Annotated in this window: 49 protein-coding genes and 2 pseudogenes (1 of these 51 cut by a window edge); 28 read left to right on the top strand and 23 right to left on the bottom strand. The window is 71.3% G+C overall.

Features of this window, described 5'->3' with window-relative positions:
* Positions 1–299, top strand: partial view of a DUF3159 domain-containing protein gene (locus ABT084_RS17810; protein ID WP_502968964.1) — the final stretch only. The gene continues 484 nt to the left of window position 1, outside the view; the window shows 299 of its 783 coding nt (coding positions 485–783); its start codon lies off the left edge, out of view; its stop codon occupies positions 297–299.
* Positions 300–449: 150 nt separating this feature from the next.
* Here the strand turns inward: ABT084_RS17810 and ABT084_RS17805 are convergent, their stop codons facing one another.
* Together ABT084_RS17805 and ABT084_RS17800 are read right to left on the bottom strand one after the other, a co-directional pair.
* Positions 450–1,112: a potassium channel family protein gene (locus tag ABT084_RS17805; RefSeq protein ID WP_351044370.1), complete on the bottom strand. Its 663-nt coding sequence runs from the start codon at positions 1,110–1,112 to the stop codon at positions 450–452.
* Positions 1,109–1,777 carry a potassium channel family protein gene (locus tag ABT084_RS17800; RefSeq protein WP_351044367.1) on the bottom strand — a complete coding sequence of 223 codons (669 nt, stop codon included), beginning with the start codon at positions 1,775–1,777 and terminating at the stop codon, positions 1,109–1,111. Before ABT084_RS17800 ends, ABT084_RS17805 begins: the two co-directional genes overlap by 4 nt.
* 275 nt (positions 1,778–2,052) lie before the next feature.
* Here ABT084_RS17800 and ABT084_RS17795 point away from each other — a divergent pair, with 275 nt between their 5' ends.
* Positions 2,053–4,128 carry an APC family permease gene (locus ABT084_RS17795; RefSeq protein ID WP_351044365.1) on the top strand — a complete coding sequence of 692 codons (2,076 nt, stop codon included), beginning with the start codon at positions 2,053–2,055 and terminating at the stop codon, positions 4,126–4,128.
* Between the two features lie 164 nt (positions 4,129–4,292).
* Positions 4,293–5,627, top strand: a complete 1,335-nt coding sequence (locus tag ABT084_RS17790; RefSeq protein ID WP_351044362.1) for a class I SAM-dependent RNA methyltransferase — start codon at positions 4,293–4,295, stop codon at positions 5,625–5,627.
* A 32-nt stretch (positions 5,628–5,659) separates the two neighbouring features.
* On the opposite strand, the gene ABT084_RS17785 is transcribed toward ABT084_RS17790, so the two are convergent.
* Both ABT084_RS17785 and ABT084_RS17780 read right to left on the bottom strand, forming a co-directional pair.
* Positions 5,660–7,342 (bottom strand): SWIM zinc finger family protein, encoded by a 1,683-nt coding sequence (locus tag ABT084_RS17785; protein ID WP_351044359.1) that lies wholly within the window; start codon positions 7,340–7,342, stop codon positions 5,660–5,662.
* A gap of 211 nt (positions 7,343–7,553) precedes the next feature.
* Positions 7,554–7,973, bottom strand: a complete 420-nt coding sequence (locus tag ABT084_RS17780; protein ID WP_351044356.1) for an arsenate reductase ArsC — start codon at positions 7,971–7,973, stop codon at positions 7,554–7,556.
* A gap of 72 nt (positions 7,974–8,045) precedes the next feature.
* Here ABT084_RS17780 and ABT084_RS17775 point away from each other — a divergent pair, with 72 nt between their 5' ends.
* The 3 genes from ABT084_RS17775 (at position 8,046) to ABT084_RS17765 (ending at position 10,148) form a co-directional block, all read left to right on the top strand.
* Positions 8,046–8,360 carry an ArsR/SmtB family transcription factor gene (locus ABT084_RS17775; RefSeq protein ID WP_351044354.1) on the top strand — a complete coding sequence of 105 codons (315 nt, stop codon included), beginning with the start codon at positions 8,046–8,048 and terminating at the stop codon, positions 8,358–8,360.
* 34 nt (positions 8,361–8,394) lie between these two features.
* Positions 8,395–9,192, top strand: coding sequence for an aquaporin (locus tag ABT084_RS17770; protein ID WP_351044351.1), 798 nt, complete (start codon positions 8,395–8,397; stop codon positions 9,190–9,192).
* Between the two features lie 179 nt (positions 9,193–9,371).
* Complete coding sequence (locus ABT084_RS17765) at positions 9,372–10,148, top strand: TSUP family transporter (protein ID WP_502968963.1); 777 nt, start codon at positions 9,372–9,374, stop codon at positions 10,146–10,148.
* Here the strand turns inward: ABT084_RS17765 and ABT084_RS17760 are convergent.
* On the bottom strand, positions 10,141–10,635 hold the full coding sequence (locus ABT084_RS17760) for a GNAT family N-acetyltransferase (protein WP_351044345.1): 495 nt from the start codon (positions 10,633–10,635) through the stop codon (positions 10,141–10,143). The two genes, ABT084_RS17765 and ABT084_RS17760, sit on opposite strands and share 8 nt — an antisense overlap.
* Positions 10,632–10,994, bottom strand: a complete 363-nt coding sequence (locus ABT084_RS17755; RefSeq protein ID WP_351044342.1) for an ArsR/SmtB family transcription factor — start codon at positions 10,992–10,994, stop codon at positions 10,632–10,634. Before ABT084_RS17755 ends, ABT084_RS17760 begins: the two co-directional genes overlap by 4 nt.
* A gap of 114 nt (positions 10,995–11,108) precedes the next feature.
* Here ABT084_RS17755 and ABT084_RS17750 point away from each other — a divergent pair, with 114 nt between their 5' ends.
* The 7 genes and pseudogenes from ABT084_RS17750 (at position 11,109) to ABT084_RS17720 (ending at position 20,422) form a co-directional block, all read left to right on the top strand.
* Positions 11,109–12,518: an NAD(P)-binding domain-containing protein gene (locus ABT084_RS17750; protein ID WP_351044340.1), complete on the top strand. Its 1,410-nt coding sequence runs from the start codon at positions 11,109–11,111 to the stop codon at positions 12,516–12,518.
* Positions 12,502–14,247, top strand: a complete 1,746-nt coding sequence (locus ABT084_RS17745) for a type I restriction-modification system subunit M (RefSeq protein ID WP_351044338.1) — start codon at positions 12,502–12,504, stop codon at positions 14,245–14,247. The genes ABT084_RS17750 and ABT084_RS17745 overlap by 17 nt, the downstream gene beginning before the upstream one ends.
* Positions 14,247–15,521: a restriction endonuclease subunit S gene (locus ABT084_RS17740; protein WP_351044498.1), complete on the top strand. Its 1,275-nt coding sequence runs from the start codon at positions 14,247–14,249 to the stop codon at positions 15,519–15,521. Before ABT084_RS17745 ends, ABT084_RS17740 begins: the two co-directional genes overlap by 1 nt.
* The gene (locus tag ABT084_RS17735; RefSeq protein ID WP_351044335.1) at positions 15,521–18,655 is read left to right on the top strand and encodes a type I restriction endonuclease subunit R; all 3,135 of its coding nucleotides are present in this window, start codon (positions 15,521–15,523) and stop codon (positions 18,653–18,655) included. The genes ABT084_RS17740 and ABT084_RS17735 overlap by 1 nt, the downstream gene beginning before the upstream one ends.
* A 71-nt stretch (positions 18,656–18,726) precedes the next feature.
* Positions 18,727–19,113 (top strand): annotated as a pseudogene (locus ABT084_RS17730) (ATP-binding cassette domain-containing protein); the annotation flags it as partial.
* Between the two features lie 326 nt (positions 19,114–19,439).
* Positions 19,440–19,646, top strand: a complete 207-nt coding sequence (locus tag ABT084_RS17725; RefSeq protein ID WP_351044332.1) for a hypothetical protein — start codon at positions 19,440–19,442, stop codon at positions 19,644–19,646.
* The gene (locus ABT084_RS17720) at positions 19,643–20,422 is read left to right on the top strand and encodes a hypothetical protein (RefSeq protein WP_351044329.1); all 780 of its coding nucleotides are present in this window, start codon (positions 19,643–19,645) and stop codon (positions 20,420–20,422) included. The genes ABT084_RS17725 and ABT084_RS17720 overlap by 4 nt, the downstream gene beginning before the upstream one ends.
* On the opposite strand, the gene leuD is transcribed toward ABT084_RS17720, so the two are convergent.
* Genes leuD through ABT084_RS17700 form a run of 4 tightly spaced genes read right to left on the bottom strand, consistent with a single transcriptional unit; the run spans position 20,349 to position 24,554 of the window.
* A complete protein-coding gene (gene leuD / locus ABT084_RS17715) occupies positions 20,349–20,945 on the bottom strand; it encodes a 3-isopropylmalate dehydratase small subunit (protein WP_351044326.1) in 597 nt (198 codons plus the stop codon). The genes ABT084_RS17720 and leuD overlap by 74 nt on opposite strands.
* Before the next feature lie 19 nt (positions 20,946–20,964).
* Positions 20,965–22,356 carry a 3-isopropylmalate dehydratase large subunit gene (leuC, locus tag ABT084_RS17710; RefSeq protein WP_351044323.1) on the bottom strand — a complete coding sequence of 464 codons (1,392 nt, stop codon included), beginning with the start codon at positions 22,354–22,356 and terminating at the stop codon, positions 20,965–20,967.
* 39 nt (positions 22,357–22,395) lie between these two features.
* Positions 22,396–23,868 carry a class I adenylate-forming enzyme family protein gene (locus ABT084_RS17705; RefSeq protein ID WP_351044320.1) on the bottom strand — a complete coding sequence of 491 codons (1,473 nt, stop codon included), beginning with the start codon at positions 23,866–23,868 and terminating at the stop codon, positions 22,396–22,398.
* On the bottom strand, positions 23,868–24,554 hold the full coding sequence (locus ABT084_RS17700) for a class I SAM-dependent methyltransferase (RefSeq protein ID WP_351044317.1): 687 nt from the start codon (positions 24,552–24,554) through the stop codon (positions 23,868–23,870). Before ABT084_RS17700 ends, ABT084_RS17705 begins: the two co-directional genes overlap by 1 nt.
* A gap of 229 nt (positions 24,555–24,783) precedes the next feature.
* On the opposite strand from ABT084_RS17700, the gene ABT084_RS17695 reads away from it, so the two are divergent.
* The 5 genes from ABT084_RS17695 to ABT084_RS17675 all read left to right on the top strand — a co-directional run bounded on the left by ABT084_RS17695 (position 24,784) and on the right by ABT084_RS17675 (position 31,439).
* Positions 24,784–26,484: a 2-isopropylmalate synthase gene (locus ABT084_RS17695; RefSeq protein WP_351044315.1), complete on the top strand. Its 1,701-nt coding sequence runs from the start codon at positions 24,784–24,786 to the stop codon at positions 26,482–26,484.
* 179 nt (positions 26,485–26,663) lie between these two features.
* Complete coding sequence (locus ABT084_RS17690; RefSeq protein ID WP_351044312.1) at positions 26,664–27,716, top strand: iron-containing redox enzyme family protein; 1,053 nt, start codon at positions 26,664–26,666, stop codon at positions 27,714–27,716.
* 38 nt (positions 27,717–27,754) lie between these two features.
* Positions 27,755–28,444, top strand: a complete 690-nt coding sequence (locus ABT084_RS17685) for a 2OG-Fe dioxygenase family protein (RefSeq protein WP_351044310.1) — start codon at positions 27,755–27,757, stop codon at positions 28,442–28,444.
* Positions 28,441–29,316: a diaminopimelate epimerase gene (gene dapF / locus ABT084_RS17680; protein ID WP_351044307.1), complete on the top strand. Its 876-nt coding sequence runs from the start codon at positions 28,441–28,443 to the stop codon at positions 29,314–29,316. Before ABT084_RS17685 ends, dapF begins: the two co-directional genes overlap by 4 nt.
* On the top strand, positions 29,313–31,439 hold the full coding sequence (locus tag ABT084_RS17675) for a molybdopterin-containing oxidoreductase family protein (protein WP_351044304.1): 2,127 nt from the start codon (positions 29,313–29,315) through the stop codon (positions 31,437–31,439). Before dapF ends, ABT084_RS17675 begins: the two co-directional genes overlap by 4 nt.
* A gap of 171 nt (positions 31,440–31,610) precedes the next feature.
* On the opposite strand, the gene ABT084_RS17670 is transcribed toward ABT084_RS17675, so the two are convergent.
* The 3 genes from ABT084_RS17670 to ABT084_RS17660 form a co-directional block, all read right to left on the bottom strand.
* Positions 31,611–32,510 (bottom strand): LysR family transcriptional regulator, encoded by a 900-nt coding sequence (locus ABT084_RS17670; protein ID WP_351044495.1) that lies wholly within the window; start codon positions 32,508–32,510, stop codon positions 31,611–31,613.
* A 100-nt stretch (positions 32,511–32,610) separates the two neighbouring features.
* Positions 32,611–32,886, bottom strand: a complete 276-nt coding sequence (locus ABT084_RS17665) for a LuxR C-terminal-related transcriptional regulator (protein ID WP_351044301.1) — start codon at positions 32,884–32,886, stop codon at positions 32,611–32,613.
* A gap of 280 nt (positions 32,887–33,166) precedes the next feature.
* Positions 33,167–34,042, bottom strand: a complete 876-nt coding sequence (locus ABT084_RS17660) for a helix-turn-helix transcriptional regulator (RefSeq protein ID WP_351044298.1) — start codon at positions 34,040–34,042, stop codon at positions 33,167–33,169.
* A 727-nt stretch (positions 34,043–34,769) separates the two neighbouring features.
* On the opposite strand from ABT084_RS17660, the gene ABT084_RS17655 reads away from it, so the two are divergent.
* Entirely contained in the window at positions 34,770–35,570 is an 801-nt protein-coding gene (locus tag ABT084_RS17655) for an alpha/beta fold hydrolase (RefSeq protein ID WP_351044295.1), read from the top strand.
* Positions 35,567–37,000, top strand: a complete 1,434-nt coding sequence (locus ABT084_RS17650; protein ID WP_351044292.1) for a DHA2 family efflux MFS transporter permease subunit — start codon at positions 35,567–35,569, stop codon at positions 36,998–37,000. The genes ABT084_RS17655 and ABT084_RS17650 overlap by 4 nt, the downstream gene beginning before the upstream one ends.
* A 78-nt stretch (positions 37,001–37,078) precedes the next feature.
* Here ABT084_RS17650 and ABT084_RS17645 read toward each other — a convergent pair whose 3' ends face one another.
* Positions 37,079–38,350, bottom strand: coding sequence for an ATP-grasp domain-containing protein (locus ABT084_RS17645; RefSeq protein WP_351044290.1), 1,272 nt, complete (start codon positions 38,348–38,350; stop codon positions 37,079–37,081).
* A gap of 211 nt (positions 38,351–38,561) precedes the next feature.
* Between ABT084_RS17645 and ABT084_RS17640 the strand changes: the two genes are divergently transcribed.
* Positions 38,562–39,731 carry an AMP-binding protein gene (locus tag ABT084_RS17640; RefSeq protein WP_351044287.1) on the top strand — a complete coding sequence of 390 codons (1,170 nt, stop codon included), beginning with the start codon at positions 38,562–38,564 and terminating at the stop codon, positions 39,729–39,731.
* Between the two features lie 70 nt (positions 39,732–39,801).
* Here ABT084_RS17640 and ABT084_RS17635 read toward each other — a convergent pair whose 3' ends face one another.
* Positions 39,802–40,260, bottom strand: a complete 459-nt coding sequence (locus tag ABT084_RS17635; protein WP_351044284.1) for a hypothetical protein — start codon at positions 40,258–40,260, stop codon at positions 39,802–39,804.
* A gap of 267 nt (positions 40,261–40,527) precedes the next feature.
* Here ABT084_RS17635 and ABT084_RS17630 point away from each other — a divergent pair, with 267 nt between their 5' ends.
* Positions 40,528–41,199 (top strand): FkbM family methyltransferase, encoded by a 672-nt coding sequence (locus tag ABT084_RS17630; protein WP_351044492.1) that lies wholly within the window; start codon positions 40,528–40,530, stop codon positions 41,197–41,199.
* Positions 41,200–41,215: 16 nt separating this feature from the next.
* The gene (locus ABT084_RS17625; protein WP_351044282.1) at positions 41,216–42,370 is read left to right on the top strand and encodes a glycosyltransferase family 4 protein; all 1,155 of its coding nucleotides are present in this window, start codon (positions 41,216–41,218) and stop codon (positions 42,368–42,370) included.
* Between the two features lie 82 nt (positions 42,371–42,452).
* Here the strand turns inward: ABT084_RS17625 and ABT084_RS17620 are convergent, their stop codons facing one another.
* From ABT084_RS17620 to ABT084_RS17610, 3 genes and pseudogenes are all read right to left on the bottom strand, one after another.
* Positions 42,453–42,881: a cold-shock protein gene (locus ABT084_RS17620; RefSeq protein WP_351044278.1), complete on the bottom strand. Its 429-nt coding sequence runs from the start codon at positions 42,879–42,881 to the stop codon at positions 42,453–42,455.
* A gap of 71 nt (positions 42,882–42,952) precedes the next feature.
* Positions 42,953–43,225, bottom strand: a pseudogene (locus ABT084_RS17615) (hypothetical protein); the annotation flags it as partial.
* 108 nt (positions 43,226–43,333) lie between these two features.
* Entirely contained in the window at positions 43,334–43,783 is a 450-nt protein-coding gene (locus ABT084_RS17610; RefSeq protein ID WP_351044275.1) for an Lrp/AsnC family transcriptional regulator, read from the bottom strand.
* Positions 43,784–43,910: 127 nt separating this feature from the next.
* Here ABT084_RS17610 and ABT084_RS17605 point away from each other — a divergent pair, with 127 nt between their 5' ends.
* The gene (locus tag ABT084_RS17605) at positions 43,911–44,912 is read left to right on the top strand and encodes an asparaginase (protein ID WP_351044272.1); all 1,002 of its coding nucleotides are present in this window, start codon (positions 43,911–43,913) and stop codon (positions 44,910–44,912) included.
* A 51-nt stretch (positions 44,913–44,963) separates the two neighbouring features.
* Here ABT084_RS17605 and ABT084_RS17600 read toward each other — a convergent pair whose 3' ends face one another.
* From ABT084_RS17600 to ABT084_RS17580, 5 genes are all read right to left on the bottom strand, one after another.
* Complete coding sequence (locus ABT084_RS17600) at positions 44,964–45,593, bottom strand: VOC family protein (protein WP_351044270.1); 630 nt, start codon at positions 45,591–45,593, stop codon at positions 44,964–44,966.
* A gap of 38 nt (positions 45,594–45,631) precedes the next feature.
* Complete coding sequence (gene meaB, locus ABT084_RS17595; protein ID WP_351044268.1) at positions 45,632–46,618, bottom strand: methylmalonyl Co-A mutase-associated GTPase MeaB; 987 nt, start codon at positions 46,616–46,618, stop codon at positions 45,632–45,634.
* A gap of 16 nt (positions 46,619–46,634) precedes the next feature.
* A complete protein-coding gene (scpA, locus tag ABT084_RS17590) occupies positions 46,635–48,833 on the bottom strand; it encodes a methylmalonyl-CoA mutase (protein WP_351044266.1) in 2,199 nt (732 codons plus the stop codon).
* Positions 48,830–50,701, bottom strand: coding sequence for a methylmalonyl-CoA mutase family protein (locus ABT084_RS17585; RefSeq protein ID WP_351044263.1), 1,872 nt, complete (start codon positions 50,699–50,701; stop codon positions 48,830–48,832). Before ABT084_RS17585 ends, scpA begins: the two co-directional genes overlap by 4 nt.
* A 78-nt stretch (positions 50,702–50,779) precedes the next feature.
* The gene (locus ABT084_RS17580) at positions 50,780–51,994 is read right to left on the bottom strand and encodes an ROK family protein (RefSeq protein ID WP_351044261.1); all 1,215 of its coding nucleotides are present in this window, start codon (positions 51,992–51,994) and stop codon (positions 50,780–50,782) included.
* 1,376 nt (positions 51,995–53,370) lie between these two features.
* Between ABT084_RS17580 and ABT084_RS17575 the strand changes: the two genes are divergently transcribed.
* Genes ABT084_RS17575 through ABT084_RS17560 form a run of 4 tightly spaced genes read left to right on the top strand, consistent with a single transcriptional unit; the run spans position 53,371 to position 56,856 of the window.
* A complete protein-coding gene (locus tag ABT084_RS17575; RefSeq protein ID WP_351044259.1) occupies positions 53,371–54,333 on the top strand; it encodes a TauD/TfdA dioxygenase family protein in 963 nt (320 codons plus the stop codon).
* A 55-nt stretch (positions 54,334–54,388) separates the two neighbouring features.
* Positions 54,389–54,967, top strand: a complete 579-nt coding sequence (gene ssuE, locus ABT084_RS17570) for an NADPH-dependent FMN reductase (protein ID WP_351044256.1) — start codon at positions 54,389–54,391, stop codon at positions 54,965–54,967.
* 33 nt (positions 54,968–55,000) lie between these two features.
* A complete protein-coding gene (locus ABT084_RS17565) occupies positions 55,001–56,038 on the top strand; it encodes an ABC transporter substrate-binding protein (RefSeq protein WP_351044254.1) in 1,038 nt (345 codons plus the stop codon).
* A 5-nt stretch (positions 56,039–56,043) separates the two neighbouring features.
* A complete protein-coding gene (locus ABT084_RS17560) occupies positions 56,044–56,856 on the top strand; it encodes an ABC transporter ATP-binding protein (RefSeq protein ID WP_351044252.1) in 813 nt (270 codons plus the stop codon).
* Positions 56,857–57,118: the final 262 nt, after the last annotated feature.

Below are 57,118 nucleotides of genomic sequence, written 5' to 3'. Positions count from 1 at the left end.
ACCCGGGGCGCAAGACGGCGTACACCAAGGCCAGTCTGGCCTGGGGCCTGATCTTCCTCGCCAAGTACGCGATCCTCTTCCCGCTGTACTTCTGGGGGGACGAGACGCAGCTGGGCTGGGTGCTGATCGCGCTCAAGCTGCCGCCGATGGTGCTGGCCGTGTACTTCACCTGGCTGTTCCTGGCGAAGGCGCCGCCGCCCATCAACGTGATGGCGGAGTGGGAGGCCGAGGAGGCCGCCGAGAAGGAGCGCAAGGCGGCGGCGAAGGCCGCCAAGACGGCGCGGCACCGGCAGGTCTGATCCGCCGGCGCCAGGCGCCACATGCACGCGGAAGGCGCCAGGCGCCACATGCACACGGAAGGCGCCAGGCGCCACATGCACGCGGAAGGGGCGGGTGGCCACCCGCCCCTTCCGCGTGTGCGCGTGTGCGTACGACCGGGCGCGCCGGGGTCAGCGGCGGGCCTGGAGGAGTTCCTCCAGCTGCTCCTCGCGGGCCTGGGCGGCCACGAAGAGGAGTTCGTCGCCGGACTCCAAGGTCTCTTCCGGGTGCGGCGTGAGCACCCGGTTGCCGCGGATGATCGTGACGAGCGAGGTGTCCTCGGGCCAGCTGATCTCGCCGATCTGGGTCCCGGCGAACGGGGACTCCGGCGGCAGGGTCAGCTCGACGAGGTTGGCGTCGCCGTGGCTGAAGCGCAGCAGCCGGACCAGGTCGCCGACGCTCACCGCCTCCTCGACCAGGGCCGACATCAGGCGCGGGGTGGAGACGGCGACGTCCACGCCCCAGGCCTCGTTGAAGAGCCACTCGTTCTTCGGGTTGTTCACCCGGGCCACCACGCGCGGCACCCCGTACTCGGTCTTCGCGAGCAGCGACACGACGAGGTTGACCTTGTCGTCACCGGTGGCCGCGATGACCACGTTGCAGCGCTGGAGCGCGGCCTCGTCCAGCGAGGTGATCTCGCAGGCGTCGGCCAGCAGCCACTCGGCCTGCGGCACCCGCTCCACCGAAATGGCGGTCGGCGCCTTGTCCACGAGGAGAACCTCGTGCCCGTTCTCCAGCAGTTCGCCCGCGATGGAGCGGCCCACGGCGCCGGCACCGGCGATCGCGACCCTCATGCGTGTGCCTCCTCGGGGCCCTCGGCGAAGGCCGCCTCGACCTTGTCGATCTCGTCCGTGCGCATCATCACGTGGACGAGGTCGCCTTCCTGGAGCACGGTCTGGGAGGTCGGCAGCATCGCCTCGCCCAGCCGGGTGAGGAACGCGACCCGTACGCCGGTCTCCTCCTGCAGGTTGCTCACCTTGTGCCCGATCCAGGCGGCGGAGGTGTGCACCTCGGCCAGCTGGACCCCGCCGCTCGGGTCGCGCCACAGCGGCTCGGCCCCGGACGGCAGCAGCCTGCGCAGCATCTGGTCGGCGGTCCACCGGACGGTCGCGACGGTGGGGATGCCCAGGCGCTGGTAGACCTCGGCGCGCTTGGGGTCGTAGATACGGGCGGCGACGTTCTCGATGCCGAACATCTCGCGGGCCACCCGGGCGGCGATGATGTTGGAATTGTCACCACTGCTGACCGCGGCGAAGGCTCCCGCCTCCTCGATGCCGGCCTCGCGCAGGGTGTCCTGGTCGAAGCCGACGCCGGTGACGCGGCGGCCCCCGAAGGACGCCCCCAGTCGGCGGAACGCGGTGGGGTCCTGGTCGATGACGGCGACCGTATGCCCCTGCTGCTCCAAGGTCTGCGCGAGGGCGGAGCCCACTCTTCCGCAGCCCATAATGACGATGTGCACGGCCGTCCTTCCGGCTGTCGGCGGCTGGCGGCCTGCCGTGGGACTCCCTGCGGGGTTCCGTCGGGTTCCACGGGGACCAGCCTTTGTTTCCTGCTCAGGCTTAACAGGGTCTCAGACCATGGCCCAAGCTACACACGGGCGGTCACCAGTGTGGCCCCCGTTACGTCTCCCGTTACGTCTCCCGTTACGTCTCCCGGGGTCCTGTGGTCTGCAAATGCCCCGCCATGGGGGTGGTGGTTGGCCAGCCGAAATTCCCAACGCTTACGATCCTCTGCGTGTCCAAACTGACCGACGTGCCCAAACGGATCCTGATCGGCCGGGCGCTACGCAGCGACCGCCTCGGAGAAACGCTCCTCCCCAAGCGGATCGCCCTCCCCGTCTTCGCCTCCGACCCGCTCTCCTCAGTGGCATATGCCCCTGGCGAGGTACTGCTGGTCCTGTCGATCGCGGGCGTGTCGGCGTACCACTTCAGCCCGTGGATCGCCGTGGCGGTCGTCGTGCTGATGTTCACGGTGGTCGCTTCCTACCGGCAGAACGTCCACGCCTACCCGAGCGGCGGCGGCGACTACGAGGTCGCCAACACCAACCTCGGCCCCAAGGCGGGCCTCACCGTCGCCAGCGCCCTGCTGGTCGACTACGTGCTGACCGTCGCCGTCTCGATTTCCTCCGGCGTCGAGAACCTCGGCTCCGCCGTCGATTTCGTCATCGAGCACAAAGTGCTCTCGGCGATGATCATGATTCTGCTCCTCACGCTGATGAATCTGCGCGGAGTGAAGGAATCCGGGAATCTCTTCGCCATCCCGACCTATGTGTTCGTCGGCGCGGTATTCGTGATGATCGCCTGGGGTGCCTGGCGCGGCCTCGTCATGGGCGACACCATGACGGCGCCCACGGCCCATCTGGAGATCAAGGCGGAACACCAGGGGCTGGCGGGCTTCGCCCTGGTCTTCCTGTTGCTCCGGGCGTTCTCCTCGGGCTGCGCCGCCCTCACCGGCGTCGAGGCCATCTCCAACGGCGTCCCCGCCTTCCGCAAGCCCAAGAGCAAGAACGCGGCCACCACCCTCGCCCTCATGGGCGGCCTGGCCGTCACCATGTTCTGCGGCATCATCGCCCTGGCGATGGCCACCAACGTGCGGATGGCCGAGAGCCCCGGCACCGACCTGCTGGACAAGGGCGTCCCCGTCGGCGCGGGCTACGTCCAGCACCCGGTGATCTCCCAGGTCGCCGAGGCCGTCTTCGGCAACGGCAGCTTCCTGTTCATCGTGCTCGCCGCGGCCACCGCGCTCGTCCTCTTCCTCGCCGCCAACACCGCGTACAACGGCTTCCCGCTGCTCGGCTCGATCCTCGCCCAGGACCGGTACCTGCCGCGCCAGCTGCACACCCGCGGTGACCGGCTCGCCTTCTCGAACGGCATCGTGCTGCTCGCCGGCGCCGCGATGCTGCTGGTGTGGGTCTACGACGCCGACTCCACGAAGCTGATCCAGCTCTACATCGTCGGCGTGTTCGTCTCCTTCACGCTCAGCCAGATCGGCATGGTCCGGCACTGGAACCGCCACCTGCGGTCCGAGCAGGACACCGCGGCCCGCCGCCGGATGCACCGCTCCCGGGCGATCAACACCTTCGGCGCGATCTTCACCGGGCTGGTGCTGGTCGTCGTACTCGCCACCAAGTTCACGCACGGCGCCTGGGTCGCCCTGCTCGGCATGGTGATCTTCTACGGCACGATGACCGCGATCCGGAAGCACTACGACCGGGTCTCCGCCGAGATCGCGGCCGCCGACGGGCCCTCCGAGGACAGCGTGCGGCCCTCCCGGGTCCACTCGATCGTCCTCGTCTCCAAGGTCCACAAGCCCACGCTGCGGGCGCTGGCCTTCGCCAAGCTGACCCGCTCGGACACCCTGGAGGCGCTCAGCATCAGCGTCGACCCGGTCGAGACGAAGGCGCTGCGGGCCGAGTGGGAACGGCGCGGGATCAACGTCCCGCTCAAGATCCTCGACTCGCCGTACCGGGAGATCACCCGGCCGGTGGTGGAGTACGTGAAGGGGCTGCGCAGCGAGAACCCGCGCGACGCGGTCAGCGTCTACATCCCCGAGTACGTCGTCGGACGCTGGTACGAGCACCTGCTCCACAACCAGAGCGCGCTGCGGCTCAAGGGGCGGCTGCTCTTCACCCCCGGTGTGATGGTCACCTCGGTGCCCTACCAGCTGGAGTCCTCCGAGCTCGCGAAGAAGCGCGCCAAGCGGCGCCAGGACTGGAACGCGCCGGGCGCGGTGCGCCGCGGGCCCGTGGACACACCGGGGGCGCCCCGTCCCAAGCCCAAGCCGAAGTCCAAGGACTCGGCGGCGAAGTAGGTCCGGGCGTGAGCGCCGTAGGTCCCGGCGTGAGCGTCGTGCGTCCGGGCGTGAGCGCCGGATGATTGGTGAACGGCCGGACGAGATCCACGTAAACTGGTGGGTCGGCTGTCCGGCCGTTCTTTTCCGCAGGCCCCACCCTTGATCCTTGGAGTTCCCCCACCATGACCGAGCAGAACGAGACGAAGAAGTCACTGGTCGGGGAAGAGTACGAGGTCGAGGTCGGCGCCGTTGCCCACGGCGGCCACTGCATCGCCCGCACCGCCGAGGGCCGGGTCCTGTTCGTCCGGCACACCCTGCCCGGCGAGAAGATCATCGCGAAGGTCACCGAGGGCGACGAGGACTCCCGCTTCCTGCGCGCCGACGCGGTGACCGTCCTCGAAGCGTCCAAGGACCGCATCGAGGCCCCGTGCCCGTACGCCGGTCCGGGCAAGTGCGGCGGCTGCGACTGGCAGCACGCCAAGCCCGGCGCCCAGCGCCGGCTCAAGGGCGAGGTCGTGGCCGAGCAGCTCCAGCGCCTCGCCGGGCTCACCCCCGAAGAGGCCGGCTGGGACGGTACGGTCCTGCCCGCCGAGGGCGACAAGCTGCCCGCCGGACAGGTGCCCGCCTGGCGCACCCGGGTGCAGTTCGCGATCGACGAGGACGGCCGCACGGGCCTGCGCAAGCACCGCTCGCACGACATCCAGCCGGTCGAGCAGTGCCTGATCGCGTCCCCGGGCGTCACCGAACTGGGCATCGAGAAGCGCGAGTGGCCCTCGCTGGCCGCGGTCGAGGCCATCGCCGCCTCGGGCTCCGGTGACCGCCAGGTCATCCTGACCCCGCAGCCCGGCGGCCGCCTGCCGCTGGTCGAGCTGGACAAGCCGGTCTCGGTCCTGCGGGTCGAGGAGAAGGACGGCGGCATCCACCGCGTCCACGGCCGCGCCTTCGTCCGCGAGCGCTCCGACGGCCGGACCTACCGCGTCGGCATGGGCGGCTTCTGGCAGATCCACCCGCAGGCCGCCGACACCCTGGTGAAGGCCGTCATGCAGGGCCTGATGCCGCGCAAGGGAGAGATGGCCCTCGACCTCTACTGCGGCGTGGGCATCTTCGCGGGCGCCCTGGCCGAGCGCCTCGGCGACACGGGCGCGGTGCTCGGCATCGAGTCGACGAAGCGCGCGGTCGAGGACGCCCGGCACAACCTCCAGGACATGGAGCGCGTCCGCATCGAACACGGCAAGGTCGAGCAGGTCCTGCCGCGCACGAAGATCAGCGAGTGCGACCTGATCGTCCTGGACCCGCCCCGCGCGGGCGCGGGCAAGCAGACGGTCCGCCACCTGGCCGGCCTCTCCCCGCGCCGCATCGCGTACGTCGCCTGCGACCCGGCGGCCCTGGCCCGCGACCTGGCGTACTTCAAGGACAACGGCTACAAGGTCCGCACGCTGCGCGTCTTCGACCTCTTCCCGATGACGCACCACGTGGAGTGCGTCGCGATCCTCGAGCCGATCGCGAAGGCGGCCTGACCTGCACGTCAGGGCAGTGTGGGCCCCTGGTGTTACAGCCCGTGCCGGTCGAGCATCGCCAGCAGGTTGCGCTTGCGTTTCTGGCCGGAGCGCAGGGTGGTCATGTAGGTGGTGAACGCGTCCTGCGTGCCCAGGATGCGGTGGCACGCGCGGGCACTGAGCAGCAGCTCGGTGAGCTGCTCGTACGTGGCGTCGCCGGTGCGGGTGAGGAGGGGGCCGATCAGGCGCAGGTACACGGTCAGGGCGTCGGAGGGGCGGCGGTCCCGGACGCGGTCGGCGAGGGTGAGCCACTGGCGGCCGTCGGCGTGACCTTCGGCGGCTGCCTCCCAGGCCGCGTCGTGGTCGGCGTCGTCCAGCAGGGCGTCGACCAGGGCCGAGCCCTGGTGGCCCAGGCTCCTCCGGGGGCGGGCATCGGCGCGCAGCAGGTCCAGGGCGTCGGCCCGCGCGGGTTCGTCCCAGCAGTCGGCCGCACCGGCTGCCGTTCGCAGCTCTTGGTAGGCGGTCAGGGACCGGCGGCGTACGAGTACGTCGCGGCGCACCGCGATGACATCGGCCGGGCGGCCGGCCCGGGCGTAGCGCTCGCAGACGAGGTCCACCAGGCGGCTGTCCGGGCCGAGCGCGGGATCGCACTCGCGCAGGCCGCGCTCCGCCCATTCCAGGGCCTCGGCCGGGCGGCCCGCCCGCTCGAGTTCCTGGGCGATCACCAGATGCGTGGCGCCGGTCGGGGAGAGGTCGGCCGCATGGACGGCGATCAGCGCGTCGACGCTGCCTTCCGACTTCGTCAGCTCCTCCATGAGGTATTTCTCCGTCCAGCCCTTCGGGTTGGCGCGCCAGGCCGCGACCACCAGCTCGTGCGCCCGCGCCAGGCCCGCCTCGCCCAGTACCTCCTCGTAGTCGGTCAGGGCGATGCCGGTGGCGTCGTTCAGATCGCCCAGGAGGTGGCCCACCAGCCACTCGGCGGTATGCGCCGGGTCGGGGCGGGCCTCCCGGCAGGCGTCCAGATGCACCTCGGCCAGTCCGGTGGCCACGTCGCCGATGAGGCCGTCCGAGTCGTCGATCTCGCCGTAGGTCCGGCCGAGGGCCGCGATGGCCTCCCGGGCCAGCTCCACCGCGTCCGCGGCCCGTCCGGTCTCCGTCAGGGTGCGGAGCGCGGAGACGGCCTCGGCGGCCTGCTGCCCGTAGGCATGGGCGTCCGCGTATTCGACGTAGCCGTACCGGGCGAAGGGCCGGGTGTCGAGCAGGCCCAGGACGCGCTCGCGTACCGCGCCGGGATCGCCCCCGGCGGTCGCCGCCCGCAGTTCGAGGCGACGGCGCAGGTCGCGGTCGCCCGCGAGGTGCTCCCGTACCAGGGAGAGGAGTTCGTCCCGGGTACGCGATTCCAGCCAGGCGTTGAGCTGGCGGCCGCGGGACGCGGCGGCTGCCCGTTGCACGGGTACCGACTCCGCCTGTCGTAGGACGGTCAGGCCCACCGCCACGCAGTGCTTGCAGAAGTTGCCCTCCTGCCCGTACGGGCAGGAGCACCATCCGGTGAGGCCGTCCTCGTGCTCCGTCAGTTCGACCTCGTAGGCATCGGTGCCGTCGACGGTCGCGGTGATCGCCGACTCCTCGATTTCCAGCGCGGACACGGAGGAAAGGTAGCTGAGACCCCGCTCGAACGACCGCGATCCCGCCAGTCGTCGCAGCTCGTCCTCGGCGAATCCACGTGTGGTACCCATGGGTCTCATTCAACTGGATCGGACCCGCGCGCAGCCACGGTCGAGCGGAGTTCCGGCCGCCTCGCGCCCGTCGTGGCCGATGCGGTAGCCGGAGCCGGAGCCGGAGCCGATGCGGTAGCCGGAGCCGGAGCCGGAGCCGGAGCCGGAGCCGGTGATGATGACGTTGCGTATGCCGTCACCGGTGGTGGTGGCGGTCGTGCCGGTCGCGGGGTCAGGCCTGCTTCTTGGCGTCGATCTCGGCGATCAGGCCCTCGATGAGGCCCTTGATCTCGTCGCGGATGGGGCGGACGGCCTCGACGCCCTGGCCGGCCGGGTCTTCGAGCTGCCAGTCGAGGTAGGTCTTGCCGGGGAAGTACGGGCAGGCGTCGCCGCAACCCATCGTGATGATGTAGTCGGACGCCTTGGCGGCCTCGGGGGTGAGGACCTTCGGCTTCTGGTCGGAGATGTCGATGCCCAGCTCGGCCATCGCGGCGACGGCCGAGGGGTTGATCCGATCTCCGGGGACCGAGCCGGCGGAGCGGACCTCGACCCGGTCACCCGCGAGGTGGCGCAGGAACCCGGCCGCCATCTGGGAGCGGCCCGCGTTGTGGATGCAGACGAACAGGACGGAGGCGGCAGGAGCGGAGGACATCTGTTCTTCCTTGGAGCCAATAGGGTCAGGCCAGGCTGGTGTCAGCCCAAACTGATGTGACAGTATCAGTACATGATGACGTCAGTCGACACTGAACTGATCCGAATCCTGGCCGACCCCCTCAGGCTCCGGATCGTGACCCTGCTCTCCCGCGAGACGCTGTGCACCACACATCTCGTGGAGGAGACCGGTGCCAAGCAGACCAACCTCTCCAACCACCTGAAGGTGCTCAGAGAGGCCGGGGTCGTGGAGACCGAACCGTGTGGCCGCTTCATCTACTACAGACTCCGCCCGGACGTCATCGAGGCCATCGCCGGCCAGTTCGCAGGGCTCGCGCAGGCCGCGCGCGCCACGTCCGAAGCGAACATCAAGCGGTCCTGCCCATAGTCCGCTGTGCCCCTCACCTGCCCGAGGAGAACCGTTGTCCGTCACCGAGCCCGTCGCCGCCGCACCCGCAGCGGCCACCGCGATACCCGCCGACGCGCCCCGGCCCGCACCCGGCGCGAGCCCGCCCGCCAGTCCGCTGGTGGCCCGCGCAGCGGCCGAACTCGTCGGGACGGCAGCGCTGGTCGCGGTCGTCGTCGGGTCCGGCATCCAGGCGGCGAAGCTGACCCAGGACGTCGCGCTGCAGCTGCTGGCCAACTCCACCGCCACGGTCTTCGGCCTCGGCGTCCTGATCGCTCTCCTCGGCCCCGTCTCCGGAGCCCACTTCAACCCGGTGGTCAGCCTCGCCGAGTGGTGGGCCACCCGCCGCACCGGAGGTGGCGTCACCGCCCGTGAGCTGGCCGTCTACGTGCCCGCGCAGATCGTCGGCGCCATCGCGGGGGCGATCCTGGCCGACGCGATGTTCGGCGAGCCCCTGGTGAAGTGGGCGACCCACGACCGCTCCGCCGGGAACCTGCTGCTGGGTGAGGTCGTCGCCACCGCCGGTCTGATCCTGCTGATCTTCGGTCTGGCCCGCACCGACCGCCTGCGGTTCGCGCCGGTCGCGGTGGCCTCGTACATCGGCGCCGCGTACTGGTTCACCTCCTCCACCTCCTTCGCCAACCCGGCCGTCACCATCGGCCGCGCCTTCACCGACACCTTCGCGGGCATCGCGCCCGCCTCGGTTCCGGCGTTCGTCGGCGTGCAGCTGGTGGGTGCGGTGCTGGGGCTGGCCCTGGTGGCGGTCATCTTCATGCGGGGCAAGACGGCGACCGCCGGAGCTGCTTCGGCATGACGCGGTCCACGGGTGTGGTGGTGATCGGTGGCGGCAGGACGAGGACGTCTCCTGCACCTCCGCCCGCAACGCCTTCCCCGGGGATCGTGACGGCCATCAAGCCCGGCGACGTCACCGCCCGCGTGAAGTCGACCGGCGTGTACGTCGAACGAGGCTGACCCGCGGTCGTGGAGTGGGGGGTGGGGTCGGCCGGTCTGGTGGCCGGTCTGCTGATCGCGGTGGTGACCGCTCCGGTGGGGGTGTCGGGGGCGGTGTTCCTGCTGCCCGTGCAGCTGAGCGTCTTCGCGGTGCCGAGTCCGGCGGTGACCCCGACCAATCTCCTCTACAACGTCGTCGCCGGCCCCGGCGCGCTCCTGCGCCACCGCCGCACCGGCGCCCTGCAGGGCCCGCTGGTGCGCCGACTGGTGCTCGGCACTCTGCCGGGAGTGGTCGTCGGTGCGGTCATCCGCGTGTTCGCCATCCCGGGGCCGGCCGTCTTCAAGGTCCTGGTGGCCGTCTTCCTGCTGCCGCTGGGGACCTGGCTGATCGCCCGCACCCTCCTGCCGCCCCGGTCGGTGAAGCCGTCCGGGGACCGGCCGTCCGCGCGAGCGGTCACGGGCCTGGCCCTGATCGTGGGGGTGGTCGGCGGGATCTACGGCATCGGCGGCGGTTCGCTCCTCGGCCCGATCCTGGTCGGGCGCGGCGTGCCGGTCGCGAAAGTGGCGCCCGCGGCTCTGGCGTCGACGTTCGCGACGTCCGTCGTCGGGTCCGCTACGTACGCGGCGCTGTCCCTGACCGGGGCCGGCGGCATCGCGCCCCACTGGTTCCTCGGCCTGGCCTGCGGCCTGGGCGGCCTCATCGGCGGCTACCTCGGCGCTCGCCTGCAGCCCCGGCTCCCGGAGAAGGCCCTGCGACTGCTCCTCGGCGTACTGGCCGCAGGTGTGGGCGCCCTCTACGCCATCGAGTCGCTCAGCTGACCTTCGGGCTGCGGCGCTCCAGCAGGACCACGTCGCGCCACGCGCCGCGGTGGAGGCCGATGCGCTCGCGGGTGCCGATGACCCGGAAGCCGGCCCGCTGGTGCAGGGCCAGGCTCGCGGCGTTCTCGGGAAAGATCCCGGACTGGATCGTCCAGATGCCTTCCGCCTCTGCCGAGGCGATCAACGCGTCCAGCAGGGCTCGGGCGACCCCCCGGCCCCGGGCGGCGGGGTGGACGTAGACGGAGTGCTCGACCACGCCCGCGTACGCGCAGCGGTCGGAGACCTTCGACGCGGCCACCCACCCGAGGACCTGCCCGTCGGGGTCGATCGCGGCGAAGCGGTGCCCGGCGAGCTTCGCCGCGTCGAACTCCGCCCAACTGGGGGCGGCGGTCTCGAAGGTGGCGTTGCCCTCGTCGATCCCGGCTTGGTAGATCGCCAGGACCTCGTCCGCGTGCGCCCCGGCCAGAGGCTCGATACGGACGTTCATGCCCCGCCCGCCCGCGTCAGGAGAGCCCCCATGGCAGCGAGAACGGCGGGCTCCACCCGGTAGTACACCCAGGTACCGCGCCGCTCGGAGGAGAGCAGGCCCGCGTCCTTGAGCTTCTTCAGGTGGTGGGAAACCGTCGGCTGGGAGACGCCGACATCGGAGATGTCGCAGACGCACGCCTCGCCACCCTCGTGGGAGGCGACGGCGGAGAACAGCCGCAGGCGCACCGGGTCACCCAGCGCCTTGAACATGACCGCGGTCCGCTCCGCCTCCTCGGCCGTCAGCGGGCGCTCCGTCAGCGGCGGGCAGCACGCCGCCGCGGCCTCCGGCTCCAGCAGCGGCAACACCTTCGTCGTCATGCTCCCATCATCCGTGGAAATTCGACAGATGTCTATGTTGACGAACATCGATCCAGGAGTCACTCTGGAGGCGTCAGGACATCGACAAACATCAAATCAACCGGGGAGCCTGCCGTGAACGCATCAACCGAGACCCTGCCCGTCGTCGTGATCGGCGCCGGCCCGATCGGACTCGCGGCGGCCGCCCGTCTCATCGAGCGGGACATCGAGCCCCTGGTCCTGGAGGCCGGACCGGCCGCCGCGACCGCAGTCCGGGACTGGTCTCACGTACGGCTCTTCTCCACCTGGTCCGAGGTCGTCGACCCCGCCGCCGAGAAGCTCCTCGCCCCCACCGGCTGGGTCAAGCCCGACGGCGCCACCTACCCCTCCGGTGGCGACTGGGCCGAGCTGTACCTCCAGCCCCTGGCCGACGTCCTCGGCCACCGCGTCCGCTGCAACGCGAGGGTCACCGGCGTCTCGCGTACCGGCCGCGACCGCATCGTCGACGCCGACCGCGAGAGCCAGCCCTTCGTCATCCACCTCACCAGCCCCGGAGGGCACGAGGAGCGGATCTTCGCCCGCGCCGTCATCGACGCCTCCGGCACCTGGTCCACCCCGGGCCCGGCCGGGGCCGGCGGCCTGCACGCCCTCGGCGAGCGCGCCGCCTCCGACCGGATCTCCTACCGCGTCCCCGACCTGAAGGACCCGGCCACACGGGCTCGCTACGCGGGCAAGCGCACAGCCGTCATCGGGTCGGGTGCCTCCGCCTTCACGGCCCTGGCCCACCTCGCCGACCTCGCCCGGTCCGAAGAGGACGGCACGGGGACGCACACGACGTGGATCCTGCGGCGCGGCATCAGCGGCTCCACCTTCGGCGGCGGCGCCGCCGACCAGCTCCCCGCCCGCGGCGCCCTCGGCCTCGCCGCCAAGGCCGCCGTCGACGGCGGGTACGCGGACGCTGTCACCGGCTTCCGCACGGACTCCTTCGAGCGCGACACCGACGGCCGCCCGGTCCTCGTCGGCGAGGACGGCCGCCGCCTGGAGCCGGTCGACGAGGTCATCGTTCTCACCGGCTTCCGCCCCGACCTCTCCTTCCTGGACGAATTGCGCCTCGGCCTCGACGAGCGCCTCCAGGCCCCGACCGCACTGGCCCCGCTGATCGACCCGAACCAGCACTCCTGCGGCACCGTCCACCCCCATGGCGCGGTCGAGCTCACGCACCCGGAGAAGGACGTCTACCTCGCCGGCATGAAGTCCTACGGCCGCGCGCCGACCTTCCTGGCCATGACCGGCTACGAGCAGGTCCGCTCCATCGCCGCCACCCTCGCCGGAGACCAGGAAGCCGCCGAGCGCGTCGAACTCACCCTTCCCGAGACCGGAGTCTGCGGCGGCGCGGGCCTCTTCGACCAGCCGGAAGCAGCCGAAGAGACCGGCGGCGGCTGCTGCGCGGCCCCTGCCACCCTCACCATCGGCGCCGCGGTCTCTGGCAGAGTGACGGCACTGCTAGACGATTCTCGTGAGGACCCTTGTGAGCACGCTCGGTAGCTTCATCTGGTCGATCGCCGACCAGCTTCGAGGCCCCTATCGCCCCAACCAGTACGGGACCGTGATCCTTCCGTTCACGATCCTGCGACGGCTCGACTGCGTGCTCGAGCCGGACCGCGCGGCGGTACGGGAGCTGGCGGCGAGGTACGGGAACCCGAACCGGCTGAAGGTCGAGGTCAGGAAGACCACGGGGCGGACCTTCTACAACACCTCCCACTACGAGTTCGCGAACCTGCTGACCGATGCCGACGGGCTGGCGGACAACCTCGCCGAGTACATCGACCGGTTCTCCGACGACGTGGACGTGTTCGCGTACTTCGACTTCAAGAAGGAGATCCTGGCCCTGGAGAAGGCCGGACTCCTGCGCGAGATCGTCAAGTCCTTCGGCGCTGTCGACCTGCATCCCGACGTGGTGTCCAACGCGGACATGGGGGATGCGTTCGAGTACATCATCCGCAAGTTCAACGAGGCCGCGAACGAGACCTCCGGGGACCACTACACGCCGCGCGACGCGATCCGGCTCCTGGTCGACCTGCTCTTCGCGGAGAAGGACGCCGACCTCTCGAAGGGCAGCATCGTCCGCTCGCTGTACGACCCCACCGCCGGCACGGGCGGCATGCTCTCCCTGGCGGAGGAGCACCTGCTCGCCCAGAACCCCGACGCGAAACTGAGCCTGTACGGCCAGGAGTACAACCCCCAGTCGTACGCCATCTGCAAGTCCGACCTGCTCGCCAAGGGCCACGACGCGTCCAACATCGCCTTCGGCAACACGCTCACCGACGACGCCTTCAAGGGCCGCCAGTTCGACTACTGCATGTCCAACCCGCCCTACGGGGTGGACTGGAAGCAGTACGCCAAGGCGGTCAACGAGGAGCGCGACTCCGCCGGCCCCCACGGCCGATTCGCGCCGGGACTCCCCGCGACCTCGGACGGCCAGATGCTCTTCCTGCTCCAACTGGCGCACAAGATGCGCGCCCCCGAGGACGGCGGTGGCCGCGTCGGCATCGTCATGAACGGTTCGCCGCTCTTCAGCGGCCTCGCCGAATCCGGCCCCTCCGACATCCGCAGGTGGCTGCTGGAGAACGACCTCGTCGAGGCGATCGTCGCCCTGCCGACCAGCATGTTCTTCAACACCGGCATCGCCACCTACATCTGGATCCTCGACAACACCAAGCACCCCGACCGCAAGGGCACGGTCCAGCTCATCGACGGCACGTCGTTCTGGACCAAGATGCGCAAGAACCTCGGATCCAAGGGACGCGAGATCAGCGCGGCCGACCGCGCCAAGGTCGTGCGGCTGTACGCCGACTTCGAGGACGCCGATCCCGCGTTCTCCAAGGTGCTGCGCAACGACGAGTTCGGCTACTGGACCATCACCGTCGAGCGTCCCCTCCTCGATGAGGACGGCAACGCCGTCGTCAACCGCAAGGGCGCCCCGAAGCCCGACCCGAAAAAGCGGGAGACCGAGAACGTGCCCTTCACCCACGGCGGTTCGACCGCCGGCGCGGCAGGGGAGCGCGACGTCATCCAGGCGTACTTCGACGCCGAGGTGCGGCCGCACGTCCCCGACGCCTGGACCGACGGGGCCAAGACCAAGACCGGCTACGAGATCCCCTTCAGCCGCCACTTCTACACGTACGTCCCGCCCCGCCCGCTCGCGGAGATCGACGTCGACCTGGAGAAGCAGGTCGCCAAGATCCTCGAGCTGCTGCGCGAGGTCGAGGGGTGATGATGTCGTACGCCGAGTACCGGGACAGCGGCGTCCCCTGGGTCGGCCGCATTCCCAAGGGGTGGGACACCGTGCCGCTGATGTCGGTGCTCCACGAGTCGAGGGTCAAGAACGTCGGCCTGACCGAGAACAACCTGCTGTCGCTCAGCTTCGGACGCATCGTCCGAAAGGACATCGACGCCGTCGGTGGCCTCCTGCCCGAGTCCTTCGAGACCTACCAGATCGTCGAGCCGAACCATCTGGTCTTTCGCTTCACCGACCTCCAGAACGATCAGCGGAGCCTGCGATCGGCGCGCGTGACGGAGCGCGGGATCATCACGTCCGCGTACGTATCGATGAGGCCGACCGGAATCGACGCGCGGTACGCCGAACACCTGATGCGGTCGTACGACGTCACCAAGGTCTTCTACGGTCTGGGCGGGGGTGTCCGTCAATCGTTGAAGTTCTCGAATGTCGCTCGCCTGCCGGTCATCCTGCCACCGGTCGAGGAACAGCGCGCCATCGCCGACTACCTCGATCGGGAGACGGCCTGCATCGACACGCTCATCGAGGAGCAGCGGCGGCTGATCGAGTTGCTCGACGAACGACGGGACGGTGTCATCGCCGAGGCGGTGACGAAAGGCGTGCGCCCCGGGGCGGCGCTGGTCGATTCGGGCGTGGAATGGCTCGGGGACATCCCCGAGGGGTGGAGTGTGAAGGCACTGCGCCGGTGCGGGACGCTCCTGACCGGCTCCACGCCGCCGACCGACAACCGCGGCAATTTCGCCGAGGAAGCCAACGAACGCCCATGGGTCCGTCCGCAGGACTTGAGTGCGCGGACGAGAGCCAGCGCATGGCTCACGGCGGAAGGCTGGGCCGCATCGCGTCCCGTCCCGGCCGGTTCGGTTCTCGTGGGATGCATCGCGTACTCGCTGGGTTCGGTCGGCCATCTGCCGGTGGCGGCGACCACCAATCAGCAGATCACGAGCGTGGTTCCGGCCGAAGAGGGGCGGTACCTGTACTACGTCATGCGCGCGGCGAAGAGCGAACTCTGGGCCGCCTCGCAGATGAACCGGGTGCCGATCCTGAACAATCAGCGTCTGGGGGCGATCCGGGTCCCGGTGCCGCCCGTTGACGAGCAGCGCCTCATCGCCGCATACCTCGACGAACAGACGGAGAAGATCGAACGCACGAGGGCGGAGGCGGAGCGGTTCATCGAGCTCGCCCGGGAGCGGAGGTCGGCGTTGATCACAGCGGCGGTGACGGGACAGATCGACGTACGCGGGGTGGCGTGATGGCTGACCACAACGAGATCGTCTTCGAGACCGAGATCTGTGAGCACCTCGCGGCGCACGGCTGGCTGTACTCGGCCGACGACACGGGGTACGACCGCGAGCGGGCGCTGTTCCCGGCGGATCTGTTCGCGTGGCTGGAGGCGACACAGAAGCCGGCGTACGAGAAGGCGTTGAGGGCGGCGGGGTCGCAGGCGAAGTTCCTCGACGTGCTGACGGCGGCGCTCGACCGGCCGCTGGAACACGGCGGTGGGACGCTGAACATCCTGCGCAACGGGGTGCAGTACATCGGCGGTGGCCGGTTGAAGACGGCGCAGTTCCGCCCGGAGACCTCGCTCAACCGGACCACGACGGCGCACTACGAGGCGATGCGGGTGCGGGTGGTGCGGCAGGTGCACTTCTCGACCGCCGACCGGCGCAGTATCGACCTGGTGTTCTTCGTCAACGGGCTCCCGGTGGCCACGGTGGAGCTGAAGACCGACTTCACCCAGTCGTTGGACGAGGCGGTCCGTCAGTACCAGCAGGCGCGCGATCCGCTGACGAACGGGCGGCCGGAGCCCTTGCTGTCGTTCGGCCACCGGGCGCTGGTGCACTTCGCCGTCTCGAACGGCCTGGCCGCGATGACCACGAGGCTGGAGGGGAGGAAGACCCACTTCCTGCCCTTCAACACCGGTCTCGACAGCGGCGCGGGCAACCCGCCCGGCGCGTTCGGACGGTCGGCGACGGCGTACCTCTGGGAACGGGTCTGGGAGAAGCACGCCTGGCTGGACATCATCGGGCGGCTGATGATCGTGCAGACGAAGGAGGAGTGGGACGTCACCACCGGCACGTCGGTGCGGCGTACGAGCATGCTCTTCCCGCGGTACCACCAATGGGAAGCCGTCACGAACATCGTCGAGGCGGTGAAGAGGGAGGGCGTCGGGCGGCGGTACCTGATCGAGCACTCCGCCGGGTCGGGGAAGACGAACACCATCGCCTGGACGGCCCACCGGCTGGCGCGCCTGCACGTCGATGACCGCAAGGTCTTCGACTCGGTCATCGTGGTCGTGGACCGCACCGTGCTCGACTCCCAGCTGCAGGATGCGATCCGGCAGATCGACGGCACGGGCAGGATCGTCGCGACGATCAGCCCGGAGGATGTCCGCAAGGCCGGCGCCAAGTCGAAATCGGGTCTGCTGGCACGGGCGTTGACGAACGGTGAGCTGATCATCGTGGTGACGCTGCAGACCTTCCCGCACGCGCTGGACGAGATCCGGACCGACTCCGGCCTGAAGGGCAAGCGGTTCGCCGTCATCGCCGATGAGGCGCACTCCTCCCAGTCGGGGCAGATCTCCTCGAAGCTGAAGCAGGCGCTGACCGCTGAGGAGGCCAAGGAGATCGAGGACGGCGGCGAGATCGATGTGGAGTCGGTCCTGGCGGCGGAGATGACAGAGCGGGCGGAGTCGGAGAACATCTCCTTCCTGGCCTTCACCGCGACGCCGAAGAACAAGACGCTGGAGCTGTTCGGCCGCCGGGGGCCGGACGGCACGCCGCGCGAGTTCCACCTGTACTCGATGAAACAGGCGATCGAGGAGGGCTACATCCTCGACGTCCTCAAGGGCTACCAGTCCTACGACACCGCGTTGAAGATCGCCGGCAAGGCCGAGAGCGGCGACGGAGGGGAGGTGGAGGAGGCCACCGCTCGCAAGGGCCTGATGCGGTGGGTGCAGCTCCACCCGACGAACATCAGCCAGAAGGTGCAGATCATCGTCGAGCACTTCCACGTCAACGTCGCCTACCTCCTCGAAGGCAAGGCGAAGGCGATGGTGGTGACCGATTCGCGCAAGTCCGCGGTGAAGTACAAGCTGGCCATCGACGCGTACCTCGCCGGCCGCCGGGCCGCGGACCCCTCGTACAACTACCGCACCCTGGTCGCCTTCTCCGGAGGGGTGACCATGCCCGAGGGGGAGACCTGGCACAGCGACTGGGGGCCACAGCCCTCGGAGGACGACGAGTTCACCGAGACCAACATGAACCCCGGCGCCGGCGCTGATCTGGCGGCCGCCTTCAAGGGCGACACGTACAAGGTGATGCTGGTCGCCAACAAGTTCCAGACCGGCTTCGACCAGCCCCTGCTGTCGGCGATGTACGTCGACAAGAAACTGCCGGGAATCACCGCGGTACAGACGCTCTCGAGGCTCAACCGCACGCACCGCACCGTGGGTGGCGAACAGAAGCGCAAGACGTTCGTCATCGACTTCGCCAACAAGCCCGAGGACATCAAGGCGGCCTTCGAGCCGTACTTCAAGAACGCGACCCTGGAGACCGAGAGCGATCCGTACGTCGTCGTCCACCTGGCGGCCAAGCTCGCCCAGGCCGGCATCTACACCGAGGACGACGTCCGCAAGGTCGCCGGACTGTGGGTGACGCGGAAGGGCAACAACGCGCTCTCGGCGGCGATCAGCCCTGCGCAGCACGACTTCCGGCGCCGCTACGCGCGGGCGATCGAGGACGAGGACAAGGTCGCCCTCAACGCGCTCGACCTGTTCCGCAAGGACGTCTCCACCTTCGTGCGCCTCTATGACTTCATGTCCCAGATCGTCGACTACGGCGACCCCCGCATGGAGATGCTCGCGATCTTCCTGCGCCTGCTGGAGAAGGTCATCGCCGAGTCCGCCTGGGCCGCCGAAGTGGACCTCTCCGACGTGGTGCTGGTCGGGGTCAAGCACGACAAGGCGATCCCGGTCGACATCTCACTCGTGGGCGACGGGCGGCTGAAGGGCATCAGCGCCGCCGGCACGGGCGCGAAGAAGGAGCCGAAGTACGTCGCGCTCCAGGTCGTCATCGACAGGATGAACGACCTCTTCGGCGCCGCATCGTTCGCCGAGTCCCAGGTCAGGGAGTTCGTACAGGGGCTCGTCCAGCGGTTGCTCGCCGACCCGGAGCTGATCAAGCAGACCAAGGTGAACTCCAAGAAGCAGTTCGTGGAGTCGCAGGACTTCCAAGCGGCCGTTACGGAGGCGGTCGCCGACAATCAGGAGGCCCACAACACGATGGCCGACTACTTCTTCACCGACGGACCGGCCATCAACTCGATCATCGTCGCCCTCGCGGATGCCTTCTACGAAGCGGCGGTCGATCAGCGCGTGGAGGCTTAGGCAGGGCAGGGCAGGGCAGGGCAGGGCCGCACGCAGTCGGAGCGGACAGGTGCCGGGGAGGAGGGGTTCTGGTGCGGCTCGAGGCCGTGGGGAAGCGGTACGGCAAGGGGTCCTGGGTGCTTCGTGATGTGGACTTGGGCGTGGACCCGGGTGAGGTCGTCGGGGTGGTGGGCGGGAACGGGTCGGGGAAGTCGACCCTGCTGCGCGTTGCCGTGGGGCTGGCGCGGCCGACGTGTGGGGCGGTGGTGGGGCGGCCTCCGGTCGTGGCGTACGTACCGGACCGGTTCACGCCCGGCGAGCGGATGTCGGCAGTGGCGTACTTGACGCACCTGGGCAGGGTGCGCGGGCTGAGCACGCCGGAGGCACGGCGGCGCGCGAACGCCCTGCTGGAGCGGTTCTCCCTCGTCGGGGGCGAGGCCGCCCCGCTGCGGAGCCTGTCCAAGGGAAACGCGCAGAAGGTGGCTCTCGCCCAGGCGCTGATGGTGGAACCGGGCCTGCTGGTGCTCGACGAGCCGTGGTCGGGTCTGGACGCGGAGGCCCACGGTGTCCTCGCCGAGGCCATGACCGAGGTGGCGCGGGCCGGAGGCACCGTTCTCTTCACCGATCACCGGGAGTCGGTGACGCGGGCGCGCGCGACGCGGATCTATGCCGTCGACCGGGGGCGGGTGTCACCGCGTCCCGCCGAGCGGCGGCCCGCGGTACGGCGCCCCGTGGCGGAGGTCGTCCTGGCCGCCCCCGGCGGGAGGCCCGAACCCCGGGTGGCGCCTGGGAGGAGTTGGACGGCGTGCTGTCCGTGCGCCGGGAGCCGGCGGGGCCCACCCTGCGCGTCGAGCGGGACCGGACGGACGCCGTGCTGTTCACCGCGCTTCGGCACGGCTGGTCCGTCGTGCGGGTGGCCGAGGTGCCCGAGGTGGCCGAGGTGGGCCAGGTGGCCGGCGACGGTCGCCGCACGCCGCCGCCGTACACCGCTACGGACGGAGCCCCGCGGTGATCGCGCTCATCCGCTACACCTTCGCCACCGTGCTCCACACCCAGCGCTACCTGGCGCCGGTCCTGCTGTTCACGGGGCTCCTGGGTGTCCTGACCGTCAACGGCAGCGGCCCGCTGCCACCGGCCTACGCCTCCTCGGCCGGGGCCCTGTTCCTCTGCGCGACCTGGCTGACCGTCGCGCTGATGAGTCTGGACGACCCGGCTCAGCGCGCGGTCATGGTCGTCACGTCCGGCCGGTCGCTCAGGGTTCTGCTGGCGGGCATCGCGACCACCTTGCTGAGCTGCCTCCCGTTGCTGGCCTTCGGGCTCTTCTTCCCCCTGTGGATGGGCAGTTACGACGTCCGACCGGTCGACTTCCTGCTGGGCATCGAAGCCCAGATCACCTGCGCGCTCGCCGGTACCGCGATCGGCGTGCTGTGCTCCCGCCTGGTCTTCAGGCGGCAGGGGTACGCCCTCGGCGCAGCGCTCGCGCTGGTGATGGTCGCGGTGTTCACCCACGACCTGCCGCCGGTGAACCGGCTGTTCCGGCTCATGGCCACGTCGTCCGACTCCCGCGAACTCCTCGTCCCCGCGGGCGGCATGCTCGTGGTGGCCGCCGCCGTCCTCACCGCGTGCACGGCGCTCACGCAGTACATCGCCGCGCGCAAAGACTGGGCGGCGGACGCGCCGCGTCGCCCGCCCTCGTCCCGCTCCGGCCGCCGGGTCACGCCGATACGTCCAGCCAGGGGGCGCGGGAGCGCTCGTACGCCGCGATGCGGTCGGTCGAGCGCAGCGTGACCTCCAGTTGGGTCAGGCCCGAGACGAGGCGGGCGTGGGCGTCGTCGTCGAGGCGGAACGGGGCGGCCAGGATGCCCGCGGCGGCGCAGGTGACCGTGCGACCGGCCACGTCCACGCTGATCTCGGCCGTGGCGTCGGCGGTGGTGGCGGCCATCAGGGCGGCGGCCACCGGCGGCTCGCACCAGACGGGGACCAGGCCGGCGTTGGGCATGTTGTTGCGGAAGATGTCACCGAAGCCCGGCGCGATCACCGCCCGGAAGCCCCACTCGTGCAGCGCCCAGGGCGCGTGCTCGCGCGACGAACCGCAGCCGAAGTTCGGGCCGCCGACCAGGATCGACGCCCCGGCGCGCTCGGGCCGGTTGAGGACGAAGTCCGGGTCGCGGCGCCACTGTTCGAAGAGGCCGGCGGCGTAACCGGTGCGGGTCGTGTTCTTCAGCCACGCGGCCGGGATGATCTGGTCGGTGTCGACGTTGGGGCGGTCCAGTGGCACCCCACGGCCGGTGACGCGGATGAGCGGTTCCATACGGCTACTCCCCTTCTCCCTACAGATCGGCCGGCGCGGCGAAGCGTCCGGCGACGGCGGTGGCGGCGGCCGTGGCGGGGGAGACCAGGTGCGTCCGGGCCCCGGCGCCCTGCCGGCCTTCGAAGTTGCGGTTGGAGGTCGACGCGCAGCGCTGTCCCGGCGCGACGGTGTCTCCGTTGATGCCGACGCACATCGAGCAGCCCGGCGTGCGCCATTCGAAGCCGGCCGCGGTGAAGACCGCGTCCAGCCCCTCCTGTTCGGCCTGGTGACGTACGAGCATCGAGCCGGGGACGACCAGGGCGCGGACGCCGGCGGCCACGCGTCGCCCGCGCAGCACGTCCGCCGCGGCGCGCAGGTCCTCGATCCGGCTGTTGGTGCAGGAGCCGATGAAGACCACATCGATGCCGACCTCGCGCATCGCGGTGCCGGGGCGCAGGTCCATGTACGTGAGGGCGCGCTCGGCGGCCGCCCGCTCGCCGGCATCGGCGCTGTCGGCGGGGTCGGGGACCACGCCGTCGAGCGGGACGCTCTGCCCGGGGTTCGTGCCCCAGGTCACGCGCGGCGCCAAGGAGGCCGCGTCGACGACCAGTTCGCAGGCGAAGACCGCGTCCGGGTCGCTGTACAACGTCCGCCAGTCGGCGACGGCCTGGTCCCACAGGTCACCCTGCGGGGCGCGGGGGCGGCCCTTGAGGTAGGCGAAGGTGGTCTCGTCGGGAGCGACCAGACCACTGCGCGCGCCCATCTCGACGGCCATGTTGCACAGCGTCATCCGCCCCTCCATGGACAGCGCGCGCACGGCGGGTCCGCGGAATTCGATGAGGGTCCCCGTCCCCGCGTCCGTGCCGCCCGCGGCGAGGATGCCGAGCGCCAGGTCCTTGGCCGTGACACCGGGCGGCAGCTCGCCGGTGACGGTGACGGCCATGGACTCCGGCCGGCGGGCCCGCAGGGTCTGTGTGGCGAGGACGTGTTCGATCTCGCTGGTCCCGATGCCGAACGCGATGGCGCCGAACGCACCGTGGGTGGAGGTGTGGCTGTCGCCGCAGACGATGGTCGTGCCGGGCCGGGTGAGCCCCATCTGCGGGCCGATCACATGCACGATGCCCTGCCCAGGGGTGCCCACCGGGTGCAGCTCGATGTCGTTGTCGCGGCAGTTGTCGGCCAGGACCTGAAGCTGCTTGGCGGCGCCCGCGTCCGGCGACAGCGCGCGCCCGTCGGTCGGGACGTCGTGGTCGGAGGTGGCGAGCGCCAGGGCGGGGCGGCGGACGCTGCGGCCGGACTCGCGCAGCCCGGCGAAGGCCTGGGGCGAACTGACCTCGTGCAGCAGGTGCAGGTCGATGTAGAGGAGGTCGGACGCCCCGGGCTCCACGACGTGCAGGTCCCAGATCTTGTCCACCAGTGTTTTCCGGGTCATGACTCGTCCTTTCGGAGCATGCCGCCGACGACGGGTGCGTCAGGAGGTCGGGGCGGGGATGTGGCGGCGGCGGAGCAGCGCGCGGTCGGCCTTGCCGACGACGGTGCGCGGGATCCGGTCGAAGGCCAGGACCGCGCCGGTCAGTCCGTGCGAGGCGAGGAGCGCGTCGACGGCGCCGACGGCGTCGTCGTCGGAGGTCCCCGGCGCCGCGCGCAGCACCACGAGCACGCGGTTGCCCAGGGCCTCCGTGTCGGCGGCGAGGCTGACGGACTCGGCGACCGGGCACTGCCGGGCGATGAGTTCGTCGAGGAAGGGGGCGGCCAGGGGGCCGCCCGTGGTCAGCACGAGGTCGGTGACCCGCCCGAGCAGGCGCAGGCTGCCGTCGTCCAGGCGCTGGGCGACGTCGCCGGTCCAGAAGTCGGGGCCGCGGAAGGTGGCCGCATTCGCTTCGTCGTCGTCCACGTAACCGTTGCTGACGCAGTCGGAGGTGAGCACCAGATGGCCGAAGTCGTCCCGGTCGTACCCGACGAGGGGCTCCAGGCGGGCGCGCACGCCCGCGACCTCGTGCATGCCGCCCACGGTCTGCACCTCGTCCGCCATGTTGCCGAGGGCGAGGCCGAATTCGGTCGAGCCGTAGACGTGGCGGATGTGGATGCCGAGCACCTCGGCGGCGGTCGCGATGAGGGCCGGGCTCGCGTATGCGCCGCCGCACATCGGGCGGCGCAGCCGGGAGAGGTCGGCGGCGGGCCGCTGCCCGGCTGCCGTGACCAGGTCCTCGTAGTGATTGGGCAGCATGCTGGTGTACGTGGCGCCCGACGCGGACAGCTGCGCGAGCAGCGTCGCGGGTTCCGCGCGCGGATCGGCCAGGACCAGGCGGGCGCCGGCGAGCAGCGCCGCGAAGGCGTGCAGGTCGGTCGCGTGCGCCACGTCGAGCGTGTGCCGGCAGAAGAACGCGTCGCGCTCGGTCGCCTCGATGTGGGCGATCCAGCGCCGGCGTTCGCGTACGAAGGGCTCCTGGCGCCAGGTGACGAGCTTGGGCGCCTTCGTCGAGCCGGAGGTCCACAGCATCCGGAAGGTCCCCGGCGCGAACATCCGCCCCCGCGGCGCCTCGGTCACCGTGGCGCCGGAGGTCAGCAGCTCGGCGAGCTCCACGCGGGGCAGTGCGACGCCCTCGCGGTGGTGGTTCTCGGGGCCGACCCAGAGCACGGGTTCCGTCATCCGCAGGGCGCGGGCCACGGCGGTGGCGTCGAAGTCGGCGAGCAGCGGGACGTAGGCGGCGCCGACCGCGCAGATGCCGAGCAGGAAGGCGACGTACGAGGCGTCGTTGGCCAGGCCCGAGCAGACGACGACGCGGCCCTCGGTGACGCCGCGGGCCCGCAGGCCGACCGCGATGCGGTCGGCCTGCGCGAGGAGTTCGGCGTACGAGGTGCGCTCACCGGCTGTGGTCTCGACCGCGATCGCGTCCGGTCGGCGTCGCGCGACGTCGCCAATCGCCGTGTAGAGCGCTGTCATCAAGAGGCCCAGCCCGCATAGGTGGCGAAGCGGAAGTCCTTGGCGAGGCAGTCGACGCTGCGGAATCCGGCGTCGCGCAGCCACTGCAACTGGGTCTCCAGGTCGATGCAGACATCGAACTTCATGCGCTCGCGGCCGGCCGCCCATTCGTGCTCCGGCGCCTGCTCACGGGTGACGTGCAGCTCGTGCTGGCTGTCGTAGAGGTCCTCCAGGTGCGGCAGCGGGCCCTGAACCTGCTCGACGTTGACGAAGACGCCGCCGGGGCGCAGCGCCTCGCGGATGCGCCCGAACAGGCGGCGCTTGTCGGTGTGGCTCAGGTGGTGGATCGCGAGGCCGGAGACGACCGCGTCGAACTGCCCTTCCGGCAGCGGGTCGGTCAGGTCGCCGGCCTGCACGGTGACGCCCTCCTGGCTGGCGAAACGGCTGCGGGCCTGCGTCAGCATCAGTTCGGAGCGGTCGACCAGCACGACCTGCGCGGAGGGGAGCTCACGCAGGATCTCCGCACTGAGCAGACCGGTGCCGGCGCCCAGGTCGAGCACCCGCGGCGCGGCGGGCACGGTCGCCGCGACGGTGCGCACCGCGGCCTCGTAGATCAGGTCGAACGACGGGATCAACTGCCGGCGCAGCGCGTCGAACGTCGTCGGGTCCCAGAGGTCGTTTCCCTTGATCTCAAATGCTTGCGTCACGTCTTCTCTCCGTTCATCGCCCTGCTGTTCCTGCCGAACCGTGGTGAGTATTGCGGCGCAAAAGAAGGGGTGTCAACGCCGTTGCCGCAATGCGCAATGGCTCCTCCCGGGGCCGTTGCGGGAATGCGCAATGGCCCTTCCTTTTCCCTTCTTCGCTTCTGCGCAGTTTCCTGGATGGCCGCTCCACGGCTGGCTAGCATGGCCTGCAATTTAGGCGCGAGGAGTGTCCATGACGAACAAATTCGCGGACCGCCCGGTCTGGAATGAACAGCGTGCGAGCCCCATGCCGGCTCACCGCTACCGCTCGTACGCCGAGGAGGTCGAACCGGTCCTGCTGCCGGACCGGACCTGGCCGGACCGGACGATCACCCGGGCCCCGCTGTGGTGTTCGGTCGATCTGCGCGACGGAAACCAGGCCCTCGCCGTGCCGATGGACCCGGCCCGCAAGCACCGCTTCTTCCACCTGCTCGTGCGGATGGGCTACAAGGAGATCGAGGTCGGCTTCCCCGCCGCCAGCGCGGCGGACCTCGCGTTCGTCCGGGAGATCATCGAGACCGACGCCATCCCGGACGACGTCCGCATCCAGGTCCTCTCGCCGTGCCGGCCCGAACTCATCGACCGCACGGTCGAAGCCGTCGCCGGGGCGCGCAAGGTGACCCTGCACATCTACAGCCCCACCTCCGAGCTGCAGCGCCGGGTGGTCTTCCGGCAGGAGCGGGAGGAGATCCGCGAGCTCGCCGTCGCGTCCGCCCGCCGGCTCGCCGCGGCCGCGGAGTCGCTGACCGGCGCGGACGTGCGGCTGCAGTATTCGCCGGAGTCCTTCACCGGCACCGAGCTGGGCTTCGCGGCCGAGGTCTGCAACGCGGTCCTCGACGTCTGGCAGCCCACCCCGCAGCGCCCGGCCACGATATGCCTGCCGGCCACGGTGGAGATGTCCACCCCGAACACGTACGCCGACTCGATCGAGTGGATGAGCCGCAACCTGAAGCCGCGCGACGCGGTCATCCTCTCGCTGCACCCGCACAACGACCGCGGCACGGCCGTCGCCGCCGCCGAACTCGGCCTCGCCGCGGGCGCGGACCGCATCGAGGGCTGTCTCTTCGGCAACGGCGAACGCACCGGCAACGTCTGCCTCGTCACGCTGGGCATGAACCTGTTCAGCCGCGGCGTCGACCCCGAGATCGACTTCTCCGACCTGGGCGAGGTCCGCCGGGTCGTGGAGGACTGCACGGCGCTGCCGGTGCACGAACGCCACCCGTGGGGCGGCGAACTCGTCTTCACCGCCTTCTCCGGCGGCCACCAGGACGCCATCAGCAAGGGCATCTCGGCACTCGCCGACGACGCCCGGTCGAGCGGATACGACCTGCGCGACGAGCCCTGGCAGGTGCCCTACCTGCCGATCGACCCGAGCGATGTCGGCCGCGCGTACGAACCGGTCGTCCGGGTCAACTCGCAGTCCGGCAAGGGCGGCGTGGCGTTCGTGCTCAACGACTCGTACGGTCTGCAGCTGCCCCAGGACCTTCGCGCCGACTTCGCCGCCCTGGTCCAGCAGGTCACGGACCGCGAAGGCGGCGAGCTGAGCCCCCCGCGGCTGCGCGAGCTCTTCGACAGCGCGTACGCACCCGTCCCCGACCGGCTGCGACTCCTCGGCCGCACGCGGTCGACCGTGACGCTCAGCCTGGACGGCATCGACAAGGAAATACCCCTGACCGGCGCCGAGCCGCTGCCCGCGTTCGCCGACGCCCTCGGCCAACTCGGCCTGGAGCTGCCCCTCACCGCGGCCACGGCCCACGAACTGCCCGACGGCCGGACCATCGCCTACCTGAACAGCGGCGGCACCTGGGCCGTCGGCACCGGCGAGGACACCACCGCGGCCGAACTCGCCGCGGCCGTCGGCGTCATCAACCGCACGCACCCCCGGCACGGGTAATCGCGCGGTGAAAAAATCCACTGATGAGCGCGATAAACAATCGGACTTGGACCGCGCGCACCGCCGCTGGGTAGGCTGACTGCAATTGAAGCTGAGAGCGTATGCGGCATTTCGCCGGAGGGGGAAATCCGGAACCCTATCGGCGGTCCGAGGAAATGACGACCATGAGGAATCCCGACATGCCTGACCCGCAGCAGAACGATTTCCCGCTCCTGGCCGGTTTCACGGCGGCCCTCACCTCGGTGACCTTCGGGGCATGGCAGGAGTTCGTCGACGACTACGCCCGCCGCGCCGAGCTGGCCGGGGAGTGCCGACGGCTCGCGGACCTGGCCTTCCGCGGCGGCGACGCCGCGGCGCGCGCCCACCTGCACGACGTACTCACGGTCATCTACGCCTACGAGTTCAGCCAGTCCGCGGCGCGCAACCCCGACCAGGACCCCCAGCCGGTCCTGCGGGACGTCACGAGCATCCTTGAGAACGCCATGCTGGACAACGAGTTCCGGCAGGTGCCCGAGGAGCTGCTGACCGGCTACCCCACGGGCGAGAAGGAGTACGTGCGCTGGCTCAAGGCCCTCATCCAGGACCACCCGGCGAGCGCCCACCCGATGTACTCCGAGCACCTGACGAGCTCGGCGACCATCGACGACATACGCTTCCTGCTGGCCCAGGAGACCTCCCTGGACCCGCGCTTCGACGACATCCTCGCCATCATGCAGTTCGGCGCGACCGGCGTCGAGAAGATGGAGATCGCGTCCAACTACTGGGACGAGATGGGCAACGGCGCCTTCGCCGACGTCCACACGACGCTCTTCTCCCAGTGCCTCACCTCGATCGGCGTCGACCAGAGCTACATCGACGCGCATCTGCTGCCGGTCGCCAAGGAATGCGGCAACATCTCGGCCGGCCTCGCGCTCAGCCGCCGGCACTACCTGCGCGCCATCGGCTACTACGGCGTCACCGAGTTCCTCGCCCCGCGCCGCTTCCGCCAGTTGGTCACCGCGTGGGACCGCCTCGGGCTGCCGCCGGAGGGCAAGGTCTACCACGACATCCACATCAACATCGACGCCCAGCACGCGGCGGGCTGGTACAAGAACGTCATCGGGCCGGTCGTCGAGCGCGACCCGGCCGCCGGCCGCGAGATCGCCCTCGGCACCTTCATGCGGCTCAACACCTCGGCGCACTACCTCGACCGGGTCCTCGAGGCCTGCCTGAAGCAGCTCCAGCCCGTCTGAACACCCGCTGCCCACGCCTCCTCAGAAAGGCCCCGACCGTGACGCTCAACCAGCAGCACTTCCAGGTATTCGACCTCCCCGAGACGGGTGAGGACATTCTGAAGAGTTTCGACGACCTCGCCTTCGACGAGTACATCGGCAACGGCAACCGCTGGCGCCGGTTCTCCCAGTACCGCCTCGAACACCGCGACGGCGCCTGGGACTTCGAGCGGCTCCCGCACCGCCCCTACGTCACCTACTCCAAGTTCAACCCGATCGCGGGCGGCATCCGGCGGCACTACCAGCCGATCCAGATCGACCTGGTCGACCACATCCGGGAGGCGTGCGCCCAGATCCCGCTGCCCGAGGACGACATCTGGCAGATCAACGTCCACCAGTACCGCGTCATCGCCAACAAGGAACTGCAGGGCGTGGTCGTCCCCGAGGGCGTCCACCAGGACGGCCACGAGTTCGTGGTGATCTCCGTCTACAACCGCGTCGGCGTCACCGGAGCCGAGCTGACCCTGCGCGGCGCGGACGACAAGGAGAAGCCCCTCTTCACCGCGACCCTGCCGGCGGGGCAGGCCATCGCGTTCGACGACCGCGCGCTGTGGCACTACGTCACCGACATCGTGCCGATCGAGGAGGAGGGCCACCGCGACATCACGGTCGTCTCGTTCTCCCGCTGGAGCGAGCGCTGGTACGGCGATGCCTTCGAGGAGGGTGCCATCAGCGAGGGCACCGGATGACCACCCTCGTGAAGTACCACGCCCTCGGCAACGACTACCTCGTCGCCGACCCGGCACTCGGCGCGCCCGCGCCGGGCGTCGCGGCCACCCGGGTCCTGTGCGACCGGCGCACCGGCGTCGGCGCGGACGGCGTGCTCTACGGCCCCCTCCCCGCCCCGGGTGCGGCGGCCGGCCCGCAGGAGACCTTCGACGTACGGGTCTTCAACTCCGACGGTTCCGAATGCGCGCGCAACGCGAACGGCCTGCGCATCTTCGCCCGGTACCTGAGCGAGCACGGCCGCACGGACCGCGAAGAGATCACACTGCGGACCCCCGGCGGAGACGTGAGCGTGCGGCCCGGCAGCCCGGACACCGCCGCCACCATCGACCTGGGACCGTGGACCCACCACAGCCCCGCGACGGGCGACGGCGCCGAGCTGATCGGCGTACCCCTGGAGACCGAGCCGGGCACCACGGTGCACGCGACGGCGGTGCACAACGGCGTGCCGCACCTGGTCGCGCTGGTCGACGACGCGACCGCCGAGCTCGCCGCCCGGATCGGGCCCGGGATCGTCGCCTACGCGGGCTTCACGGAGCGGCCCAACGTCGAGCTGCTCACCGTCGAGGACCGGCGCACCCTGCGGATCCAGATCTGGGAGCGGGCCGTCGGATACGCTCCCGCTTCCGGCAGCGGTGCCTGCGCCGCCGCCTGCGCCGCCCACCGGCTGGGGCTCACCGATTCCTCGGTGACCGTGATCATGCCCGGCGGCACCGTGGCCGTGGAGATCACGGAGGACGAGCGGGTGCTGCTCTCCGGACCGGTCTCACTGGTCGGCCGGGTGACCCTGGCCGACGCGTTCGTGTCACGGCTGCGCGCGGAGCCGGCGCGGTGAACCGGGACATCCGTGAGCGGGCGCAGCCGGCGCCGGGCCCGGCCGCGCCGTCCGCTCCCCCCGGCCGCGCCCTGAAGATCCTTCCCGGCGGTTGCCCGCTGGACTGCCCGGACGCGTGCTCCTGGCAGGTCGAGGTCGAGGACGGCGTCGCGGTGGGGCTGCGCGGCAACCCGGAGCACCCGTACACCCGTGGAACCCTGTGCGTGAAGGTGAACCAGTACCTGGAGCACACCCGATCCCCCGACCGCCTGACGCATCCCCTGCGCCGGACGGGGCGCAAGGGCGAGGGCCGGTTCGAGCGCATCAGCTGGGACGAGGCGCTCGACGAGATCGCCGACCGTCTCACGAAAGTGATCGACGAGCACGGCGGGCAGGCCATCTGGCCCTACCAGGGCACCGGGAACCTGGGCTTCCTGCAAGGCCTGCAGGGGCGCGCGGGCAGCCGGCTGTGGAACACCCTGGGCGCCTCCCGCCACGACATGACGATCTGCTCGGTCGCGGGCCTGGTGGGCACCGGCTACACGCTCGGCACCAGCCGGGGCATCGACCCGGAGGACCTGCGCCACGCCCGGCTCATCCTGTTGTGGGGCTGCAACACGCTCACCACCAGCCACCACCTCTGGAAGGTGCTGTCGCAGGCCCAGCGGTCCGGGGCGTACGTCGTGGCCATCGACCCGGTCCTCACCAAGACGGCCCGGCTCGCCGACGAACACGTGCCGCTCAACCCCGGCACGGACGCCGCGCTCGCCCTCGGGCTGCTCAACGTGGTGCTGTCGCTCGGCGCCGAGGACAGCGCCTACCTGGCGGAGCACACGGAGGGCTGGCCGGCCTTCCGGACGCGCATCGAGGAGTTCACGCCGCACCGGACCGCGGAGATCTGCGGGCTGCCCGTCGAGACGGTCGAGCGGCTCGGGCAGCGCCTCGCCGTCACCCGGCCCACCGGGATGAAGGCGGCGCAGGGGATCCAGCGGCACGCGGGGGGCGGCATGGCCCTGCGTACGCTCGCGGCGCTGCCCGGCGTGACCGGCGACTGGAAGCTCCCGGGTGGGGGACTGGCCTATTCGACGGACGGTTACTTCGGCGCCGACCGCGAAGCCCTCTACCGCGACGACCTGCTGCCCGGTCCGGTACGCAGCCTGTCGATGACCCGCCTCGGCGAGGCGCTCACCACGGTCGACGATCCGCCGGTCAAGGCGCTGTTCGTCTACGGGGCCAACCCGGCCACCGCGGTGGGCGGTCAGGGCACGGCGCGCGCGGGCCTGCTGCGCGAAGACCTGTTCACCGTGGTCATGGAACACTTCCGCACCGACACGGTGGACTACGCCGACATCGTGCTGCCGGCCACCATGCAGACCGAGCACACCGATCTGCTCGACGGGTACGGGCACATGTACATCACGTGGAACGAGCCCGCGGTCGCCCCGCCCGGCGAGTGCCTCTCGACCACGGAGACGTTCCGTCGGCTCGCCGCGCGGCTGGGCCTGACGGAACCGAGCCTCTTCGACTCCGACGAGGAGCTCGCCCGGAAGCTGCTGTCGAGCGGCCACCCGTCGCTGGACGGCATCGACCTGGACCGGCTGCGCCGGGAGGGCTACGCACGGCTCAACTACCCGAGCCCCTTCGTCCCGTTCGCGGACGGCTTCCCCACGCCGTCGGGGAAGCTGGAGTTCGTGTCCGCGGCGGCGGCCGCCGACGGGCACGATCCGCTGACCGGATACACGCCCCCCGCGGAGGCCGCGGATCCGGAGCTGGCCCGCCGACTGCCGCTGGTGCTCATCTCGTCCGCCTCGCACTTCTTCCTGAACACGACGTTCGCGAACAAGGAATCACTGGTGCGCCGGGCCGGTGCGCCCTTCGTGGAGCTGCACCCCGACGACGCGGCGGCCCGGGGGCTGGTCGCGGGACAGCAAGTGCGGATCTTCAACGACCGCGGCGCCTTCACCGCGGAGTTGCACGTGAGCGACGCGGTACGGCCGGGGGTGGCCCGCACCGCCAAGGGCTGGTGGTCGAAACTCACCGGCAACCGGGCGGGGGTCAACGCCACGGTGGCCGAGCGGGACTCGGACATGGGCGGCGGCGCGGTGTACCACGACAACCGCGTCGACGTATCCGCGGCCGAGTAGCGAGGAGGAGGAATGGACGGCGTGTACGTCGTGGTGTGCCGCGGCTTCGGCCCGCTCCTCGAAGAGCGGCTCGAGCGCGCGCGGGGACGGAGACGGCCCCGTGCTTCGCGACCCCGCACGGCCGCCGCGCCGTCGGCGGCGGCCGGGGACCCCACGGGCACGGTGGGCGGGTCAGGCCGCGCTCCGGGGAGCCCGTACGGGCTCGTCGACCAACGGGAACTGGCGGAGCGCCGCTTGGGCGACCGAGAACGCGGCCTCGACCACATCGGCGGGCGTACCGGGAGCGTGGATGAAGGAGACCGGTACGAGGCCGGGATGGAACGGCAGCGTGCCGGGCGGGACGGGCGTCAGATTCCACTTCTCGCCGTTGTTGGCGAGCAGGCCGATGACGCCGAGCCCGGCCCGGGTGGCCGCGCGCAGCCCGGCCAGGTCGGGGCCTTCGTAGGCGACGTGCCAGGGGACGCCCTGGCTGTCGAGGGCGCTGACGATGTGGGAGCGCGTGTTGCACGGTTCGGCGGGCAGCACCATCGGAAGGGAACGGCCGGCGGCCAGGGTCGCGGCGTCCTGTGCGTACCAGGCCAGTTGCAGCGAGCCGAGGGAGCGGCTCCGGTCCCCGCGGGACGGGCCGATGACGACGGCGACGTCGGTCTCCTGCTCGGCCGTCCGCGCGGCGATGTGCTCGCTCGCCCCGATCCGAGCGCTGAGCGTGACCCGGGGCAGCGTGCGGGTGAGGCCGACGAGCAGATCCTGGAGGACGTCTTCCAGCTGCTCCGAGACGCCGATGGTGAGCCGGAGGTCGTTTCGCGGCGCGGTCAGCCGGGCCATTGCCTCGTCATTGACGGTGAGGATTTTACGGGCATAGAAAAGCAATTCCTCACCGGCGTCGCTGAGTTCCAGCCGGCCCCTGGTCCTGGCGAAGACCGGGCCGTGCAGGACCGCCTCGAGCCGGCGAATGTGATAGCTGACCGCGGGCTGGGTCAGTGCGAGGGCATCCGCCGCACGCCGGAAACTTCCCGTTTCCATGATCGTGCTCAGCGTACGGAGTTGATTCACGTCGAGATTGCGAGACATGACGGTTCGTTCTGAGCTCATAGGTCTTCACTTTCGCATTCGGCAAGCCGCCTCGAACATCCCCCGAATTGTTCGAACTGATCCTCGGTGATGACCGTGGTCATGTGCGATGTCCGTCATGGCGGGCGCCGACGGCGATGCCGAGCTGGAAGCGGTTGTTGATGCCTAATTCGTCCATCATGGAGCGGAGCATGTAGGTCACGGTGCGGCGGCTGACGCCGAGCTGCCGGGCGGCGCTGGCATCGGTATGGCCGGTGACCAGCAGGGCGATCAGCCTTTCGTGGCGGTTCTCGATCGTCTCGCGCCGGCTGTACGGAAGTGCGGAGATGGCGCGCTGATGTATTTGGTCACAATTTTCGCACATTACTCGAATCAATCTGAGATTGTCATATTGGTCGAATGATGAGGGTGCCCGGCCCTGCCCTTTGGGACAGAACGGTCGGACGGTCGCGCATGCTTGAGCGGGACTGGTGGCGGCCCTCGAACAGGACAACGATGTCAAGTGAGTTCATTGTACGCGGCGGAATCTGAACTGCCGGTGGCCGGAAACCTGCACAATTATGGCCGGGGGAGCACTTTCCACGGGTTGCTTTCCGAGTCGTTGGGTCCGTGTGCCAGGCGAAACGCTACGGTCGATCGGCGGACTCATCCACACACTATCGATACGTGGATACGGAATCCCCCTCTACGTTTGACAGTCTGCTCAACCGCTGCCGGGTGGGGGTGCCCGGAACCGGATGAAGCGAGAACAGGCGCTGCCGGGACCGCGAACTCATCATCAGCGCGTAGTCGAAGTCCAGGCGGCCCACCCGGTCGTCCAGCACGCTCATGATCGGAGCGGGAGCCCTGGAGACCTGGTGCTCGTCCCACATCCGCGAGAATTCCGCGCTCGCCAGGCGCAGGTCGGACACCAGCGCCGCCGCGGCCGGGTCGTAGCCGCGCTCGGCCACGAAGACGCGCAGGTACGCGACGAACGTACGGCCGATGGCCTCCTGGTGCTCCGCCGAGTTCAGCACCGAGCGCCGCCAGCGGCCCGTGCCGAACCAGCACCAGAACATGTTTCCCTCCCAGCCGGGCAGGCCGGCGACGACGCCGAAGAGGGCGGTGTGCAACGCGTTCTGGGCCGCGACGCCGGCGAGGTCGTCCACGATGAAGGCCGGGGACGTCGCCGATACCGCCCGCATGACCGCCAGCAGTTCGGGATCGACGGCGCCGCCCGGATGCTCCGCCGCGGGATCGGTGCGACCCGACAGCAGGTACAGGTAGGCGCGCTCGTCCGGGGCCAGCCGCAGGGCGCGGGCCAGCCCGGCGAGGATGGCGGCCGACGGCTGCGGGCCACGGCCCTGCTCGAGGCGTTCGTAGTAGGTCGTCGACATGTTCGCCAGGCGCGCCACCTCGTCCCGGCGCAGTCCCGGCGTCCGGCGCCGCTGACCGGTCTGCAGCCCGACCACCTCCGGTGACAGCGCGTCACGTCGGCGGCGCAGGAAGTCGGCCAGGGCCTCCCGCGTGGGCGACACGGTGCTCTCCGCCATCGGCTACTCCACCCCTGTATGGCCACGGGGCGATCGGCCCGGTGACGCGTTGGTGATCATCGATTCCCGGACTGCTCCTAAGCCTTGGCAGGTTCCGACGCCTGGGACGTGGCGGTGGGGGATGACGGCCACATTCACTCCTTTGCGGTGGGGGAGACCGAGCCGGCCAGTGCGCGTGGAGATCATGATCGTGATCCTGGAGGCTCGCCCTTCATGCTGCAAGAGGGTGCCCGGGTGCCGTTGGTTGATCCCGGCCGATGTGATGTGCCCTGGCCTCGTTCGCGCGAGGAGGGCTGCAAATCCCTCCGAGGGGGCGGCGCTACCCTGTTGATGCCTCAACTAGCGCTGGTCAACGCCCAGTTGCAGCCGCGCGGCCGGAGCGCGTTTGCTCACGCGATGCGTCGTCTCCGGGGTGTCGACGCCCGGGGGAGTGCGGTGGCGGTCGGCCACGGCGCGTCCGGTGGGAGGCCGAAAACAGGCGGTGGGTCCGGATCTCGTGGTGCGGCGGGCGCCGTGGCCGCCGGGGGCCCGGGCCGCCCTGAATCCCCTGGCCCCGGCAATCGCGGTTCAGCGGCTGGTAATAACCCGGTCAATAATCCGTGCGGCGGAATCCATCCGATTCTCGATAAGAAAGTTTAATCATCGTCCGCAGGGTGATTTCACGGGCTGGCCGTATATTTTGAGCATCTCATCCGGGGGTCCGATTGGAGCTTTTACCATGCCCGAAGTGATTCATCATGTCCGCCGATCCGGTGCCGGCCCGACCGTGTTGTTCGTCCCCGGTCTGGGCATGACCGCGCAGTGCTTCGCGCACACCGCGGCCGCCCTCGGCCCGGACCACGACGTCGTCACCGTGGACCTGCGCGGGCACGGGGACAGCCCGGAACCCCCGCTCGGCTGGACCATCGAGGACGCCGCGACCGATCTGGCGCAGGTCGTCGAGCACCTCGACCTGCGCGACGTCACGCTCGTCGGATGGTCGCTCGGCGCGACCGTCACCTACAACTACGTGGAGCGGTACGGGACCGACCGGGTCTCCCGGCTGGTCTCCGTGGAGATGTCGCCGCACCTGCTGCGGGAGGAGGGCTGGGACCACGCGGCCTTCGGCGGTCTGGACGCGGCCGGCGCGCTGCAGGCGACCCAGCAGCAGTGGACCGATCCGGACGCGTACCTCACGGCCCTGATGGAGAACTGCTTCGCGGCCGGGATCGAGCCCGAACCCGACGTGCTGCGGCCGCTGTTGACCGCATCGCTCAAGACGTCACGGCTGGCCCTGCTCGCCCTGTGGGGCGGGGTCCTCAACCAGGACTGGCGCGAGCGGGTCGGCGCGCTGACACTGCCGACCCTGCTGGTGCACGGCGCGAAGAGCCGGATCTTTCCCACCGAGGTCGGGAAGTGGCTGCTGGGCGCCTTCCCCGATGCCCGGCTGGAGATGTTCGAGGAGAGCGGCCACGCTCCCTTCATCGAGGAGCCGGACCGGTTCGTCCGCGTGCTCCGCGACTTCGTGGACGGGACGGCGGGCGCGTGAGTCGCCTGCGCGGCAACCCGTGGGCCACGCTGGTGGTGTTGTCCCTGGGTTACTTCATGACGTTGCTGGATTCGACGATCGTCACCATCGCGATCCCCAGCATCATCGACTCGATGCACGCCACCTTGCCCGAGGTGTTGTGGGCGCTCAACAGCTACATCATCGCCATCACCGTGCTGTTGATCACCGCGGGCCGCCTGGGCGACCGGTACGGCCCGCGGCAGGTCTTCGTCGTGGGCGTCCTGCTCTTCACCGTCGCGAGCCTGCTCTGCGGGATCGCGACGGTTCCCGGCGTGCTGGTGGGTGCCCGCGTGCTCCAGGGCGTCGGCGCCGCTCTGCTCATGCCGCAGAGCCTGACCCTGATCGTCGCCTCCTTCCCGCGCGAGCGGCGCGGCACGGCGCTGGGGGTGTGGGGCGCGATCGGTGGCGTGGCCTCGGTGCTCGGCCCGTCCCTCGGCGGCCTGTTGATCGACGCGGCCGGCTGGCGGTGGATCTTCCTCGTCAACCTGCCGATCGGCGTGCTCGTCGTGGTGGGGGGCCTGATGATCGTCCCGGACCTGCGGACGGGCCGGCAGCACTCCCTGGACCTGCTCGGCGTCGGCCTCGTCTCGCTGGCCCTCGCCTGCTTCGCCTACGCCGTGACCAACGGCCCCGACCACCACTGGGGCCCGCTCGTCTGGGCGCTGCTGGTGGCGGCCGCGCTCCTCGGCGCGGGCTTCACCGTCCGCCAGCGCCGGCGCCAGGACCGTGATCCGCTGGTGCCCTTCGCCCTCCTGCGGATCCGCGGGTACACCATGACGCTCGGGATCGCCGCGGCGATCACCGGGGCCACCTTCGCCATCATGGTGGTGGCCGCGCTGTACTTCCAGGCGGTACTCGGCCTGAGCGCCTTCCGGGCCGGGCTGATCCTGGCGCCGGCGTCGGCGATGTCCGTCCTGGTCGCCCTCGTCGCGGGACGGCTGGCCGACCGGATGGAGGGCCGGTACATCCTGCTCACCGGCATGGTCGTCCAAGGCGTCGGCATCCTGTGGACCGCGCTGCTGATGACGGGATCGGTGCACTGGACGGCCTTCCTGGCCCCGATGGCGGTCGTCGGCATGGGCAACGGCTGCTCGATCGCGCCGAGGACGACGGTCGCCATGCGCGACGTCCCCCAGGAGTTGACGGGCGCGGCCTCCGGGATCCTGGAAACGACCCGGCAGTTGGGCGCGATGGTCTTCACCGCGGGCGTCGTGGCGCTCATGCAGGGGCTGCCGTCGGTGACGGGCGGCAGCGGTGCGGCGATGCGCGCGGCCCTGGCCCTGCCGGTCGCGGCGCTGGCTCTCGGCGCCGTCGCCTGCCTGGCGCTGCCGCGCGAGGCGGCCGAGGCGACGGAGGCGACGGAGGAGGCCGGGCCCGCCGTGCGGGCCCGGCCGGTGCCGTCGGACTGACGGGTCACGCCCGGTGCCGGGCGTGCGAAGAGGCCGGGGCGCGGTGGAAGCCACCACCGCGCCCCGGCCTCTTGGGTTCTAGGCGTCCTGGCTTCCGTAGCCGCTCTGTCCGGGGGTGTGGTCGAGGAGGAAGGTGATGTTCTCGTGGACGGCCGCGTGGTCGGTGGCCGAGAACAGGGCGTGGCCCGCTCGCCAGTACCGGATGCGCAGGCCTTCGTACGCGAAGACCTTCGGGGCCCGGCGCCGGTCGAGGTCGATCGAGGTGACGGCCTCCGGGTGCGGGAAGGCGTAGGACGGCCAGGCGAAGGGGGCGTCGGTCGGGCCGTTGAAGAAGCCCACGCCGTAGTGGTCGCCGGTCGGCCGGGGGCGGTCCGGGGCGCCCCCGCCCAGCATCGCGTCGAAGTAGGCCTCGTACGGGCGTATCTCGTACGCCGATTCGAGCAGCTCGACCACGCGGTCGCCGGCGTAGCGGGTGTGGATCTCGACCAGCTCGATCCGGTCGTCGAGCAGCTTGATCTCGGCGTGCATCGGCGAGGTGACGAAACCCAGCGCCGACACGACGGCCTGGAGGTACTCCTCGACCTGCGCGCTCCGCTCCTGGGTGTACCGGCTGGGCACCACGTGGCCGATTTCCTCGAAGTGCGGCATGCCGGTGTTGACCTTGTCGGTCAGGGCGAACAGCGTGAGCTTGCCGTCCACGACCAGCCCCTCGACGCTGATCTCGGGGCCCGGCACGAACTCCTCGATGATGACCTCGTGCGTGCGGTGGTCCCCGGAGAGATGGGCCACCCGGCTGTCCCGCTCCTCGTGGTCGGTCTCGGCCAGGTCGTACGGCTCGAAGACGCGCGCCAGCTCGGATCGGTCGGCGACGAACGTCACGCCGTGACTGCCGCTGAACGAGCGCGGCTTGACCACCACGGGCGGCTCCAGGCCGCCGAGCAGGTCCTCGGGCGACAGCAGTGAAGTGCGGTGGAAACCGACCTGGGTGAGCCCGTGTTCGCGCAGCACCTCGCGGGTCTCCGCCTTGTCCAGGACGCGGGCCTCGGCGGCGGACGGCGTGCCGGGGATGCCGAGGTGCTCGCGCACGGCCGCTGCCAGCTCCATGGAGAACTCGGTGATGGCGAGGACGGTCGCCGGCTCGATGTCGCGCACGCAGTCGGCGATGAGCAGCGGGTCGAGGGCCTTCACGGCCCGGGTCTGCACGGCGGTCTGTTCGCCGAGCTGAGCGAGGGACTCGGGGGTGTCGACGACGAGGAGGGACGCTCCGAGCGTGGCCGCGTCACGGACCGCATAGTCCAGTTCGAAGACGCTCCACGGGACTCCCACAAGCACGACAGTCTTAGAGTTCATCCCGTTATTTTCCCTGTACAACAGGGCTTCGACAACATCGCATGCGTGCAGTAATTGTTATCGGCCGATCAAAAATCATTATTGGACCGCCCGGTGACGGGCTGCATAGGATTTATTTGGCCTAGTGCCACACGGCGTGCGAATGATGCGACCGAATCGGCATCGTATTTCGCGCCCGACCGTGCCCCTTCACCGATGTGCCAGGAGAATCATGATCGGAACCATCGACCCGGAGACCCTGCTCGCCCACGCCCGGACGATCGCCTCGTCCGGCGGGAAGGCGGTCCCCGACGGTGCGAAAGAGCTTTCCGACCTGGAGATCTGTGGTCCCGCCGAGATAACGGCGATGACCAGGGCGGCGGCCGAACGCGACGGAAGCGTGCTCGTCTCCAGCGGCGGCACCACGGGCACCCCCAAACTGACGTACCTGCCCCACCACATGGCCTTCGACCGGCTCCTGCCGGTCTGGCGCCCGATGGGCGCCGGCGACGTCGTGCTCAACCTTTACGACGCGGGCCGCATGTGGGGCACGCACTATTTCATCCAGAAGCTCGCCGAGCGCACCGAATCCACGGTGATTCCCTCCGGACCGCTGACGCCCGAAGAGCTCGAACTCCGGCTGCCGATGCTCCGTGACGTCGGCGTCAGCGTGCTGGCCAGCGTTCCGTCCGTGCTCGCCGACTTCGCCGAGACCGTGCTCAAGACCGGCGTGAAGCCGCCGGTCAAGGCCATCATCTGGATGGGCGAGGCCTGGACGGAGGCCAAGCGGGAGCTGGTCCGACGGGCCTTCCCCGACGTGCAGTTGTGGGGCATCTACGGCTCGGTGGAGACCTGGGCGATGGGTTCCACCCGGCCGGGGTGCGACGAGACGACGCTCCATCTGATCGAAGACCAGATCTTCGAGTTGGAGGATGCGGGCGCCCTGCTGACCCGCGTCGGCGAGGGGTGGACCGTGCCCGTCGTCCGTTACCGCCTCGGCGACCGCATCGAGGCGGCGGAGTGCCGCTGCGGACGCGGCGACGCCTTCCGCGTCCTGGGCCGCGCCGATGACGGTTTCAGCCTCCTCGGCAACTACGTCAACATCGCGGACATCGTCGAATCCGCCCGGCAGTGCCCGGACGTCGTGGATGCCCAGCTCGTGCTGGTCCGGGACAACGACGCGGCGGACTCGGCGCGTTCGATGACCGTCGAATACACCGGTCCGGCCGCCCCCGAAGCCGTCAGGAGCTGGCTGGCGGGGATCCACGTACGGCTCGGCACCGTCGACAGCCAGCACCCCGAGGCGATCTCCGCCCGCCGGGTCGACCGCCTGCGCCGCATCACGAGGACGAACAAGACGCCGGACGCGGTGTGGCAGGACGCGCTGGGAAGCGGTTCCTAGGGCGGCACGGGACGGCGCGGCGCGGGACGGCGGCGCGGGACGGCGCGGCGCGGGACGGCGGCGCGGGCGGCTACGAGGTGCGCGCGCTGCGGGCCAGCCAGGGGGTGAGGGTCGTGCCCGCGATCAATTCCTTGTACGTCTCGTCGCCGGGCAGAGGGACGACGAGCCACTGGCCCGGCGGGAAGAACCGGCCCTTCGTGTGGGCGAGTCCGCCGTAGACGGAGCGCAGGAACGCCGGGACGGAGTCCCGGGGTACGTCATGGAACTCGACGTCGTCCACGGTGATCTTCGCGTCGCCCTCGGGGAACAGCCGGACGCTCACGGCCGGTGAGCCGGCCAGCTCGACGAACGCCTCGTGCGGCAGCGAGCCGTCGGGGTCGAGGGTCGCGAAGGCGCCGGCCGAGGTGCGGCGGGAGGTCTGGTCGGCGCCGATGTCGTCGGTGACGGTCATCGTCAGGCGCCGGTCGTCCGCGATCTCCCGTATCGCGGTGACGGCGGCTTCGGTGCTCGGCAGGCTGGTGTGTTCCATGACCACGATTCTTCCTCACGCGGACATGCCGCCCCCGGAGCGCGTCGCCGTGGCCGCGTCGTGGTCAGCCGTCACACAGCGGGTGGCGCATGGCATTAGGGTGACCATATGTCTGTCAACACGCCTTCTGCGAGCGGCACATCGACACCGCGGACGGCTCCCGCCGCAGCCGCCCGGGGCCACCGTACGCGCGCGGGCCTGCGCGTATCGGCGGTGGCGGGCGGGCTCCGCTGGGCCTCCTCGCGGTGGGGGTTCGTCGAGGGGGAGGTGGGTGGTTTGCGGGGGTTGGTGCGGCCCGGGTCCGTCTGTCTCGACATCGGGGCCGAATACGGGCTCTACACCTGGGCGCTGGCCGCGCTGAGCGGGCCGTCGGGGGCCGTGCACAGCGTCGAGCCGCTGCCCGGTCCGGCGAGCTGGCTGCGGACCACGGCCGCCGCCCTCGGCTGCGATCACGTCACCGTGCACCGCACCGCCCTCGGCGCGCGGGCGCAGGAGGGCACGATGAGCCTGCCCCGGCGCAGGCTGCTCCCGGTGCACGGGCGCGCGTACCTCACCGAGGGGGCCTCGGGGCCCGGCCCCAACACCGAGTTCGCCCGCTCGCGGCCGGTCGCCACGCCCGTACGGACCGTCGACGGGCTCTGCCGGCACATGGGCCTGGACCGGGTCGACTTCATCAAGGCCGATGTCGAGGGTGCCGAGGAGGCCGTCCTGTCCGGCGCCCGGCACACCCTGGAGCGGCACCGGCCCGCCCTGCTGCTGGAGATCGAGGACCGCCACCTGGCGAAGTACGACATGAGGGCGGCCCGGATCGTGGAGCGGCTGGCGGCCCTCGACTACACGATGCACCGCTGGGGCGACGGAGCGTGGATACGGGTGACAGAGGTCACGGACGAGTTCCGCAATTACCTCTTCACCGTGCGTCCGATCCCCTCCGGCTGAAGGATCCTGGTCTGTTATGGGCTCCACTCTCGTCATCACCAACGACTTCCCGCCGCGTCAGGGCGGGATCGAAACCTTCGTCCACGCCATGGCCACGCGGGTGCCGGACGACGACGTCGTCGTCTACACCTCGCACGAGCCGGGTGGCGCGGCGTACGACGCCACGCTGCCGTTCCCGGTCATCCGTGACACCAGCGCCATGCTGCTGCCGACCGGCCGGGTCACCAAGCGGGCCGTGGAGATAGCGCGCGCGCACGGCTGCGACCGGGTGTGGTTCGGCGCGGCGGCGCCCCTGGCCCTGATGGCACCCGCGCTGCGGGAGAACGGCGTACGGCGCATCGTCGCCACCACCCACGGCCACGAGATCTGGTGGGCGCGGCTGCCCGGCGCGCGGACCATGATGCGCCGGATCGGCAACGGCGTGGACGTCGTCACCTACCTCGGCGAGTACACGCGCGCCCGGATCGCCCCGGCGCTGGGCCCGCGCACCGAGTTGAGCCGCCTGGTGCCCGCCGTCGACGCGGACACCTACCGGCCCGACCCCGAAGCGGGCGCCGCGCTGCGGGCGGAGCTGGGGCTGCAGGGCAAGCGGATCATCCTCTGCGTGGCCCGGCTGGTCCCGCGCAAGGGGCAGGACAAGCTGATAGAGGCCATGCCGCTGATCCGGCGGCAGGTGCCCGACGCGGTGCTGCTGGTGGTCGGCCAGGGCCCGGACGAGGCCCGGCTGCGCAAGCTGGCCAAGCGCCACGGCGAGGACGCGGTCCGTTTCGTCGGCGGCAAGACGCACCGCGAGACCCCGCGGTACTACGCCGCGGCCGACGTCTTCGCGATGCCCTGCCGGACCCGCAAGGGCGGCCTGGAGGCCGAGGGGCTCGGCATCGTCTTCCTCGAGGCGGCCGCCAGCGGACTGCCCGTCGTCGTCGGTGACTCGGGCGGCGCCCCGGACACGGTGCTCGACGGGACCACCGGCAGCGTCGTGGACGGCAACCGGACCGAGGGGATAGCGGCGGAGCTGACGCGGCTGCTCCTGAACACCGGGCAGGCCGCCGAGATGGGCACCGCGGGCCGCCAGTGGGCACGCAGGTCCTGGTCCTGGGACGCGCAGGCACGCCACCTGACCCATCTGCTCGACCCCGAGCACGAGCCGGTGCCCGCGCCCCGGCAGGCGTAAGCCGTCTCTTTCGACCGAGCGCCGGACACGGGCGCGGGCCCCCTCCCGACGGGAAGGGGCCCGCGCTCGCGCGTGCGGTGCCTCAGCCTTCGATCCAGCCGTGGCTCTTCGCGACCTGGAGGAACTTCTCGCGGATCTGCAGGATCTGGGTCCCGGTGAGCGACGGCGCCGCCTCCAGCAGGACCTCGGTGACCTCGCGGATGTACTGAGCGGGGCTCAGCGCGTCGCACAGCGAGTCGTCGATGGGCCCGGCGGCGAAACCGGTGGCCGCCGCCGTCACGGGCGGCGTCACCGGAGTGCCGTCGGGGTTCTTCGCCAGCTCCACCGAGGACGCCTTCAGACCGCGGTCACCGTCCTCGATCTCGAACTCGACCTCCGTGCCGGAGCGGATGTACGACTCCGGGATCAACAGGTCGTTCACATGCAGGAAGACGTCCTCCCCACCGTGCTCGGGAGCGATGAACCCGTACCCCCGGGTACCGTCAAAACGGATCACGCGACCGGAAACCACACCAACCCCCAGACACCGCCGGACACCTTGTCCGGCACCACGGGGGAAAGACTAGTGCCGTGAAGGACGGCCTACGCGCGGCCCGTCGCCACCGGATGCAGCGCGGCGTACTCCAGGGGCGCCGACGGGTCGACCGAGACGTCCGGCGGGGCCGGTTCGGCGCCCGCGCGGACCAGCAGGTCGCCGACGGCCGCCCCGTCGGCCACGGGGAGCCGCTCGCCCCGGACGCGGTGCTGCTCGGCCCAGCGGGCGGCGGCCGTCTTCAGTCCGGAGAAGGAGAAGGCGTACGGGTCGTCACGCGGCCCGGTCAGCGGGGATTCGATCCCGCGGACCACCGGAGAGCCCACGCCCCACCCCTTCGCACCGACAGTGCGGCCGCTTATTGCGACCCATATGCAATAAGGCTACGCCAGGGGGTGCCGTTCCCCGCGCCGGACCCGCACGCCGGAACCTCAGACCGGCAGCCCCGTCGGCTCCTTGACGCGCTTCATGATGATCTGCGAGTTGACCTCGGTGATCCCGGTCAGCGCGGTCAGCTGCTCGATCCACAGCCGCTCGTACGCCCGCAGGTCCGCGACCGCGATCCGCAGCAGGCAGCCGGGGCTGCCGAACAGCCGGTACGCCTCGATCACGTCCGGAATGTCCTGGAGTGCCGCCTCGAAGGCCTCGACGGACTCGCGGTCGCGGCGCACCTCGACCGAGACCAGCACCTCGAAGCCGCGCCCGACGGCCTCCGGGTCGATCACCGCGCGGTAGCCCTGGATCACCCCGTCCTGTTCCAGCTGACGGACCCGGCGCATGCAGGGGGAGGGGGTCAGGCCCACCCGCTGGGCCAGCTCCTGGTTGCTGAGCCGGCCGTCCTTCTGTAGCTCGCGCAAGATTTCACGATCAATGGCGTCCATGACGCAATGATCCCCCCTCTGGTATTACATCTCGGCCTCAAGTGGCAATCCCATTGCGCGTAGATGTTCCTATCATTGCCGAATACGAATACGTGTACGGGGGCTATGTGGGGAAAGGCAGGCAGTCGTGGGACGGATCGTCGTCATCAGCACCGGCGGGACGATAGCGAGCCGCTGGCAGGGTTCCGGATTCGCGGCCGACGCCGACGGGCGCGAGGTCATGGCCACCGCGCCCCTGCCCGAGGGGATCACCGTCGAGATCGTCGACCTGTTCAGCGTGAACAGCCCCCGGCTCACCACCGCCCACCAGCTCACCCTGCTGCGCACCGTCCACGAGGTGCTCGCCGACCCCGAGGTGCGGGGCATCGTCGTCACGCACGGCACGGACACCCTCGAAGAGTCCGCCTTCCTCGTCGACCTGCACCACCACGACCCGCGCACGGTCGTCTTCACCGGCTCGCAGCTGCCCATGGGCGCCGAGGACGGCGACGGCCCCGGCAATCTCTACGACGCCCTGCTCACCGCCGCCACCACGCGCGGTCTCGGCGTACTGATCGCCTTCGCCGGGCGGGTCCACGCCGCGCGCGGGACCGTCAAGACCCAGACGCTGATCGCCGACGCCTTCGCGAACCCCTCGGGCGAGCAGCTCGGCAAGGTCGGCTTCGGCAAGGTCACCGTGCTGCGCCGGCCGCAGCGCCCCGAGCCGCTGGCGCTGCCCGCGATGCCGGAGCTGCCGCCCCGCGTGGACATGGTCATGCACCACGCCGACGCCGATCCGCTGCTGTTCGAGGCCTCCGTCGCGGCCGGCGCGGGGGGAGTGGTCCTCGTCGCCACCGGCGCGGGCAACGCCACCCCCGAGATCGTGGAAGCGGTCCGCGCCGCCACCGCGCGCGGGGTGCTGGTGGCGCTCACCACCCGGGTCGCGGCCGGTCCGGTCACCGAGATCTACACGCACGGCGGAGCCGTCGACCTGGTCGCCGCCGGAGCCGTGCTGACCGGCACCCTGCGCGCCGGCCAGGCCCGGATCGCGGTGCTCTCCGCCCTCCTGGCCAGCGAGGACCCGGCCGAGCGGGTGCGGATCCTGCACCGGACGCTGGGCGCCACCGGCTCGCTGCTCGCGGCGGCCTGACCCCGGATGCGCGCGCCGCTCGGCCCGGGGCGGCGGAAGGGCGAGCGGGGGTCAGCGCGTGACGTGGAACTCGTTCCCCGCGGGGTCGAGGAACTCGCCGGCCGGTCCGTCGGGGAACCCCGCGCGTTCCCCCTCGGGGGCCCCGTCGCGAGGGCCGACCTCCAGGCGCAGCCTGCTGCGCCCCGCCTTCGGCGCCGCGGGCGGCCCCATCACCAGGGCGACCGTGCTGGTGGGGCTCCGGCGCAGCCGGACGCCCCAGCTGTAGGACTCGACCGCCTGCCAGTCGGCGCGGGCCTGCCAGAAGGCCGTCTGTGCGGCGCGGTCCTCCGCGGAGACGTCGAGGCAGATCGCCACCAGGCCGCGGTCGCCGAGCACCCCGGGGTGACCGGGACGCAGCACGCAGAATTCGTTGCCCTCCGGATCGGCCAGCACGTCCCACGGGACGCCGCCCTGGCCGATGCCGGCCCGCGTCGCACCGAGTGCGAGCAGGCGCGCCACCTCCGCCTCCCAGTCCGGCCCCCCGGCCAGGTCCAGGTGGAGCCGGTTCTTGTGCGCCGGCCTCGGCTCCGCGGTCGCCGCGATCCGCAGCCGGAGGCCGCCCGTGCGGCCCCGCGTCGCCTCCCGCCAGAAGCGGTCCATGCGCTCGACGTCCCGCGCGTCGATCACGATCCCGGTCAGCATGGCGTTCCCCCTCGTGCATCATCGGCGGGTCCGGTCGCTCACGCCCGACCGAACGCCGCCAGGATCTGCTCCGCAGCCAGCGTGGCCGTCAACTCGCCGCCCCGGACCCGCTGTTCCAGACCGGGCGCGAGTTCCCGTACCGCCGGGTCCGCCCGCAGCCGTCCCAGCAGCTCGTCGCGGACCATCGTCCAGGTCCATTCCACCTGCTGCGCCGCCCGCTTGGCCGTGAGCCGGCCGTCCGCCTCCAGCACCTTGCGGTGCTGCTCCAGCCGGCCCCAGACCTCGTCCAGGCCCGCCGACTCGCGCGCGCTGCACGTCAGGACCGGCGGGGTCCAGGCCGCGTCCACCGGGTGCATCAGCCGCAGCGCGCCGGCCAGTTCCCGCGCGGCCGCCCGGGCGTCCCGCTCGTGCGGCCCGTCCGCCTTGTTCACGGCGAGGACGTCCGCCAGCTCCAGGACGCCCTTCTTGATGCCCTGGAGCTGGTCGCCCGTACGCGCCAGCGACAGCAGCAGGAACGAGTCGACCATCCCGGCGACCGTGGTCTCGGACTGGCCGACGCCGACGGTCTCCACGAGCACCACGTCGTAGCCCGCGGCCTCCATGACGATCATGGACTCGCGGGTCGCCTTCGCGACCCCGCCCAGGGTGCCCGCCGAGGGAGACGGCCGTACGAAGGCCGCCGGATCCACGGCCAGGCGCTCCATCCGGGTCTTGTCGCCCAGGATCGACCCGCCGGTGCGGGTCGAGGACGGGTCCACCGCCAGCACCGCCACCCGGTGCCCGAGCCCGGTCAGCATGGTGCCGAAGGCGTCGATGAAGGTGGACTTGCCCACGCCCGGCACACCGCTGATCCCGATCCGGCGCGCGGCGCCCGCGTGCGGCAGCAGCTCCGTCAGGAGCCGCTGCGCCAGCACGCGGTGATCGGCTCGGGTGGACTCGACGAGGGTGATGGCGCGGGCGATGTACGCGCGCTTCCCGTCGAGCACGCCCTTGGCGTAGGCGTCGATGTCGATCTTCGGGGGCATCGGCCGGCCGCCCCGCCTACAGCTCGTGACCGAGTTCGGCGGCCAGCCGCATCACCAGGTCGTGCGCCGCGTCCGGAATGACCGTGCCGGGCAGGAACACCGCCGCGGCGCCCATCTCCAGCAGTGTCGGCACGTCCGCCGGCGGGATCACCCCGCCCACCACGATCACGATGTCCTCACGGCCCTCCTCCGCCAGCCGCTCGCGCAGCGCCGGTACGAGGGTCAGGTGACCGGCGGCCAGCGAGGACACGCCCACCACGTGGACGTCCGCCTCGACGGCCTGGCGGGCCACCTCCTCGGGCGTCTGGAACAGCGGGCCGACGTCCACATCGAAGCCCAGGTCGGCGAAGCCGGTCGCGATCACCTTCTGGCCGCGGTCGTGCCCGTCCTGGCCCATCTTGGCCACCAGGATGCGCGGGCGACGGCCCTCCGCCTCCTCGAACCGGTCCACCAGCGCGCGGGTGCGCTCGACCGACGGGGACTCTCCCGCTTCGCTCCGGTACACACCCGAGATGGTACGGATCTGGCTCGCGTGCCGCCCGTACACCTTCTCCAGGGCGTCCGAGATCTCGCCCACGGTGGCCTTCGCGCGGGCCGCGTCCACCGCCAGCTTGAGGAGGTTCCCGTCCAGCCCGGTGCCCGCACCGCGCTCGGCGGCGTTCGTCAGCGCCCGCAGACAGTCCTGCGTCACCGCTTCGTCACGCTCCTCGCGCAGCCGCCGCAGCTTGGCGATCTGCTGGGCGCGCACCGAGGAGTTGTCCACCTTGAGCACGTCGATCTGCTCGTCGGTCTCCACCCGGTACTTGTTCACCCCGATCACCGGCTGCCGCCCGGAGTCGATCCGCGCCTGCGTGCGGGCCGCGGCCTCCTCCACGCGCAGCTTCGGGATGCCCGCGTCGATGGCCTGCGCCATGCCGCCGGCCGCCTCGACCTCCTGGATGTGCTGCCACGCCCGGCGGGCCAGGTCGTAGGTCAGCTTCTCGACGTACGCGCTGCCGCCCCACGGGTCGATCACCCGGCAGGTCCCCGACTCCTGCTGGAGCAGCAGCTGGGTGTTGCGCGCGATCCGCGCCGAGAAGTCGGTCGGCAGCGCCAGCGCCTCGTCGAGCGCGTTGGTGTGCAGCGACTGGGTGTGACCCTGGGTCGCGGCCATCGCCTCGACGCAGGTGCGCGTCACGTTGTTGAAGACGTCCTGCGCCGTCAGGGACCAGCCCGAGGTCTGCGAATGGGTGCGCAGCGAGAGGGACTTGGCGTTCTTCGGGTCGAACTGCTTGACCAGGCGCGCCCACAGCAGCCGCGCGGCCCGCAGCTTGGCGACCTCCATGAAGAAGTTCATGCCGATCGCCCAGAAGAAGGACAGGCGCGGTGCGAAGGCGTCCACGTCCATCCCGGCGCCCAGCCCGGCCCGCAGGTACTCCACGCCGTCGGCCAGCGTGTACGCCAGCTCCAGGTCGGCGGTGGCCCCGGCCTCCTGGATGTGATACCCGGAGATCGAGATCGAGTTGTACCGCGGCATCTTCTGCGAGGTGAAGGAGAAGATGTCGGAGATGATCCGCATCGACGGCTTCGGCGGATAGATGTAGGTGTTGCGGACCATGAACTCTTTGAGGATGTCGTTCTGGATGGTCCCCGCGAGCTTGTCGGGGGACACCCCCTGCTCCTCCGCCGCCACGATGTACAGCGCCAGCACGGGCAGCACCGCGCCGTTCATCGTCATCGACACCGACATCTTGTCCAGCGGGATCCCGTCGAACAGCTGGCGCATGTCGTAGATCGAGTCGATCGCCACGCCCGCCATGCCGACGTCGCCCGTCACCCGGGGGTGGTCGCTGTCGTAGCCGCGGTGCGTCGGCAGGTCGAAGGCGACCGACAGGCCCTTCTGGCCCGACGCCAGGTTGCGCCGGTAGAAGGCGTTCGACTCCTCGGCCGTCGAGAAGCCCGCGTACTGCCGGATCGTCCAGGGCTGGTTGACGTACATCGTCGGGTACGGGCCGCGCAGGTACGGGGCCACGCCCGGGTACGTCCCCAGGAAGTCCAGGCCCTCCAGGTCCCGCCCGGTGTACAGCTGCTTGACGCCGATGCCCTCCGGCGTCTCCCACAGCAGGTCGTCCGTGGCGGAGCCGGTGGACTCCTTCACCGCCGCCCGCCACTGCTCCTCGGACCCGGCGGGAGCGGGCCCGCCGAGCGCCAGCTCGGAGAAATCGGGGATGCTCACGAGGTCACTCCCATCCGGTCGAGTACGGAGGACAGCACGGCGACCGCGTCGCAGCCGGCGAAGACGTACTCGTCCACGGCACCCTCGCAGGTGCCCGGGCGGCCCGCGAGGAACACGGTCGTGGCACCGGCGGCGCGCAGCGCGGCCGCCACCGCCCCGGCCCGCTCCTCGTACAGCGCGTCACTGGAGCAGAGCACGGCCATGCCGTCGGCTCCGCTCGCCGCGTAGGCGGCGGCCGCCGTGTCGGCGTCCACGGACACCGGGTCGTGCACCGCCTCGACGCCGCCCGCCTGGAACAGGTTGGAGGCGAAGGTGGCACGGGCGGTGTGCGCCGCGGCGGGACCCAGCGCCGCGAGGAACACCCGCGGCCGGGAGCCGGTCGCGGCCAGGTGGGCGTCGGAGCGGGCGCGCAGCGCCTCGAAGGCCTCGTCGCGGCGGACCCGCGGCAGCCCGCCCGAGGGCGCGGCGGGCGCGCTCTCGCGGACCACCGGCTTCTCGGAGAGCATCGGGAACTCGCTGACGCCGGTGATCGGTTCGCGGCGCTTGGCCAGCTTCCTGGAGCGTTCGGCCCAGGTGGCGGCGAGGAGCTCGCCGACCAGACCGGAGCGCAGCGCGGCGGGCAGGCCGCCCGCCTTCTCCACGCGCTGGAAGAACTCCCATGCGGCGTGGGCGAGTTCGTCGGTGAGCTGCTCCACGTACCAGGAGCCGCCGGCCGGGTCGATCACCCGGGCCAGGTGCGACTCCTCCATCAGGATGGTCGAGGTGTTGCGGGCGATCCGGCGCGCGAAGGCGTCCGGCAGCCCGAGGTCGTGGTCGAAGGGCAGCACGGTGACCGCGTCCGCCCCGCCCACGCCCGCGGCCATGCAGGCCACGGTGGTGCGGAGCATGTTCACCCACGGGTCGCGCCGGGTCATCATCACCGGTGAGGTCACCGCGTGCTGGCGCTGGGCGCCCGCCTCGGGTACCCCGCTGGCCTCGGCGATACGGGCCCACAGGCGCCGGGCCGCGCGCAGCTTGGCGATGGTGAGGAACTGGTCGGCGCTGGCGGCGTAGCGGAACTCCAGCTGCCCGAAGGCCGCTTCGGTGCCGATGCCCGCCCCGGTGAGCGCGCGCAGGTACGCCACGCCGGTGGCCAGGGAGAGACCCAGCTCCTGCGCCGCCGAGCCACCCGCCTCGTGGTAGGGGAGGGCGTCCACGGTCAGGGCGCGCAGTCCGGGCCAGCCAGCCGCGGTCTCCCGGGCCAGCTCCACCGCCCCGGACAGGTCCAGGGGCTCGCCGGTACGGGCCTCGTGGCCCAGCGGGTCGGCGCCGAGGCTGCCGCGCGCGGCCTCGGGGGCCACCTCGCGCTCCGCGTAGAGCCGCAGCAACTCCCGCGCCGCCGGGGCGAATTCGGCTCCGGCGTCCAGGGTGACCGGGGCGAGGTCCAGGTAGACCCCGTCCAGCGCGCGGGCCAGGCCCTCGACCGGGACGCCGCCCCGGCCGACGGTCAGCCACAGCGAGGTGACCCCGTTCTCCAGGTCGGCGAGCACGGCCTCGTTCAGGAGCGCCGGATCGGTGTGCGTGAGCCGCTGGCGCACGTCCCAGCCGGCGGCGGTCCCCTCGGCCCGGCCGCCGCGCAGGAACGGAGGGAATCCGGGCAGGCCGATGGCATCGGCGTCCGCGGAGCCCCCGGAAGCGGGCGCGGTGTAGAGCGGGCGCGTACTGAGCCCGTCCTCGAGCGTGGTGGACAACGCGTTCTCAGCTGCCTCGCCGGAAGCTTCCTTGCCCGACTTGCGCAGCACGCCCTCTACCAGGCGCTGCCACTGCTCATGCGTCGCGTCAGGGAACTCGGCGGCCAGGGAAAGCCCGTCATCAGGCAGGACCGTCATGGCTCGAATGCTAGGGGCGCCGCTAAAGCGAAGCCATAACCCCCATATGTGATCTCGCACTCCCGGAGCGTGGCAGGTTCAGGACAGACCGGCGGGATCCCGGAACAACGGACCGAGCAGCACGGTCGCCGCCGCCTGCGGGAGTACGGCGGGCCCCGCGTGCGGGGCGACGATCCTCCCCGGGCCCGCCGCACCCGGGGACAGCTCGGCCGCCGCCGAGCGGATGTCATCCAGATAGCCCTCGTGCAGGACGCTCGACAGCTCGGTGATCACCATCACGGCCGGGTTGAACACGTCGAGGAGCAGCGCGGCCGCCCGCCCGACGGCCCGGGCCCGCTCGCGCAGCAGGGCGTCCGCGCGGGGGTCGCCGGTGGCGGCCGCGTCGACGAGCAGCGCCACGGAGGGGTCCGGCACGATCCCCCGGCGCACCGCCTCCGCGCCGAGCGCCGTGTCGGAGGCGGTGGCCTGCAGGCAGCCGGTACGTCCGCACGCGCACGGCACGGCCGAGCCGGGCACCGGCAGGTGCGCCACGTCCCCGGCGGCCGCCCCGGGGCCCTGGTGGACGGCGCCCTCGATCCCGAAGGCGGCGTCCACCACGTTGCCGATGAAGAGGTGCACCAGGCTGCGCCGGGCCTCGGGGTGGCCGAAGAGGATCTCCGCGTGGCCGACGGCGCGCGCGTGGTTGTCCACCCGGACCGGCAGCCCCAGGGCCTGCGTCAGGGAGGCGGCCAGCGGTACGTCGTGCCAGCCCAGCGCCGTGTGCCGGACGACGGTGCCGGGGTCGGGGCGGATCCACCCGCCCAGGGCGGCGCCCACGCCGAGCAGGGGCCGGTCGCCGCCGAACTCGGCCAGGAAACGGGCCAGTTCGGTGGCGATGCGGCCGGTCAGGCGGTCCGGGGGGAGGCCCTGCTCGTGGGGGAGGGTGCGCCGGGCCAGGACCTGCCCGCGCAGATCGACGAGCCCGAGGAGGCAGGCCCGTACCCCGATGTGCAGGGCTCCGGCCAGCGGGCCGCCGACGGCCCCGGTGTGCAGGTCCAGCGGGATCCGGGGCCGCCCGGCCGCCGTCCCCGGGCCGGCCGGGGGAGCGGGGACCTCGCGCAGCAGGCCGCGCCGCAGCAGGAGGGTGGTCTGCCGGGACACGGCGGCCGGGCTCAGGCCGCACCGGCCGGAGACGGCGCTGCGGGCGATGGGGCCGTGGTCGAGCACGGTCCGCAGCACGGCGGCGGCGTTGGCGGCCGCCCGCCCGTCTCCCGCCGACCGCTGCGCGGGCGTCCCGACGGCCTCGACTGTCACACGCTCTCCCAGGGGTCCGGTCCTCCCCCCGATCATCCCCCAGCCCCAACGCCAACCCGCACCCTCCCACCCGGGCCAGCCCCATCCAGCCCCGGGCGGGGCCCGCGCCATCCCGCCCGGGCCGGCCAATCCGTCCTCGGGCGGGCCCGCGCCCGGCCGGGCCGGCCAATCCGTCCCGAGGCTGGATGGGGCCGCGCCATCCCGCCCCACTGGGGCGCCGGGGCGTCGTGCCGCCGGCCCCATCCAGCCTCGGGCGGGGCCCGCGCCATCCCGCCCGGGCCGGCCAATCCGTCCTCGGGCGGGGGCCGCGCCATCCCGGCCGGGCCGGCCAATCCGTCCTCGGGCGGGGGCCGCGCCATCCCGGCCAATCCAGCCTCGGGCGGGCCCGCGCCCGGCCGGGCCGGCCAATCCAGCCTCGCCGGCGTTTGAGGCGCCCCCGGAGGGCAGTGCGAGCCGCACCCGAAAACGCACGTACCGGCCCGGCGGCCATTTCCCTCCGGGGGCGCCTCAAACGCCGGCGAGGCTGAGTGTGGCTGGCGTTGGCCTTTGGGGGACGGCCTGAGCGTCGGCGGGGCCGGGCTGGGCTGACGCGGCCCTCCGGGGGCGCCTCAAACGCCGGCGGGGCTGAGTTTGGTCGGCGTGGGCCTTCGGGGACGGCTTAAGCGTTAGCGGGGCTGGGCTGGCGCGGCCCGGTGGGGGCGCCTCAAACGTCGGCGGGGCTGAGTTTGGCAGGCGTGGGCCTTCGGGGGCGCCCCATACGTCTGGCGGGGCTGAGTTTGGCCGGCGTGGGCCTTCGGGGGGCGGCTCAAGCGCCGAGGGGGCCGGCGTGGCTCGCCGGGGGCGACTCGTACGCCGGCAGAGAGGGTCGTGGGGCGAGGGCGTGGCGGCCGCATTGCGGGGGCGTGAAATCCGGCGGGGGCGATCATGCGCCACATGGGCCCGCCCGACCGGCCTGCTCGTCGGCATCACCGCAGGTGAGCGGTGGTGCACCGGCCACCACCCCAGGGCCCCGGTGGCCGGTTTCAGTCGCAGCCCCGGGGGGTTGACCGGCGCCGGGCCCGCTGACAGGCTCCGAGCCATGACCGCGACTGCTCGATCCGCCTCGCGGCTCCACACCCCCGGTGCGTGTACCGCTCCGGGCGGCTGTCCGGGCCGCTGTCCGGCCCCCTCCCGGGCCTGACCGACCCGCCCGCGCCCCGCGTGCCGTACCGCGCAGCGCCCCTCCCCTGAGCCCCGCTCAAAACCCCGGCCGCCCCGGCACCCCGCACCGCAGCACCGCCGCACCCTCGCACCCTCGAAGCCCCGCATCACCCCGGCGACCCCGCCCACCCCCATTTCTTCCTCTGCGGAAGAAATCTGCCCCCAGGAGATCCAGAATGACCACCGTCACCAAGGTCGGCGGCCGCATCGGCGCCGAGATCGGCTCCGTCCGCCTCGGCGGCGACCTCGCCCCCGAGACCGTCGCCCGGATCCGCGCCGCGCTCCTCGCTCACAAGGTCGTCTTCTTCCGCGGCCAGGACCACCTCGACGAGGCCTCCCACGAGGCCTTCGCGCAGCTCCTCGGCACCCCCGTCGCGCACCCCACCGTGCCTTCCGCGGACGGCCGTTACGCCCTCGGCATCGACTCCCACCACGGCGCCCGTGCCAACCAATGGCACACCGACGTCACCTTCGTCCCCGCCTACCCCGCCTTCTCCATCCTGCGGGCCGTCACCATCCCGCCCTACGGCGGCGACACCCTGTGGGCCAACACCGCCGCCGCCTACAGCGGCCTCCCGGAGCCGCTGCGCGCCCTTGCCGACAGCCTGCGCGCCGTGCACTCCAACGAGTACGACTACGCCGCCCTGCGCCCCGACGCCCTGCCCGAGGCCCTCGCCCAGTACCGCGAGGTGTTCACCTCCACCTCGTTCCTCACCGAGCACCCGGTGGTCCGCGTCCACCCCGAGACCGACGAACGCGCCCTGCTCCTCGGCAACTTCGTCCAGCGCCTCACCGGCCTCACCGGCCGCGACTCCCGGGCCCTCCTCGACCTCTTCCAGGCGCACATCGAGCGCCCCGAGAACACCGTCCGCTGGCAGTGGCGCACCGGTGACGTCGCCATCTGGGACAACCGCGCCACCCAGCACTACGGCGTCGACGACTCCGACGACCACGAGCGCACCCTGCGCCGGGTCACCGTCGACGGCGACGTCCCGGTCGGCCCCGACGGCCGCCCCTCCCGCCTGATCAGCCCGGACAGCGTCCCCGCCCCCTCCTTCGGCATCCCCTCCGGAGCCTCGGGCGCCACCGCCCCAGCCACCGCCCCCGTACCCGCACTCGCCGCCCAGCCCGCCGCCTGACCCCACGCCCACGCCCACGCCCGCCCCCACCCCGCACGACGCCCAAGGAGCCCTCGTGGCCAGCATCCTCGCCCTCACCGGCAGTCCTTCCCCGCATTCCCGCACCGCCGTCGTCGCCGAGCACGTCCTGCGCCGCCTGTCCCACTCCGGCTTCGCGACCACGCACCTGGCCGTCCGCGAACTCCCCGCCGCCGACCTGCTGGCCGCCCGCAGCGGGCAGCCGGAGCTGCGCCGGGCCCTGGCCGCCGTGGCCGAGGCGGACGGGCTGGTCATCGCGACCCCGGTCTACAAGGCCTCGTACACCGGCCTGCTCAAAGCCTTCCTCGACCTGCTCCCGCAGGACGGCCTGGCCGGCAAGACCGTCCTGCCGCTCGCCACCGGCGGCAGCCTCGCCCACGTCCTGACCATCGACTACGCCCTGCGCCCGGTGCTCAGCGCGCTCGGCGCCCGCCACGTCACCACCGGCCGCTTCGTCCTGGACTCCTCCATCGAGCGCGGCGCCGGACCCGACCGGCTGCGCCCCGAGGCCGAGCTGGACCTCTACCAGGCCGTCGACGAGTTCGCCGAGGCCCTGCGCGCCCGCTCCGCGCCCCGCGCCGACTCCACCCTGACCACCGCCACCACCGCCCCGTAACCGCCCGCCCCACCGCCCCGAGAAGGACCAGCCATGCCCGCGACACCCACCCGGACCACCACCTCCCGGCGTCAGTTCCTCGCCCTGCTCGGCATCTCGGCGGCCGCGGTGAGCTGCGGCACGGCCACGGCCTCCGGCGGCAGCGGCGGCGCGCAGCTCAAGAAGCTCAAGTACCAGGGCGCGGTCGGCGCGGTCACGCTGCCCGAACTCGCCGCGGACCTCGGCTACCTCGGCGACGTCACCCTCGACTGGGTCGGCAACACCATCAGCGGACCGCAGGACATCCAGTCCGCAGCCACCGGCCAGACCCACTTCGGCGGCGCGTTCAACGGCGCCGTCGTCAAACTCGCGGCGAGCAAGGCCCCGATCAAGGCCGTCGTCTCCTACTACGGCTCCGACCAGTACACCTACGGCGGCTACTACGTACTGGAGGACAGCCCGATCCGCTCCGCCCGCGACCTGATCGGCAAGAAGGTCGGCATGAACACCCTGGGCGCCCACTACCAGGCCCTCCTGGACATCTACCTCAGCCGCAACGGCCTCTCCAAGGCGGAGGCGGCCAAGGTGGAGCCGTTGGTGATACCGCCCGTCAACACCGAACAGGCGCTGCGGCAGAAGCAGATCGAGGTCGCGGTGCTCAGCGGGGTCTTGCGCGACAAGGCGCTGGCAACCGGTGGCATCCGCCCCCTGTTCAGCGACTTCGAACTGCTCGGGGCGTTCAGCGCCGGCACCTACGTGATGACCCAGCGCTTCATCAAGGAGAACCCGGACACCGTCCGTACGTTCACCACCGGTGTCGCCAAGGCCATCGAGTGGGCCCGCGCCACCCCGCGCGAGGAGGTGATCGCCCGGATGACCGCGATCGTCAAGAAGCGCGGCCGCAACGAGGACACCTCCACCCTCCAGTACTGGCACTCGTACGGGGTGGCCGAGGAGGGCGGCCGGATCGAGGACAAGGAGTTCCAGATCTGGCTCGACTGGCTGGGGGAGCGCGGAGACATCAAGAAGGGGCAGCTCAAGGCCGCCGACCTCTACAGCAACGAGTTCAACGGCTACCGGAAGGGGGCCTGAGCGCCATGACGAAGATCGTCTTCGATTCGGTCACCAAGACCTTCCCGTCCGCCTCCCGGGGCGACTTCACCGCACTGGACGGCATCGACCTCTCCATCGAGGCGGGGGAGTTCCTCGTCGTCGTGGGCCCCAGCGGCTGCGGCAAGTCCACCCTCCTCGACCTGCTCGGCGGCCTGACCCGGCCGAGCGGCGGCCGGATCCTGCTCGACGGCGAGCCGGTCACCGGCCCGGGCCTGGACCGGGGCATCGTCTTCCAGCAGTACGCGCTGCTGCCGTGGCGCACCGCGCTCGGCAACATCGAGTTCGGGCTGGAGGCGACCGGGGTCCCGCGCCGCCAACGCACCGCGCAGGCGCGGGAGTTCCTCGACCTGGTCGGACTCACCGGATTCGGCGACCGGCACCCGCACGAGCTGTCCGGCGGCATGCGCCAGCGCGTCGCGATCGCCCGCGCGCTGGCCTACGACCCCGATGTGCTGCTGATGGACGAACCCTTCGCGGCGCTCGACGCCCAGACCCGCGAATCCCTCCAGGACGAACTCCGGCGGATCTGGCAGAGCACCGGCAAGACCGTCGTCTTCATCACGCACAGCATCGAGGAGGCGGTGTACCTCGGCCAGCGCGTCGCGGTCATCACCTCCCGCCCCGGCCGGGTCAAGGAGATCGTCCCGGTCTCCTTCGGGGGCCGCGCGAGCGGTCTCCTGGGCGAAGACCTGCGCTCCAGCCCCGAATTCGCCCGCTACCGCCACGAGATCTGGACCCTGCTCCACGACGAGGTGGCCCGTGCCCAGCAACTGGAGAAGGAGCAGGCCGCCGCATGAGCACCGAGACCCGACCCCCCGAAACGGCTACCACCCCCCGGCGCCAGCCCAACCCAGCCCCGCCGAGCACCCAGCCCCAGCCAAACCCAGCCCCGCCGAGCACCCAGGCCCAGCCAAATTCAGCCCCGCCGAACCCCCAGGCCCAGCCAAACCCAGCCCGGCCGGACACCCAGGCCCAGCCAAATTCAGCCCCATGTCCCGGCCGGAGACCTCGGCCAGGACCGAGAGCAGGTCGTCGAGCGTGGTGTTCCCGTACGCGTTC

Origin of the sequence: Streptomyces sp. NPDC002138 (assembly GCF_040296485.1) — a bacterium.
In the GTDB taxonomy this organism is placed as follows: Bacteria; Actinomycetota; Actinomycetes; order Streptomycetales; family Streptomycetaceae; genus Streptomyces.
Note: the sequence above shows the minus strand (reverse complement) of the source record. Positions and strands in the feature narration are given on the sequence as shown.

Excerpts from the sequence above, each read along its gene's own strand:
- ABT084_RS17780 (WP_351044356.1), bottom strand. The coding sequence starts at position 7,973 with ATGTCCTCCGCTCCTGCCGCCTCCGTCCTGTTCGTCTGCATCCACAAC.
- ABT084_RS17755 (WP_351044342.1), bottom strand. The coding sequence starts at position 10,994 with ATGACGACGAAGGTGTTGCCGCTGCTGGAGCCGGAGGCCGCGGCGGCG.
- ABT084_RS17790 (WP_351044362.1), top strand. The coding sequence starts at position 4,293 with ATGACCGAGCAGAACGAGACGAAGAAGTCACTGGTCGGGGAAGAGTAC.
- ABT084_RS17805 (WP_351044370.1), bottom strand. The coding sequence starts at position 1,112 with ATGAGGGTCGCGATCGCCGGTGCCGGCGCCGTGGGCCGCTCCATCGCG.
- leuC (WP_351044323.1), bottom strand. The coding sequence starts at position 22,356 with ATGACCCGGAAAACACTGGTGGACAAGATCTGGGACCTGCACGTCGTG.
- ABT084_RS17775 (WP_351044354.1), top strand. The coding sequence starts at position 8,046 with ATGATGACGTCAGTCGACACTGAACTGATCCGAATCCTGGCCGACCCC.
- ABT084_RS17645 (WP_351044290.1), bottom strand. The coding sequence starts at position 38,350 with ATGAACTCTAAGACTGTCGTGCTTGTGGGAGTCCCGTGGAGCGTCTTC.
- leuD (WP_351044326.1), bottom strand. The coding sequence starts at position 20,945 with ATGGAACCGCTCATCCGCGTCACCGGCCGTGGGGTGCCACTGGACCGC.
- meaB (WP_351044268.1), bottom strand. The coding sequence starts at position 46,618 with ATGCCCCCGAAGATCGACATCGACGCCTACGCCAAGGGCGTGCTCGAC.
- ABT084_RS17610 (WP_351044275.1), bottom strand. The coding sequence starts at position 43,783 with ATGGACGCCATTGATCGTGAAATCTTGCGCGAGCTACAGAAGGACGGC.
- ABT084_RS17705 (WP_351044320.1), bottom strand. The coding sequence starts at position 23,868 with ATGACAGCGCTCTACACGGCGATTGGCGACGTCGCGCGACGCCGACCG.
- ABT084_RS17740 (WP_351044498.1), top strand. The coding sequence starts at position 14,247 with ATGATGTCGTACGCCGAGTACCGGGACAGCGGCGTCCCCTGGGTCGGC.
- ABT084_RS17560 (WP_351044252.1), top strand. The coding sequence starts at position 56,044 with ATGACGAAGATCGTCTTCGATTCGGTCACCAAGACCTTCCCGTCCGCC.
- ABT084_RS17760 (WP_351044345.1), bottom strand. The coding sequence starts at position 10,635 with ATGAACGTCCGTATCGAGCCTCTGGCCGGGGCGCACGCGGACGAGGTC.
- ABT084_RS17690 (WP_351044312.1), top strand. The coding sequence starts at position 26,664 with ATGCCTGACCCGCAGCAGAACGATTTCCCGCTCCTGGCCGGTTTCACG.
- ABT084_RS17640 (WP_351044287.1), top strand. The coding sequence starts at position 38,562 with ATGATCGGAACCATCGACCCGGAGACCCTGCTCGCCCACGCCCGGACG.
- ABT084_RS17565 (WP_351044254.1), top strand. The coding sequence starts at position 55,001 with ATGCCCGCGACACCCACCCGGACCACCACCTCCCGGCGTCAGTTCCTC.
- dapF (WP_351044307.1), top strand. The coding sequence starts at position 28,441 with ATGACCACCCTCGTGAAGTACCACGCCCTCGGCAACGACTACCTCGTC.
- ABT084_RS17600 (WP_351044270.1), bottom strand. The coding sequence starts at position 45,593 with ATGCTGACCGGGATCGTGATCGACGCGCGGGACGTCGAGCGCATGGAC.
- ABT084_RS17625 (WP_351044282.1), top strand. The coding sequence starts at position 41,216 with ATGGGCTCCACTCTCGTCATCACCAACGACTTCCCGCCGCGTCAGGGC.
- ABT084_RS17735 (WP_351044335.1), top strand. The coding sequence starts at position 15,521 with ATGGCTGACCACAACGAGATCGTCTTCGAGACCGAGATCTGTGAGCAC.
- ABT084_RS17695 (WP_351044315.1), top strand. The coding sequence starts at position 24,784 with ATGACGAACAAATTCGCGGACCGCCCGGTCTGGAATGAACAGCGTGCG.
- ABT084_RS17670 (WP_351044495.1), bottom strand. The coding sequence starts at position 32,510 with ATGTCTCGCAATCTCGACGTGAATCAACTCCGTACGCTGAGCACGATC.
- ABT084_RS17785 (WP_351044359.1), bottom strand. The coding sequence starts at position 7,342 with ATGGGTACCACACGTGGATTCGCCGAGGACGAGCTGCGACGACTGGCG.
- ABT084_RS17585 (WP_351044263.1), bottom strand. The coding sequence starts at position 50,701 with ATGACGGTCCTGCCTGATGACGGGCTTTCCCTGGCCGCCGAGTTCCCT.
- ABT084_RS17575 (WP_351044259.1), top strand. The coding sequence starts at position 53,371 with ATGACCACCGTCACCAAGGTCGGCGGCCGCATCGGCGCCGAGATCGGC.
- ABT084_RS17635 (WP_351044284.1), bottom strand. The coding sequence starts at position 40,260 with ATGGAACACACCAGCCTGCCGAGCACCGAAGCCGCCGTCACCGCGATA.
- ABT084_RS17660 (WP_351044298.1), bottom strand. The coding sequence starts at position 34,042 with ATGGCGGAGAGCACCGTGTCGCCCACGCGGGAGGCCCTGGCCGACTTC.